54 protein-coding genes and 1 tRNA gene (2 of these 55 only partly in view) are annotated in these 56,259 nt (G+C 63.8%); 31 read left to right on the forward strand and 24 right to left on the reverse strand.

Annotation, left to right across the window (positions count from 1 at the left end):
- Positions 1 to 645, forward strand: partial view of a potassium transporter Kup gene (locus ACGHJ7_RS00560; RefSeq protein ID WP_390473676.1) — the 3' portion only. Its footprint begins 1,287 nt before the window's first position; only the last 645 of its 1,932 coding nucleotides appear in the window; the start codon falls outside the window, past its left edge; its stop codon occupies positions 643 to 645.
- 251 nt (positions 646 to 896) lie between these two features.
- Here the strand turns inward: ACGHJ7_RS00560 and ACGHJ7_RS00565 are convergent, their stop codons facing one another.
- Genes ACGHJ7_RS00565 through ACGHJ7_RS00585 form a run of 5 tightly spaced genes read right to left on the reverse strand, consistent with a single transcriptional unit; the run spans position 897 to position 6,245 of the window.
- Positions 897 to 1,550, reverse strand: a complete 654-nt coding sequence (locus ACGHJ7_RS00565; protein ID WP_390473678.1) for an inner membrane-spanning protein YciB — start codon at positions 1,548 to 1,550, stop codon at positions 897 to 899.
- Complete coding sequence (gene ftsY, locus ACGHJ7_RS00570) at positions 1,550 to 2,482, reverse strand: signal recognition particle-docking protein FtsY (protein WP_390473680.1); 933 nt, start codon at positions 2,480 to 2,482, stop codon at positions 1,550 to 1,552. The genes ACGHJ7_RS00565 and ftsY overlap by 1 nt, the downstream gene beginning before the upstream one ends.
- Entirely contained in the window at positions 2,479 to 3,693 is a 1,215-nt protein-coding gene (locus tag ACGHJ7_RS00575; RefSeq protein WP_390473682.1) for a MiaB/RimO family radical SAM methylthiotransferase, read from the reverse strand. The genes ftsY and ACGHJ7_RS00575 overlap by 4 nt, the downstream gene beginning before the upstream one ends.
- Positions 3,675 to 4,496: a diaminopimelate epimerase gene (gene dapF, locus ACGHJ7_RS00580; protein ID WP_390473684.1), complete on the reverse strand. Its 822-nt coding sequence runs from the start codon at positions 4,494 to 4,496 to the stop codon at positions 3,675 to 3,677. The genes ACGHJ7_RS00575 and dapF overlap by 19 nt, the downstream gene beginning before the upstream one ends.
- Positions 4,497 to 4,547: 51 nt before the next feature.
- Positions 4,548 to 6,245, reverse strand: coding sequence for a putative bifunctional diguanylate cyclase/phosphodiesterase (locus ACGHJ7_RS00585; RefSeq protein ID WP_390473686.1), 1,698 nt, complete (start codon positions 6,243 to 6,245; stop codon positions 4,548 to 4,550).
- A 125-nt stretch (positions 6,246 to 6,370) separates the two neighbouring features.
- On the opposite strand from ACGHJ7_RS00585, the gene ACGHJ7_RS00590 reads away from it, so the two are divergent.
- Positions 6,371 to 6,781 (forward strand): EVE domain-containing protein, encoded by a 411-nt coding sequence (locus ACGHJ7_RS00590; RefSeq protein WP_390473688.1) that lies wholly within the window; start codon positions 6,371 to 6,373, stop codon positions 6,779 to 6,781.
- 45 nt (positions 6,782 to 6,826) lie between these two features.
- Here the strand turns inward: ACGHJ7_RS00590 and ACGHJ7_RS00595 are convergent, their stop codons facing one another.
- On the reverse strand, positions 6,827 to 8,518 hold the full coding sequence (locus ACGHJ7_RS00595; protein WP_390473690.1) for a thiamine pyrophosphate-binding protein: 1,692 nt from the start codon (positions 8,516 to 8,518) through the stop codon (positions 6,827 to 6,829).
- A gap of 161 nt (positions 8,519 to 8,679) precedes the next feature.
- On the opposite strand from ACGHJ7_RS00595, the gene ACGHJ7_RS00600 reads away from it, so the two are divergent.
- Positions 8,680 to 8,883, forward strand: a complete 204-nt coding sequence (locus ACGHJ7_RS00600; protein ID WP_390473692.1) for a hypothetical protein — start codon at positions 8,680 to 8,682, stop codon at positions 8,881 to 8,883.
- Positions 8,884 to 8,935: 52 nt separating this feature from the next.
- Here ACGHJ7_RS00600 and ACGHJ7_RS00605 read toward each other — a convergent pair whose 3' ends face one another.
- Positions 8,936 to 10,261 carry an MFS transporter gene (locus ACGHJ7_RS00605; protein ID WP_390473694.1) on the reverse strand — a complete coding sequence of 442 codons (1,326 nt, stop codon included), beginning with the start codon at positions 10,259 to 10,261 and terminating at the stop codon, positions 8,936 to 8,938.
- A gap of 139 nt (positions 10,262 to 10,400) precedes the next feature.
- Between ACGHJ7_RS00605 and pgsA the strand changes: the two genes are divergently transcribed.
- Positions 10,401 to 10,967 (forward strand): CDP-diacylglycerol--glycerol-3-phosphate 3-phosphatidyltransferase, encoded by a 567-nt coding sequence (gene pgsA / locus ACGHJ7_RS00610; protein ID WP_390473696.1) that lies wholly within the window; start codon positions 10,401 to 10,403, stop codon positions 10,965 to 10,967.
- 21 nt (positions 10,968 to 10,988) lie between these two features.
- On the opposite strand, the gene ACGHJ7_RS00615 is transcribed toward pgsA, so the two are convergent.
- The 3 genes from ACGHJ7_RS00615 to rnd all read right to left on the reverse strand — a co-directional run bounded on the left by ACGHJ7_RS00615 (position 10,989) and on the right by rnd (position 13,595).
- On the reverse strand, positions 10,989 to 11,351 hold the full coding sequence (locus ACGHJ7_RS00615) for a PilZ domain-containing protein (RefSeq protein WP_390473698.1): 363 nt from the start codon (positions 11,349 to 11,351) through the stop codon (positions 10,989 to 10,991).
- A 115-nt stretch (positions 11,352 to 11,466) separates the two neighbouring features.
- Entirely contained in the window at positions 11,467 to 12,363 is an 897-nt protein-coding gene (locus ACGHJ7_RS00620) for a LysR substrate-binding domain-containing protein (RefSeq protein ID WP_390473700.1), read from the reverse strand.
- A gap of 8 nt (positions 12,364 to 12,371) precedes the next feature.
- Entirely contained in the window at positions 12,372 to 13,595 is a 1,224-nt protein-coding gene (gene rnd / locus ACGHJ7_RS00625) for a ribonuclease D (protein WP_390473702.1), read from the reverse strand.
- Positions 13,596 to 13,785: 190 nt separating this feature from the next.
- Here rnd and aspS point away from each other — a divergent pair, with 190 nt between their 5' ends.
- Complete coding sequence (gene aspS / locus ACGHJ7_RS00630; protein WP_390473704.1) at positions 13,786 to 15,606, forward strand: aspartate--tRNA ligase; 1,821 nt, start codon at positions 13,786 to 13,788, stop codon at positions 15,604 to 15,606.
- A gap of 76 nt (positions 15,607 to 15,682) precedes the next feature.
- Here the strand turns inward: aspS and ACGHJ7_RS00635 are convergent, their stop codons facing one another.
- Positions 15,683 to 16,114 carry a PA2169 family four-helix-bundle protein gene (locus tag ACGHJ7_RS00635; protein WP_390473706.1) on the reverse strand — a complete coding sequence of 144 codons (432 nt, stop codon included), beginning with the start codon at positions 16,112 to 16,114 and terminating at the stop codon, positions 15,683 to 15,685.
- A 236-nt stretch (positions 16,115 to 16,350) separates the two neighbouring features.
- On the opposite strand from ACGHJ7_RS00635, the gene ACGHJ7_RS00640 reads away from it, so the two are divergent.
- The 5 genes from ACGHJ7_RS00640 to ACGHJ7_RS00660 all read left to right on the forward strand — a co-directional run bounded on the left by ACGHJ7_RS00640 (position 16,351) and on the right by ACGHJ7_RS00660 (position 19,703).
- Positions 16,351 to 16,587: an acyl carrier protein gene (locus ACGHJ7_RS00640; RefSeq protein WP_390473708.1), complete on the forward strand. Its 237-nt coding sequence runs from the start codon at positions 16,351 to 16,353 to the stop codon at positions 16,585 to 16,587.
- A gap of 153 nt (positions 16,588 to 16,740) precedes the next feature.
- Positions 16,741 to 18,000 carry a beta-ketoacyl-ACP synthase II gene (gene fabF, locus ACGHJ7_RS00645; protein WP_390473710.1) on the forward strand — a complete coding sequence of 420 codons (1,260 nt, stop codon included), beginning with the start codon at positions 16,741 to 16,743 and terminating at the stop codon, positions 17,998 to 18,000.
- Between the two features lie 4 nt (positions 18,001 to 18,004).
- Complete coding sequence (gene mltG, locus ACGHJ7_RS00650; RefSeq protein ID WP_390473712.1) at positions 18,005 to 18,973, forward strand: endolytic transglycosylase MltG; 969 nt, start codon at positions 18,005 to 18,007, stop codon at positions 18,971 to 18,973.
- The gene (locus ACGHJ7_RS00655; RefSeq protein WP_390473714.1) at positions 18,970 to 19,518 is read left to right on the forward strand and encodes a 2'-5' RNA ligase family protein; all 549 of its coding nucleotides are present in this window, start codon (positions 18,970 to 18,972) and stop codon (positions 19,516 to 19,518) included. Before mltG ends, ACGHJ7_RS00655 begins: the two co-directional genes overlap by 4 nt.
- Before the next feature lie 108 nt (positions 19,519 to 19,626).
- Positions 19,627 to 19,703: transfer RNA gene (locus tag ACGHJ7_RS00660), tRNA-Met, on the forward strand.
- Between the two features lie 46 nt (positions 19,704 to 19,749).
- Here the strand turns inward: ACGHJ7_RS00660 and ACGHJ7_RS00665 are convergent.
- On the reverse strand, positions 19,750 to 20,790 hold the full coding sequence (locus tag ACGHJ7_RS00665) for an alpha/beta fold hydrolase (RefSeq protein ID WP_390473716.1): 1,041 nt from the start codon (positions 20,788 to 20,790) through the stop codon (positions 19,750 to 19,752).
- 66 nt (positions 20,791 to 20,856) lie between these two features.
- Between ACGHJ7_RS00665 and ACGHJ7_RS00670 the strand changes: the two genes are divergently transcribed.
- The 5 genes from ACGHJ7_RS00670 to ACGHJ7_RS00690 all read left to right on the forward strand — a co-directional run bounded on the left by ACGHJ7_RS00670 (position 20,857) and on the right by ACGHJ7_RS00690 (position 26,947).
- Positions 20,857 to 22,236 carry an NAD-dependent succinate-semialdehyde dehydrogenase gene (locus ACGHJ7_RS00670; RefSeq protein ID WP_390473718.1) on the forward strand — a complete coding sequence of 460 codons (1,380 nt, stop codon included), beginning with the start codon at positions 20,857 to 20,859 and terminating at the stop codon, positions 22,234 to 22,236.
- A gap of 47 nt (positions 22,237 to 22,283) precedes the next feature.
- A complete protein-coding gene (locus ACGHJ7_RS00675; protein ID WP_390473720.1) occupies positions 22,284 to 22,883 on the forward strand; it encodes an SDR family oxidoreductase in 600 nt (199 codons plus the stop codon).
- 127 nt (positions 22,884 to 23,010) lie between these two features.
- Positions 23,011 to 23,742: a trehalose-phosphatase gene (gene otsB, locus ACGHJ7_RS00680; protein ID WP_390473722.1), complete on the forward strand. Its 732-nt coding sequence runs from the start codon at positions 23,011 to 23,013 to the stop codon at positions 23,740 to 23,742.
- Positions 23,727 to 25,559, forward strand: a complete 1,833-nt coding sequence (locus ACGHJ7_RS00685; protein WP_390473724.1) for a glycoside hydrolase family 15 protein — start codon at positions 23,727 to 23,729, stop codon at positions 25,557 to 25,559. Before otsB ends, ACGHJ7_RS00685 begins: the two co-directional genes overlap by 16 nt.
- Positions 25,556 to 26,947 (forward strand): trehalose-6-phosphate synthase, encoded by a 1,392-nt coding sequence (locus ACGHJ7_RS00690; protein ID WP_390473726.1) that lies wholly within the window; start codon positions 25,556 to 25,558, stop codon positions 26,945 to 26,947. Before ACGHJ7_RS00685 ends, ACGHJ7_RS00690 begins: the two co-directional genes overlap by 4 nt.
- A 6-nt stretch (positions 26,948 to 26,953) precedes the next feature.
- Here the strand turns inward: ACGHJ7_RS00690 and ACGHJ7_RS00695 are convergent, their stop codons facing one another.
- A complete protein-coding gene (locus tag ACGHJ7_RS00695; protein ID WP_390473728.1) occupies positions 26,954 to 27,418 on the reverse strand; it encodes a response regulator in 465 nt (154 codons plus the stop codon).
- Positions 27,419 to 27,573: 155 nt separating this feature from the next.
- On the opposite strand from ACGHJ7_RS00695, the gene ACGHJ7_RS00700 reads away from it, so the two are divergent.
- Both ACGHJ7_RS00700 and trxB read left to right on the forward strand, forming a co-directional pair.
- Positions 27,574 to 28,350, forward strand: coding sequence for a tyrosine-protein phosphatase (locus ACGHJ7_RS00700; protein ID WP_390473730.1), 777 nt, complete (start codon positions 27,574 to 27,576; stop codon positions 28,348 to 28,350).
- A 74-nt stretch (positions 28,351 to 28,424) separates the two neighbouring features.
- Positions 28,425 to 29,411 carry a thioredoxin-disulfide reductase gene (trxB, locus tag ACGHJ7_RS00705; RefSeq protein ID WP_390473732.1) on the forward strand — a complete coding sequence of 329 codons (987 nt, stop codon included), beginning with the start codon at positions 28,425 to 28,427 and terminating at the stop codon, positions 29,409 to 29,411.
- A 41-nt stretch (positions 29,412 to 29,452) separates the two neighbouring features.
- Here the strand turns inward: trxB and ACGHJ7_RS00710 are convergent, their stop codons facing one another.
- The 3 genes from ACGHJ7_RS00710 to ACGHJ7_RS00720 are packed head-to-tail and all read right to left on the reverse strand — an operon-like array spanning position 29,453 to position 31,371.
- Positions 29,453 to 29,896 (reverse strand): MAPEG family protein, encoded by a 444-nt coding sequence (locus tag ACGHJ7_RS00710; protein ID WP_390473734.1) that lies wholly within the window; start codon positions 29,894 to 29,896, stop codon positions 29,453 to 29,455.
- Positions 29,893 to 30,345: an MAPEG family protein gene (locus tag ACGHJ7_RS00715; protein WP_390473736.1), complete on the reverse strand. Its 453-nt coding sequence runs from the start codon at positions 30,343 to 30,345 to the stop codon at positions 29,893 to 29,895. The genes ACGHJ7_RS00710 and ACGHJ7_RS00715 overlap by 4 nt, the downstream gene beginning before the upstream one ends.
- Before the next feature lie 54 nt (positions 30,346 to 30,399).
- Positions 30,400 to 31,371, reverse strand: coding sequence for a threonine/serine dehydratase (locus ACGHJ7_RS00720; protein WP_390473738.1), 972 nt, complete (start codon positions 31,369 to 31,371; stop codon positions 30,400 to 30,402).
- Positions 31,372 to 31,444: 73 nt separating this feature from the next.
- On the opposite strand from ACGHJ7_RS00720, the gene ACGHJ7_RS00725 reads away from it, so the two are divergent.
- From ACGHJ7_RS00725 to ACGHJ7_RS00740, 4 genes are all read left to right on the forward strand, one after another.
- Complete coding sequence (locus ACGHJ7_RS00725) at positions 31,445 to 32,668, forward strand: saccharopine dehydrogenase family protein (protein ID WP_390473740.1); 1,224 nt, start codon at positions 31,445 to 31,447, stop codon at positions 32,666 to 32,668.
- A 6-nt stretch (positions 32,669 to 32,674) separates the two neighbouring features.
- Positions 32,675 to 33,145 carry a hypothetical protein gene (locus ACGHJ7_RS00730; protein ID WP_390473742.1) on the forward strand — a complete coding sequence of 157 codons (471 nt, stop codon included), beginning with the start codon at positions 32,675 to 32,677 and terminating at the stop codon, positions 33,143 to 33,145.
- On the forward strand, positions 33,145 to 34,320 hold the full coding sequence (locus ACGHJ7_RS00735) for a carboxynorspermidine decarboxylase (protein ID WP_390473744.1): 1,176 nt from the start codon (positions 33,145 to 33,147) through the stop codon (positions 34,318 to 34,320). The genes ACGHJ7_RS00730 and ACGHJ7_RS00735 overlap by 1 nt, the downstream gene beginning before the upstream one ends.
- A 201-nt stretch (positions 34,321 to 34,521) precedes the next feature.
- Positions 34,522 to 35,724, forward strand: coding sequence for a type III PLP-dependent enzyme (locus ACGHJ7_RS00740; protein ID WP_390473745.1), 1,203 nt, complete (start codon positions 34,522 to 34,524; stop codon positions 35,722 to 35,724).
- Positions 35,725 to 35,861: 137 nt separating this feature from the next.
- Here the strand turns inward: ACGHJ7_RS00740 and ACGHJ7_RS00745 are convergent, their stop codons facing one another.
- From ACGHJ7_RS00745 to murI, 5 genes are all read right to left on the reverse strand, one after another.
- Positions 35,862 to 36,521 (reverse strand): LuxR C-terminal-related transcriptional regulator, encoded by a 660-nt coding sequence (locus tag ACGHJ7_RS00745; RefSeq protein WP_390474089.1) that lies wholly within the window; start codon positions 36,519 to 36,521, stop codon positions 35,862 to 35,864.
- Between the two features lie 51 nt (positions 36,522 to 36,572).
- A complete protein-coding gene (locus ACGHJ7_RS00750; RefSeq protein ID WP_390473747.1) occupies positions 36,573 to 38,786 on the reverse strand; it encodes an EAL domain-containing protein in 2,214 nt (737 codons plus the stop codon).
- A 136-nt stretch (positions 38,787 to 38,922) separates the two neighbouring features.
- Entirely contained in the window at positions 38,923 to 39,621 is a 699-nt protein-coding gene (locus ACGHJ7_RS00755; RefSeq protein WP_390473749.1) for a nitroreductase, read from the reverse strand.
- A gap of 66 nt (positions 39,622 to 39,687) precedes the next feature.
- Entirely contained in the window at positions 39,688 to 40,908 is a 1,221-nt protein-coding gene (gene hemA, locus ACGHJ7_RS00760; protein WP_390473751.1) for a 5-aminolevulinate synthase, read from the reverse strand.
- A gap of 77 nt (positions 40,909 to 40,985) precedes the next feature.
- Positions 40,986 to 41,780 carry a glutamate racemase gene (murI, locus tag ACGHJ7_RS00765; RefSeq protein WP_390473753.1) on the reverse strand — a complete coding sequence of 265 codons (795 nt, stop codon included), beginning with the start codon at positions 41,778 to 41,780 and terminating at the stop codon, positions 40,986 to 40,988.
- Positions 41,781 to 41,881: 101 nt separating this feature from the next.
- Between murI and plsY the strand changes: the two genes are divergently transcribed.
- The 5 genes from plsY to ACGHJ7_RS00790 all read left to right on the forward strand — a co-directional run bounded on the left by plsY (position 41,882) and on the right by ACGHJ7_RS00790 (position 46,883).
- A complete protein-coding gene (gene plsY, locus ACGHJ7_RS00770; RefSeq protein WP_390473755.1) occupies positions 41,882 to 42,481 on the forward strand; it encodes a glycerol-3-phosphate 1-O-acyltransferase PlsY in 600 nt (199 codons plus the stop codon).
- A complete protein-coding gene (gene dprA, locus ACGHJ7_RS00775) occupies positions 42,478 to 43,566 on the forward strand; it encodes a DNA-processing protein DprA (RefSeq protein ID WP_390473757.1) in 1,089 nt (362 codons plus the stop codon). The genes plsY and dprA overlap by 4 nt, the downstream gene beginning before the upstream one ends.
- Before the next feature lie 33 nt (positions 43,567 to 43,599).
- Complete coding sequence (locus ACGHJ7_RS00780) at positions 43,600 to 43,998, forward strand: hypothetical protein (RefSeq protein ID WP_390473758.1); 399 nt, start codon at positions 43,600 to 43,602, stop codon at positions 43,996 to 43,998.
- Positions 43,999 to 44,091: 93 nt separating this feature from the next.
- Positions 44,092 to 46,701, forward strand: a complete 2,610-nt coding sequence (gene topA / locus ACGHJ7_RS00785) for a type I DNA topoisomerase (RefSeq protein WP_390473760.1) — start codon at positions 44,092 to 44,094, stop codon at positions 46,699 to 46,701.
- Complete coding sequence (locus tag ACGHJ7_RS00790) at positions 46,701 to 46,883, forward strand: hypothetical protein (protein ID WP_390473762.1); 183 nt, start codon at positions 46,701 to 46,703, stop codon at positions 46,881 to 46,883. The genes topA and ACGHJ7_RS00790 overlap by 1 nt, the downstream gene beginning before the upstream one ends.
- Here ACGHJ7_RS00790 and era read toward each other — a convergent pair whose 3' ends face one another.
- Genes era through lepB form a run of 3 tightly spaced genes read right to left on the reverse strand, consistent with a single transcriptional unit; the run spans position 46,884 to position 49,338 of the window.
- Complete coding sequence (gene era, locus ACGHJ7_RS00795; RefSeq protein WP_390474091.1) at positions 46,884 to 47,771, reverse strand: GTPase Era; 888 nt, start codon at positions 47,769 to 47,771, stop codon at positions 46,884 to 46,886. It abuts the gene before it with no gap.
- Positions 47,772 to 47,827: 56 nt separating this feature from the next.
- A complete protein-coding gene (gene rnc / locus ACGHJ7_RS00800; protein ID WP_390473764.1) occupies positions 47,828 to 48,499 on the reverse strand; it encodes a ribonuclease III in 672 nt (223 codons plus the stop codon).
- Positions 48,496 to 49,338 carry a signal peptidase I gene (gene lepB / locus ACGHJ7_RS00805; protein ID WP_390473766.1) on the reverse strand — a complete coding sequence of 281 codons (843 nt, stop codon included), beginning with the start codon at positions 49,336 to 49,338 and terminating at the stop codon, positions 48,496 to 48,498. Before lepB ends, rnc begins: the two co-directional genes overlap by 4 nt.
- A gap of 53 nt (positions 49,339 to 49,391) precedes the next feature.
- On the opposite strand from lepB, the gene pgi reads away from it, so the two are divergent.
- The 5 genes from pgi to ACGHJ7_RS00830 form a co-directional block, all read left to right on the forward strand.
- Positions 49,392 to 50,933 carry a glucose-6-phosphate isomerase gene (gene pgi / locus ACGHJ7_RS00810; RefSeq protein ID WP_390473767.1) on the forward strand — a complete coding sequence of 514 codons (1,542 nt, stop codon included), beginning with the start codon at positions 49,392 to 49,394 and terminating at the stop codon, positions 50,931 to 50,933.
- Between the two features lie 234 nt (positions 50,934 to 51,167).
- On the forward strand, positions 51,168 to 52,592 hold the full coding sequence (locus ACGHJ7_RS00815; protein ID WP_390473769.1) for a DEAD/DEAH box helicase: 1,425 nt from the start codon (positions 51,168 to 51,170) through the stop codon (positions 52,590 to 52,592).
- Between the two features lie 89 nt (positions 52,593 to 52,681).
- Positions 52,682 to 54,031, forward strand: a complete 1,350-nt coding sequence (gene gorA, locus ACGHJ7_RS00820; protein ID WP_390473771.1) for a glutathione-disulfide reductase — start codon at positions 52,682 to 52,684, stop codon at positions 54,029 to 54,031.
- A 33-nt stretch (positions 54,032 to 54,064) separates the two neighbouring features.
- Positions 54,065 to 55,012: a hypothetical protein gene (locus tag ACGHJ7_RS00825; protein WP_390473772.1), complete on the forward strand. Its 948-nt coding sequence runs from the start codon at positions 54,065 to 54,067 to the stop codon at positions 55,010 to 55,012.
- An 82-nt stretch (positions 55,013 to 55,094) separates the two neighbouring features.
- Positions 55,095 to 56,259, forward strand: partial view of an acyl-CoA carboxylase subunit beta gene (locus ACGHJ7_RS00830; RefSeq protein ID WP_390473774.1) — the 5' portion only. Its footprint extends 368 nt past the window's final position; 1,165 of the gene's 1,533 nt are visible here — the first part of the coding sequence; it begins with the start codon at positions 55,095 to 55,097; its stop codon lies beyond the right edge, outside the window.

Genomic DNA, 56,259 nt, shown 5'->3' on the forward strand with positions numbered 1-56,259 from the left:
GACGGCGCCTATTTCGCGGCGAACCTCGTGAAGATTCCCGATGGCGGCTGGTTCCCGCTGGTCGTCGGTGTGGTGGCCTTCACGTTGCTCACGACCTGGGCGCGGGGCCGCAACATCATGCGCGAGCGGATGACCGAGGTCGCGCTGCCGATCGAGATCTTCGCCAAGAGCGCGAAGAATTCCGCCACCCGCGTTCCCGGCACGGCCATCTTCATGGCATCGAGCACGGCGGGCGTTCCCTCTGCGCTGCTGCACAATATCAAGCACAACAAGGTGCTGCACGAGCGGGTGGTCATCCTGACCGTGCAGATTGCCGACATCCCGTATGTCGATCCCGCGAAACGCTGCGAGTATCACGATCTAGGCGACGGGTTCTTCCGGTCCGTGCTGCATTACGGCTTCATGGAGGCGACCGACGTTCCCACGGGCCTGAAGACCATGCAGCAATGCGGGGGCGAGTTCGACATGATGCAGACCAGCTTCTTCCTCAGCCGGCAGACCCTGCTGCCGAGCGACAACCCGGCCATGCCGATCTGGCGCGAGAAGATCTTTGCCTGGATGCTGCGCAACGCGGCGACGGCGATGGAGTTCTTCAACCTGCCGACCAACCGCGTGGTCGAATTGGGCAGTCAGGTGCGGATCTGACGCTTCCCGGTTCGGCGCAACGGGTTGGATTCGGTTGACGAAGTTGACAGTGCCTTGATTGGTGCTGCCTAGTTTTTCCATGTCAGGTCAGATGCTTGCGCCGGGAAGCGAAGTTGACACTTCTCTCGGGACAGGCGCGAAAAAACCGTCTGTGCCGAGGCAAGCGCGGGCGTCTGGCGGATCACCGATATTCAGGCTGGGAAAGAGCGGGGACAGCCTGCTACCAGACCCGCTTCCCTGTAGGACAGCTTTTATCCGCCGGTGGACGGGTCTTCCTCTATCACCTCGTCCGTCGCCTCCGGGTCGAGGCCGTGCTTCAGCAGCATCGGGATCTGGGTGAAGGTGAACAGGAAGGTCAGCGGCAGGAACACCCACAGCTTCGCCGCCAGCCATCCGCCGAAATCGAGATACCAGCGCAGGAATTCGTTGAGCCCGGCCAGCGCGAGGAAGAACACGCCCCAGTTCCGGCTCAGTTTCAGCCAGCCTTCGTCGGTCAGTCCTTCGAAAGCCGCTTCCAGCAGAATCTTCAGCAGCGCCTTGCCGCGCCATGCGCCGACCAGAAGGGCGACACCGAAGGCGAGGTAGATGATGGTCGGTTTCAGCTGAACGAACAGCGGGTCGCCGAAAAATACGGTCAGCGCGCCGAACCCGACGATCAGCGCGGTCGAGAACCACAGCATCGGGGACACGCGGCCCAGCCGCCATTTCGATACGCCCAGCGCCACCAGCGATGCGGCCATGAAAACCAGCGTGCCGCGGATGACCGCGCCGACTTCGGCCACCGGCTCCGGTTCTTCCGGCGCGAAATAGCGATAGGTCATGAAGAACAGCAGCAGCGGCCCGTAATCGGTCACGATGCTCAGCCAGCCGGAACCCGGCTTCTTCACGTTCTCGGTATCGCGCATCAGGCCACCCCTGCAATCACGCGCGCGACCAGGTCCGGGTCGAAGGGGCGCAGGTCGTCGATCGTCTCGCCCACACCGATGGCGTGGATCGGCAGGCCGTATTGTTCTGCCGCCGCGACCAGCACCCCGCCGCGCGCCGTTCCGTCCAGCTTGGTCATGATGAGGCCGGTCACGCCTGCCACTTCCTTGAACACGTCGATCTGCGACAACGCGTTCTGGCCGTTGGTCGCATCCAGCACCAGCAGAACGTCGTGCGGCGCTTCGGGATTGAGGCGGCCGAGGACCTTTCGGATCTTCGCCAGTTCGTCCATCAGCTCGCGCTTGTTCTGCAGCCGTCCGGCGGTGTCGACCACCAGCGCGTCGATGCCGGTTTCGGTTGCCTGTTTCACGCCGTCGAACACGATGCTGGCCGGATCGCCGCCTTCGGGGCCGCGTATGATCGGCACGCCCACGCGGTCGGCCCATGTGGCCAGCTGGCCGATGGCAGCTGCGCGGAAAGTATCGCCCGCCGCCAGCATGACGCCGTAATCGTCCTCCGTCAGCCAGTGCGCCAGCTTGGCGATGGTGGTGGTCTTGCCCGATCCGTTGACCCCGATCACCAGGATCACCTGCGGGCGGGGGAAGGCGGTGATTTCCAGCGGCTTTGCCACCGGGCGCAGGATGGCGGCGATTTCCTCTGCCACCGCTTCCTTCAGCTCGCGTTCGGTAATTTCGAGGCCGAAACGCCGTTCGCGCAGCTTGCCCTTGATGCGGGCGGCGGCGGACGGGCCGAGATCGGAGACGATCAGCGCGTCCTCCACCTCGTCCAGGGTCGCCTCGTCCAGCCTGGAACTGGGCGTCATGGCGGTGGCGGCGGAGAGGTTGTCCCCCAGCCGTTCCGAAGTCTTGCGGAAACCGCCCAGCAGGCGGTCGGTCCAGCTCGTCTCGCTCACAGGAGAAGGCCCTTTTCGAGTGTCGTCGGTGTGATGGTCAGGATCTGCCCGGCCGCCGTTCCAGCGGGCAGGTCGACCCGCGCGAAGGACGGGCCGTAGCCCGTGCCGTCGCGTTCGGCGAGGACTTCCTGCGGGCTGCCTATCAGACTTTTCAGCCAGTCCTGCCGGACGCGGGACGTCTCGGCGCGCAAGGCGGCGGCGCGCTGCTTTATGATGGCGCGGCCTAGCTGCGGCATTCGCGCTGCGGGCGTGCCCGGGCGGGGGGAATAGGGGAAAATGTGGCCGTGCACGATGCCGAGCTCTTCGATGATGGAGAGGTTGGCCGCATGATGCGCCTCGTTCTCTGTGGGGAAGCCGGCGATGAGGTCCGCCCCGATGGAGATGGCGGGCCGCGCTGCCTTGAGTCGCATCACGAGGTCCACGGCATCGGCGCGGCTGTGGCGGCGCTTCATGCGTTTCAGGATCAGGTCGTGGCCATGCTGCAGCGACAGGTGGAGATGCGGCATCACCCGCGACTCGCCCGTTATCAGGTCGAACAGCAGGGGATCGATCTCGATCCCGTCGACGGAAGACAGGCGCAGGCGCGGCAAGGCGGGGAAGGCGCGCAGGATCCCATCCACCAGCACGCCGAGGCCGGGGCTGCCGGGCAGGTCCTGGCCCCATGACGTCAGGTCCACGCCCGTCAGCACCACTTCGGGTGCGCCCTGTTCCAGATGGCGTTCGACCACACGCAGCACCTCGTCCACGCTGAGCGAGCGGCTGGTCCCGCGGCCCTGCGGGATGACGCAGAACGTGCAGGCATGATCGCATCCGTTCTGGACGCCGATGAAGGCGCGGGTGCGGGCCGGAACGACGGGCGCGTCCTTGATCGGCGCGTTCCAGCTGCGAGGGTCCAGCTTGTCCGTGTTGGCGACCAGGCCGTCGACTTCCGGCATGGCGGCGATTTCCTCGCGCTCGATATCGGCGGCGCATCCGGTGACCAGCAGGCGGGCGTCCGGATTGGCGCGGCGGGCGCGGCGGATGGCCTGCCGGGTCTGGCGCACGGCCTCGCTGGTGACGGCGCAGCTGTTGATGACGACCACGTCCTCGCCCGCCAGCATGGCAGCGATCCGCTCGCTTTCAGAGATGTTGAGGCGGCAACCGAGCGAGATGACCTCGGCGGGTTTTTCCGCAGCGGGATCGGCAGGCGCAGTCACGCGAAATCGTCCCATTCGAAACTGCCGCGGAAGGATTCCTGCGCAGGCCCGGTCATGATGATGCGGTCATCCTCGCGCCATTCGATCTGCAATGTGCCGCCGGGCAGTTCGACCGTGCTGCTCCGGCCCGTCAGCCCGCGCCTGGCTGCCGCGACCGCCGTGGCGCAGGCGCCTGTGCCACACGCACGGGTCAGCCCCGCGCCGCGTTCCCAGACGCGCAGTTTCAGCGCGTTCTCGCCCACCACGCTGGCAACGTTGACGTTGATGCGTTCGGGGAAAAGCTCGTCCTGCTCGATCAGCGGACCAAGCCGGGCGAGGTCCACGCCGTCCACGTCCTCGACGAAGAAGATGGCGTGCGGGTTGCCGACATTGACGGCAGCAGGGTTCGCCAGGTCTTCCCACGCGGTGGGCATGGAGGCGGTATCGACCGGATAGGCGAGCGGAATTGCGTCCCACTCGAAGCGCGGTGTGCCCATGTCGACGCTGGCGCCGCCATCGGACGGCACGACTTCGATCACGGTGTTCGCGGTCTCGACCAGGGCAGGCCTGCCGTGAAGCAGGGCGACCGCGCGCGATGCATTGCCGCAGGCCTCGACCTCGCTGCCGTCGTGGTTGAAGATGCGCATCCGGAAATCTGCCTGCGGTGCGGCGTTCCCCGCTGGCTCCAGCAGGATGAGCTGGTCGCAGCCGATACCGGTATTCCGGTCGGCAAGGGCGCTGGCGATGGCGGGCGTCATGCCGGGTAGCGCGGTTTCCCGCGCGTCGAGCATCACGAAGTCGTTGCCGAGCCCGTGCATCTTGGTGAAGGCGATGCGCATAGCGGCCCTGCATCTATGGGCGGGGACGCGCAACGTAAAGGCCGTGCGGGACTATCCGGCGAGGGACGGGCGCTGCTGCGCTGCGTCACCGGTCTGCGATACGGCACGGGCAGGACCGGTGCGGCTGAGCGCGAGCAGCCTGCGCTCTACGGATGCGGCGGGTTCGGGATAACCGAACAGGAAGCCCTGGCCCGTCCTGATGCCGATGGATTGCAGTGCGCTCAGGATTTCCTCGCTCTCGATCCCCTCGGCCACGATCGGCATGTCCAGCCCTTCGCCCAGCGTGGCGATCGCAGCGACGATTTTCGTGCTGCTGCCGTTTTCGGCGACGTCGGACACGAAGCTGCGATCGATCTTGATCCGGTCGAAGGGAAGCGAGCGGAGCTGCGCCAGGCTGGAATAGCCGGTCCCGAAATCGTCCAGGCTGATCCGGACGCCCTGGTTCTTGAGGCTGGTGATCATCGATCGGACAACACCGATATTCTCGTGCAGGCAGCTTTCCGTAACCTCGATATCGAGCCGCGACGGGGGAAAACCGCTTTCCATCAGCAGTTTCAGGATCTTCTGCGAGAACCACGGATCGCGCAGCTGGACGGGCGAGATGTTGATCGACAGCGTGAGCTGCGAATCCCACTCGCGCGCATCGTCGAACGCCTGTTCGATCAGCGATTCCGACAAGGCCGCGATAACGCCGATGTCTTCTGCGATGGGGATGAAAACCTCGGGGCTGACAAGGCCGTGTTCCGGCGATTTCCAGCGTGCCAGCATCTCGAAACCGGAAATCTCGCCGGTCGCGAGATCGATCTGCTGTTCGTAATAGGGAACGAATTCGCCGCGGCCGATGCCTTCGCGGATGCCGCGTTCCAGTTCGCTGCGGAAACGCAGCTCGTTCTCCATCGGCGCCTCGAACCAGAAGAAGCGGTTCTTGCCGCGCTTCTTCGCCTCGTACATCGCGATATCGGCCTTGTGGATCAGGGCCTGCGCGTCGTGCGGCGATTGCGCCTTCGTGGATTCGTCGCGGTCGGACGCGATGCCGACCGACATGGTAATCTCCGTCTCGCCATTGGGCAGGGCGAAGGGTTCCGCGATGCTTTCGATGATCCGCGTCACCAACTGGTCGATCCGGTTCGGGACCATGCGGTCATAGGAGACCACGATCGCAAATTCATCGCCGCCCAGCCGGGCGAGCAGCGCCTCTGCCGGCAACAGGGTCCGAATCCGGTCGGCAGCCTCGCGCAGGACGAGGTCGCCTGCCAGGTGCCCGTGTATGTCGTTGACCTGCTTGAAATTGTCGAGGTCGATCATGACGAAGGCCACGCTGCGACCGTTGCGGTTGGCCAGCCCTGCAAGCTGGTCGGTGGCGGGCGCGATGCTGCGGCGATTGAGGCAGCCCGTCAGCGGATCGATGTCCGCCAGTTCGCGGGCCCGGCGCTCGGCCTTGCGCCGCTCTGCGACCTCGCGTGTCAGGTCGCGGTGACGCCGCATGATGAAGATGATGAGAGCGATATTGAGCAGCAGGGTCGACACGGTCAGCGGGTCGATTGGTCGCGTGGGAATGCCCGCGATCTGCCGGGATACATGCATCATCAGCTGTCCGCCCGTCCCGACGAACATGATGACGGCCGCCGCCGCAATTCCCAGCGGCACGAAATCGCGCTTCGCCGCGCTCAGGAAGGACCGGCGCTGCCTTGCTTCGGTATCGCGGCTTGTCGTGTACTCATCCACCATGTGAGCATACTCGTGTCTCATGACCCGTGCGCTAGGGCACTATGCTGAAATTCGTGTTAATTTTCGCGTTTGACCTTTGGCCGGGGCCTCCGCATTGCAGGGGCCGACATATCCCGCAACCAATCCGAACCCGCGAGAGGACCGCAATGGCCCGTTACTGGCTGATCAAATCCGAACCCTTCAAGTATAGCTGGGACGATCTCGTCGCAGAGAAGGAAGGCACGTGGGACGGCGTGCGCAACCACCGCGCGAAGAACAACCTTGCCGCAATGGAAGTGGGCGACCAGGCGTTCTTCTACCATTCGCGCGAAGGGCTGGAGATCGTCGGCATCTGTGAGGTCAGTGTGGCGGGGATTACCGATCCGACGGACGAAACCGGCAAATGGGCAGCGGTGAAGGTCGTGCCCAAGACGAAGCTGCCGCATCCCGTCAGCCTAAAACAGATCAAGGCCGAACCGCAGCTTGCCGATTGCGAGCTGGTGCGCCTGTCGCGGCTGTCGGTGGCGGAGATCAAGGAAGACGAGTGGTCCGTCATCATGAGCATGGCCGGCGTCTGAGCGCATCCATGTGCCGACGGTGCGGGAGCCCCCTGTCCCCCGTCGTCAGGCGTCGCGCAGTCCGCTGACCGTCGCCCCGCTGGCGGCAAGCTGTTCGACATCGATCACGCAGTGGATCAGGCGAATACCGCTGCGACCCTCTGCCGCGACAAGCGCGTCGCGAAATTGCTGCGTGGTTTCCGCCCGCGCGCTCCAGCCGCCGAACGATGCGGCAAAGGCTGCAAAGTCGGGATTGGCGAGGCGGGTCGCAGAAACCCGGCCGGGAAATTCGCGCTCCTGGTGCATGCGGATCGTGCCGTACGCGCCATTGTCGACCACGACGACGATCAGGTTTGCGTCGTGCTGCGCGGCGGTTGCCAATTCCTGCCCGTTCATCAGGAAATCGCCGTCGCCTGCCACGGCCACCACCGTGCGATCGGGGTAGCGCAGCGACGCTGCGACCGCGGCCGGAACCCCGTATCCCATCGCCCCGCAAGTGGGGGCCAGCTGCGACGGAAATCCGGCATAGCGCCAATATCGGTGCCACCACCCGGCGAAATTGCCCGCACCGTTGCACACGATCGTATCGGCGGGCAGCGTGTCGCGCATGAAGGTGACACAGGTCGGCAGGTCGAGCGGGAAGGGGCTGTCCGTGCCTTCGGCGGCAGGCAATGCCGCTGCCCATTCCTGCCATTCCGCGTGGGCGGCTGGCCCGGCATCGAAATCCAGCACATCGCCATCGTCCCATAACGCTGCGCTTTCCGCGAATTCGGCCATGTCGGCACAGATGGCGAGATCCGTGCGATAGACGCGGCCCAGTTCCTCGGGATCGGGGTGGACATGAACCAGTTGCTGGCCCGGATGATCGGGCGTCAGCACGGTGTATCCGTCGGTGGTCGCTTCTCCCAGCCGCGCACCGACCGCGATGACCAGGTCGGCGTTCTTTACCCGGTCCACCAGTTTGGGATTGGGGCCGTAGCCTAGGCTGCCGGCATAAACGCGGGAGGCGGGACTGATCGCATCCTGCCGGCGAAACGCGGTGGCGACCGGCAGGCCGACACGCTCTGCAAAGAGCTGGAAATGCTCCCGGGCCTTGGCGTTCCAGCCAGCCCCGCCGATGATGGCGACCGGGCTGGCAGCGTCGCCGATCATCGCCATCAGCGCCTGCATGGCATCGGGGCAGGGGGCCTGCGCGGGGCGGGAAACGGCGGGGCGCGGTGCGGCCTGCGTGGAATCGGACAGCATGTCTTCCGGCAGGGCCAGGACGACCGGGCCGGGCCGACCGGACATGGCAACGGAATAGGCGCGGGCGACGAATTCGGGAATGCGGTCGGCGCTGTCGATACGCGCGGCCCATTTGCAGACGGGTCCGAAGAATGCGGGGAAGTCGATTTCCTGGAACCCTTCGCGTTCGCGCATGTCGCGCGCGACATCGCCGACGAACAGGATCATCGGCTGCGAGTCCTGGTGCGCGACATGGACGCCGATGCTGGCATTGGTCGCCCCCGGACCGCGCGTCACGAAGGCGACGCCCGGCTTGCCGGACCCTGCGGCGTTCATGGCCCCGTCGGCGCAGGCCATGAAGGCGACGCCGCCTTCCTGCCGGCAGGTGACGACATCGATCCCGCTCTGCCCTTCCAGTCCGTCCAGCACCTGCAGGAAGCTTTCACCGGGCACGGTGAAGATGCGGTCGCACCCCTGTTCCTTCAGGCAGTCGACCAGCAGGCGGGCGGCATCGGGCGTCGTCGTTTCTCTCATGCCCGCTGACTAGCCGTGGCGACCCATGGCGGCAATCGCATACGGCCCTGCGTGGCGGTGGAAAACCTCCCGCGGCAGGTGAAGGCACAGGGTTAATGTCCCGCCATGCGACACCGGCGATGGCGGGGGAGCGGAATGGTTAGCAAAACGTTAACCCCTCCATGATGACACGCAGCAGACGCTCTCTCGTCCTGACCGACGAATCCGCCCGCCACCCGTTCCGGGCCATGCTTCCCCCACACGCGCTGGTGGATGCGCCGCCGGTCCAGCTGCGATCGAAATTCATTCCCACGCGCGACGACATTCGCGGGTTTGCCAGCACCTATTTCGCGGCGCTGGCCTTCATGCTGGTCTTCATCGCCTGAAGCAGCAGCGCTTGGCTGCGGGAGTGGTCAGGTGCGGGATGGGGACGTCTGCCTATTCCGCACGGTGCAGGCGCATCCCCAGCCAGGCGGACACCAGGCACATGGCTGCGCTCAGCAGAACCTGCTCCGCAATCGGGACGCCTGCCGCAGTCAGTCCCATGGCGAGCAGCGAACCGCCCACCATTGCGCCGGAATTGACGATGTTGTTCGCCGCGATCGTCCGCGCCGCCTGATCGGTCGAAACGCGCGTCGTCAGGAAGGCGTAGAGCGGCACCACGAACATCCCGCCCGCGATGGAGATCCCCAGCAGGCAGAGCAGCAGCACGGTGGCCATGGGCCACGAGATGAAGGCCGCCACGTCCAGCAATTGCGTCGGCTGGTCCGCCTGCCACAGCTTGCACACGACGTAGAACGCCACCACGAACAGCGCCATGACGAGTACGGATGCAGGCGCGAAACGGGCGGACACCGTGCCTTTCAGCAGCTTGTTCACCGCGACCGAACCGATGGCAACGCCGACGGAAAAGACCACCAGGAACACGCTGGCGACTTCCTTGCTCGCCATGATGACGTTCTTCGCCAGAGGCGGGAACTGGATGAACAGCACCGCCCCGATGGTCCAGAAGAAGCTGATGGCGAGGATGGCGTAATAGACCTGCCGGTCGTCCATCGTCTTGCGGATCAGGCGGGCGGAGGCGCGCAGGATGCGCCAGTCCAGTTTCTCGGTCGCGCCCAGCGGCGGGGCGGCGGGCACTTGCCGTGCGGAGATGTAGCCGAGGATGGAGACCCCGATAATGCCGGCCGCAGCGTATTCGACCGGGATCCATCCGGCCAGGATCGTCCCGGCGAGAATCGCGACATAGGTCCCCGCCTCGACCAGGCCCGTCCCGGCGAGCACTTCTTCCTTGCGCAGGTGCTGCGGCAGGATCGCGTATTTGATCGGCCCCAGGAATGTCGACTGCACGCCGGTCAGGAACAGGGCGAACAGCATCAGGATGATGGGGAAGCTGGTGTCGATCGTCATGAAGCCCAGCGGGATGGAGACCGGCATGACATAGCCGCGCCATGCCAGATACAGGCCGCTCGCCCCGATCAGCATCAGGCCGATCTCGCACAGTTTCACGATGCGGATGATGCGCGCCTTGTCCCGCATGTCGGCCAGTTGCCCGGCCAGCGCCGACAGGATGAAGAAAGGCAGGATGAACAGGCCCGACGCGACCGCGCTGAACAATCCTTCCGCCTCTTCGGAATTATAGACCTGGTACACCACGAACAGGACCATCGCGGTCTTGTACAGGTTGTCGTTGAACGCATTGAAAAGCTGCGTGACGAAGAGGGGCAGGAACCGGCGGCGGCCCAGGAGTTTGGCAGTCGTCAAGAAATGTCCCCGATCGCGGGCGCGGAATTTTTTGCCGCATACCCAGGTAGCGCCTCTTCTAGCTGCAAGCGGGGTGCGGACAAGGGCGAACAGGTTCTTTTGCGCAGCCGCCCATTGGGCTAGGGGGGCTCAATACGCCATGCTGACCCTTCCCAACATACTCACCCTGTCGCGCATCTTCGCCGTGCCGCTGCTGGCTTTCCTGCTGTGGTGGCCCGGCTGGACGGCGGGCTATGCGATGGGGTTCGTGCTTTACGGCATCATCGCGCTGACCGATTATCTCGACGGCTATCTCGCACGGGCGCAGGGCGCGGTATCGAAACTGGGCATTTTCCTCGATCCGATCGCGGACAAGATCATGGTCGCCGCCGTCATACTGGTTCTGACGGCGCAGGGGTTCCTGCGCGGCCCGGTCGTCGGGGATTTCCACGTTATTGCGGGGCTCATCATCCTGGTGCGGGAAATCGCCGTGTCGGGCCTGCGCGAATTTCTTGCCGGGCTGCAGGTCTCCGTGCCGGTCACGCGGCTGGCGAAATGGAAAACGACGCTGCAATTGCTGGCGCTGGGTGCCCTGATAGCAGGGGGCGCCGTGCCGGAATATCAGTGGGTGCACCTGACGGGGCTCGCCGCGCTGTGGGGGGCAGCCATCCTGACGCTGGTGACGGGCTGGGATTACCTGCGCGTCGGCCTCAAGCACATGGATTGAGCGAGGGGTAGACGGTTCGCGTCAGCGCATCGTCCCGGCGGCCTGGTGCAGATTGCCGACCAACGGGATGCCGAAGCGGTCGCGCGGGTCGTGCTGGTCGAAATCTTCCCCTGCTAGTGCATAGCCGAGCGCTTCGACGGCAGCGGTGTGCAGCGGTACGTCGAACTTGATCCCGGCGTTCTTCTCGATCCGCCAGACGACGTGTCCCGTCATCGGAACCGCGTCGCTGATGTCGAGATCGACACGGCTGCCTTCCTCGATCCGGTCGAAACATTCGATCATGCAGCCGCCGCTGGAGAGGTTGTAGAGCGTCACGTAGCGGCGTTCACCATCCACGCGGCACGCGATTTCCTTGTCCATGGACAGGCGGTTGTAAGAGCGCATTCGTAGTTCCTTCGCGACATGGCCGTTAAAATCCCGAGGCCATAAGGACTACTGCTATTCCCAATTTGCGAATATTTCGTGAATCAGGAAAACCGGACAATTAAACGCGAGATTTCTATCCGGCGCGCAGTTCTTCTGCCAGCAGGCGGAATTCCTCTGCCCGCGGACTGTTCCTGCGCCAGATTAGCGCGATGTCTCGCGTGTCGTTACTTGTCGTCAGCGGCCTAGCGACGACATCGGTCCCCTCGAGGATTCCGGCATCCAGCGCCATCTGCGGCAACATGGTCCAGCCGAGCCCGTTGTCGACCATCTGGACCAGCGTATGCAGGCTGGTGCCGATCATGGCCGCATTGCCTTTCAGGCCAGGGCGGTTGCAGGCCGCCAGCGCATGGTCCCGCAAGCAATGCCCGTCCTCCAGCATCAGCAGGCGGCCCTCGTCGATCGCAGAGGGGCGGATCGTGTCCGGCGGGTCGCGCGGATCGTCTTTCGGCATCGCGATCAGCAGGCGGTCTTCCGCGATAATCTCGCTCTCGCTGTCCCCGATCGGGAAGGGCAGGGCCAGCAGGACGCAGTCGACGCGTCCGTGCTGCAGAGATTCCACCGCATCCGCACTGGTTTCCTCGCGCAGGAACAGGTTGAGTTCCGGGCGCTCCGTCCGCAGGCGCGGCAGGATCTTGGGCAGCAGGAACGGCGCGATGGTGGGGATCACGCTCATCCGCAGCGTTCCGGCAAGGGGCTTGCCTGCGGCCTGCACAAGGTCGGACAATTCCTCCGCCTCGCGCAGCAGGCGATGCGCCTTTTCCACCACCTGGTTGCCCAGCGGCGTGAACCGCACGACCCGGCGCGTGCGTTCGACCAGCACGGTATCCAGCAGCGATTCCAGTTCGCGAATGCCCGCCGACAGCGTCGATTGCGAGACGAAACTCGCCTCCGCCGCGCGGCCGAAATGCCCGTGCTCGTGCAGCGCGACCAGATATTGCAGCTGCTTGATTGTGGGAAGGTAGGTGCTCACCCTGGACGTTATCCGGCTGCCTGGGGCGCCGCATCGTCGGCAGCGCTTTGTGCCATGTCGCCCGCCATCGCATCGACATCGGTCATGTGCAGCTTGCCCTTGCGAACGGCGAAGGCGGTCTTGCCCTCGACCAGAGCAAGCGCGTCCTTGCCGAACACCTCGTATCGCCATCCTTCCAGGATCGGCAGGTCGCGCACGCCTGCCGCCAGCGCCTCCATCTCGTTCGATTTCGTGAGCAGGCGCGAGGCGATGTCGATTTCCCGGCTGCGAATTTTCAGCAGCAGCTTGAGGAGGTCGGCGACCAGTGCGCCTTCCTTGCCCAGCGGGGCGCCGCGCTTCTGTTTTTCGGGCAGTTCCGACTTCGGCATCGGCTCGGCGTTTTCCAGCACCTTCATCAGGCGCTTGCCGATGTCGTTGTCCTTCCACGCATTCGACAGGCCGCGCACCTTTGCCAGGTCGGCTTGTTTCTTCGGCGGATGCGCGGCGACATCGGCCAGCGTTTCGTCCCGCATGATGCGTCCGCGCGGCAGGTTCTTGTGTTTCGCCTCGCCCTCGCGCCATGCGGCCAGCGCCTTCAGGCGACCCAGCACCTGCGGATTGCGGCCCTGCGACTTGATCCGGCGCCAGGCGACGCTCTCGTCATTCTCGTAATTGGCCGGATCCGCGAGCTTTTCCATTTCCGCATTCAGCCAACCGCCGCGCCCGGTCTTGATCAGCTTCTTCAGGATCATCGGGAAGATCTGCGCCAGGTAGGTCACGTCGCCGATGGCATACTCGATCTGCCGGTCCGTCAGGGGGCGGCGGCTCCAGTCGGTGAAGCGCGCGCCCTTGTCGATCGTCTTGCCCAGCCAGCTTTCGACGAGGTTCGCATAACCGATCTGTTCCGACTGGCTGATCGCCATCATCGCGATCTGCGTGTCGAAGATTGGGTGGGGCGTCTTTCCGGTGAAGTTGTAGACGATCTCCACATCCTGTCCCCCGGCGTGGAAGATTTTCAGCACGTCCTCGTTATCGGTCAGCAGGTCCCACAGCGGAGCCAGGTCGATACCGTCGGCCAGCGGGTCGATGGCGGCGGCCTCTTCCTCGTTGCCGATCTGGACCAGGCACAGTTCCGGCCAGTAGGTGTTCTCGCGCATGAATTCGGTGTCGACGCACACGAATTCGCCTTCGCCGAGGCGGTCGCACAGGTCTGCCAAGCGGTCGGTGGTGGTAATCAGGTCGTGGATTTTCATACGTCTTTCTTTTCTTTCACATGGGCGGAGTACCGCCCTCGCGAGAATGCCGATATGCCAGGGTAATCTTGACAAACCGGCACGCATCGCCTGTTAGCGCGCGCGTCCGGGACGGCGTTATGCTACGGTCGTTCCATGCGCACTCGCAGCGCCACTAGCCTTATCCCGAGAGAATGGAAGCCGGTAAACCATGCACGCCTATCGTTCCCACAATTGCGCCCAGCTGACAAAAGCGAATGTCGGCGACACCGTCCGCCTGTCGGGCTGGGTGCACAACAAGCGCGATCACGGCGGCGTCCTGTTCGTCGACCTGCGCGATCATTATGGCATCACGCAGATCGTGGCGGACGAGGACAGCCAGGCGCTGCCCATCCTCGACCGGCTGAAACTGGAAAGCGTCATCACCATTGATGGCGAGGTGAAGGCACGCGACGATGCGGCGGTGAACCCGAACCTGCCGACCGGCGAGATCGAGGTTTTCGCCCGCTCCGTGGAAATCCAGAGCCGCGCGGAAGAACTGCCGCTAATCGTGAACTCGGCCGAGGATTATCCCGAGGACATTCGCCTGAAATACCGCTTCGTCGACCTGCGGCGCGAGCGTGTGCACAACAACATCGTCCTGCGCAGCCAGGTCATTTCATCCCTGCGCCACCGGATGCAGGACCAGGGCTTCTTCGAATACCAGACACCGATCCTGGCCGCGTCCAGCCCGGAAGGCGCGCGCGACTACATCGTGCCAAGCCGCCTGCATCCCGGCACGTTCTACGCGCTTCCGCAGGCCCCGCAGATGTTCAAGCAGCTGCTGATGGTCGCCGGTTTCGACCGCTATTTCCAGATCGCGCCGTGCTTCCGCGACGAAGACCTGCGCGCCGATCGCAGCCCCGAATTCTACCAGCTCGATTTCGAGATGAGCTTCGTGACGCAGGAAGACGTCTTCCAGGCGATCGAGCCGGTGCTGGCCGGCGTGTTCGAGGAATTCAGCGGCGGCAAGTCGGTGACGCCCGCCGGCACGTTCCCGCGCATCCCCTATGCAGACGCGATGCTCAAATACGGCACGGACAAGCCGGACCTGCGCAACCCGCTGGAAATCAGCGACGTGACTTCGCATTTCGAGAGCAGCGGTTTCGGCCTGTTCGAGAAGATCGTCGGCGGCGGGGGCAAGGTCCGCGTCGTGCCTGCGCCGAATACGCATGAAAAGAGCCGCAAGTTCTTCGACGAGATGAACGACTGGGCGCGCAAGGAAGGCTTTGCCGGCCTCGGCTATGTCACCCGCAAGGGCGGCGAGTTCGGCGGACCCATCGCCAAGAACCACGGGCCGGAAAACATGGCGAAGCTCTATGACGAGCTGGGCCTTGGCGAAAATGACGGCCTGTTCTTCGCCGCGGGCAAGGAAAAGGAAGCAGCCAAGCTGGCAGGTGCTGCACGCACGCGCGTGGGCGAGGTTCTGGACCTGATCGAGCAAGGCTGTTTCAAGTTCTGCTGGATCGTCGATTTCCCGATGTTCGAATATGACGAGGAACAGAAGAAGGTCGATTTCAGCCACAACCCGTTCTCCATGCCGCAGGGCGAGATGGAAGCGCTGGAAACGAAGGACCCGCTCGACATCCTGGCATGGCAGTACGACATCGTCTGCAACGGCTATGAACTGTCCTCGGGCGCGATCCGGAACCACAAGCCGGAAATCATGTACAAGGCGTTCGAGATCGCCGGTTACGACCAGGCGACGGTGGACCGCGAGTTTTCCGGCATGATCGAGGCGTTCAAGCTGGGCGCACCGCCGCACGGCGGCTCCGCACCGGGGATCGACCGCATCGTCATGCTGCTGGCGGACGAGCCGAACATTCGCGAAGTGATTGCCTTCCCGCTCAACCAGAAGGCGCAGGACCTGATGATGGGCGCGCCGAGCCAGGTTGCCCCGCAGCAATTGCGCGATGTGCATATCCGCACGGTCGAGCCGCCGAAGAAGGAAGGCGAGGCCCCAGCAAAGCGGGTCGATACCGCCGGAAACTGATCCGGACTTATTAGGACACCAAAAAGGGCGCGAAGGTCTTCCGCGCCCTTTCTGTTTTTTAAAGCTGTCCGACTGGTCAGTCGTACTGCTTCTCGATCATGTCGCCGAACTGCTCGCCTTCGCAGATTTCCGCGTAGCACTGCTGGACCACGCTGCGTTCCTGCGGCTCGAGATCGTCGCTATCGAGTGCGCTCTCGAACTTGCCCTTGAGGTAGTCCTCGCCTTCCTCGACACGCTCTGCCGCAGCTTCGTCGCCGCTTTCGAACATATCGGTGATGCTGGCCCACATCTGGTGTGCTTCACCGGTCATCGTGCCCTTGGTCACCAGTTCCTCGCCCTGCTGCTGCAGTTGCGCATTCATGTTGGCGAGTGTCTGTTCGCGCTGCTGTACGCGCTGTCCCAGTGCCTGTTTCAACTGGGCGCTGTCGGCCTTCTCTGCCGCCTTGCGGTAACCTTCGACCGAATCGAAGGTGGTGTCGACGAGGCTTTTGAAAGTCGGGCTGCTCATTGGTAGTCTCCTGTATTCTCTCAACAATCAACCAATGCGCAGAAGGCCATCCGGGTCCGGACCCGTTACTCCGACTGGCGCAATTTGCGGACGGCCTGGCGCAGCTTCCGCTCCGGCACGGGATGCGTCTGTCATCGAGGGCAGGGGGCGGGGCGCAACGGGCACTTGCGCAGCCCTGCCGCGTTCATTAGGGCGACAGCTAACCGATTAACTCCCCAAAGAGAGGGTCTGATTTCATGAGTGATACCCCCGAACGCGTCCAGAAGATCGTTGTCGAGCACCTCGGTGTCGAAGCCGACAAGGTCACGCAGGAAGCAAGCTTCATCGACGATTTTGGCGCCGACAGCCTCGACATCGTCGAACTGGTGATGGCTTTCGAAGAAGAATTCGGCGTGGAAATCCCCGATGACGCGGCCGAGAAGATCACCACCGTGGGCGATGCCACGAAGTACATCGAAGAGCACAAGGGCTGATTTGGCGGCCGCCTGCCCCGGTAGACGGCCCCATATCCCTTACCCCGCGCCAAGAAGCGAGGGTTGCGTCAGGCTCGACCCGGAAGCGGGCCGGGCCTGCCGTGTTTTTGAAGAGCCCGCACGTGCGACGGTTTGTTTGACGGAGAATATGTGATGCGGCGTGTCGTCGTTACCGGACTTGGCCTTGTCACCCCGCTGGGCGGGGACGTGGATACCACCTGGAAGAACCTGATCGCGGGTGAGAGCGGGGCTGGCACCATCACCCGCTTCGATCCGGCCGACCAGAAGTGCAAGATCGCCTGCGAGGTAAAGCCGGCGGACCATCCCTGGGGCTTCGACCCGAACAAGCGCGTCGACCACAAGATCCAGCGACAGGTCGATCCCTTCATCGTCTACGGCATCGATGCCGCCGGACAGGCGCTGGAAGATGCCGGCCTGACCGACATGAGCGAGGAAGAAAAGCGCCGCACGGGCTGCTCCATCGGGTCCGGCATTGGCGGCCTGCCGGGAATCGAGAAGGAATCGATCGTCCTGCACGAACGCGGGCCGGGCCGTGTCTCGCCGCACTTCGTCCACGGGCGCCTGATCAATCTCGTCACCGGGCAGGTGCAGATCCAGCACGGCTTCATGGGGCCGAACCACGCGGTCGTGACGGCCTGCTCGACCGGCGCGCATTCCATCGGCGATGCCGCGCGCATGATCCGCGACGACGATGCCGACGTGATGCTGGCAGGCGGCGCGGAAAGCACCGTCAACCCGCTGGGCATTGCAGGCTTCGCCCAGGCGCGCGCGCTCAACATGAGCATGAACGACCGCCCGGCGGAGGCCAGCCGCCCCTATGACAAGGACCGCGACGGCTTCGTCATGGGCGAAGGCGCTGGCGTTGTCGTGCTCGAGGAATACGAGCGCGCCAAGGCACGCGGTGCGACCATTTATGGCGAGGTCGTGGGCTATGGCCTGTCGGGCGATGCCTATCACGTCACCGCTCCGCATCCCGATGGCCTCGGCGCGCAGCTGGCGATGGAAATGGCACTGCGCAAGGCCGGGATGGACGGCAGCGAGATCGACTACGTCAACGCCCACGGAACCAGCACCATGGCCGACACGATCGAACTGGCCGCGGTAAAGCGCGTGCTGGGCGACGATCTGGGCGGTGCCAGCATGAGCAGCACAAAATCCTCCATCGGCCACTTGCTGGGCGGTGCGGGCGCGGTGGAGGCAATCTTCTGCCTGCTCGCCATGCGCGACGGCATCGTTCCCCCGACGCTGAACCTGCACAACCCCGACGAAGGGACGGAGGGCGTCGACCTGGTCCCGCTGAAGGCGAAGGAGCGCGAGGTTCGCGCCGTGCTGAACAACAGCTTCGGCTTCGGCGGCACCAATGCCTCGCTCGTCATGCGGAAGGCCGACTGACCCGATGAAAGGCGTGAAAGGCCTGCTGGCGATTGCCGCGCTGGTCGCGCTGGCCGGCATCGCATGGCTGGGCAGCGGCTGGTGGGTCGGCAGTCAGGTCGAGGAGGAGACGAGCTTCATCGTGCCTTCGGGCGCGACGCTGACATCCGTTGCAGGCAAGCTGGAGGAAGAAGGCCTGATCGGTTCTGCCGACGGTTTCCTGCTGCGCGCCAAAATCCTCGGCAGCGGCGATCCGGTAAAGGCCGGCGAGTTCCTCGTGCCCGAAGGCGCGACCGCCTCGACCATGCTCGATACGTTCCAGCATGGCGAGACGATCAACCGCTTCGTCACCATTCCCGAAGGCACGCCGTCCATCGTCGTGCACGAAATCCTGATGGCAGAGCCCCTGTTGACGGGCGAGATACCGGTCCCGGTCGAAGGCAGCGTCCTGCCCGACACCTACAGCTTCGAACGCGGGGAGGATCGCACGGCCGTCCTTGCCCGGATGCAGGCGGCGATGCGCAATTACCTGGCCGAAGCCTGGCCAAAACGCACATCCGACATCGCCGTCGACACGATCGAGGAAGCGGTCACGCTTGCCAGCATCGTCGAGAAAGAGACAGGCGTCGCGCGGGAACGGCGGATGGTGGCAGGCCTTTATTCCAACCGCGTAAAGACCGGGATGCTGCTGCAGGCCGATCCCACGATCATCTATCCCATCACGAAGGGCAAGCCGCTGGGCCGCCGCATCCGCCAGTCGGAAATCGCCGCGATCAACGGATATAACACCTACACCCGCACCGGCCTGCCAGAGGGTCCGATCACCAATCCCGGGCGCGAGGCAATCGCGGCCGTGCTGGACCCGGCGGAAACGGACGCGGTGTACATGGTGGCCGACGGGACGGGCGGCCATAAATTCGCCAGGACGCTGGCCGAACATAACGCCAATGTTGAGGAATGGTATTCCCTCCGCCGCGAGCGGGGCGAGATGTGAGCGGAACGCCCGCAGTCGCCGATACTACGGACTTGGCGGACACCGATCCCTTCATCCTGACCGCCCGGCTCCCGGCCGACCTTCACAGCTGGGCGACCGGCCTGCGGACCGAGCATTTCCCGCCGGAGCGCAATTATCTCGAAGCGCATGTCACCCTGTTCCACGCGCTGCCGCCGCAATGCGGAGACGAGATTGCGGAGGTGCTGTCACGGGTTGCAGCGCAGACCGCGCCCGTCCCTGCGCGGCTGCTTGGTATCATGTCGCTGGGCGGCGGGACCGCGCTGAAACTGGAAAGTCCGGCCATGCTGGCGCTGCGCGACGAGATCGCGGAGCGGTTCCACGGAATGCTGACGAAACAGGACCAGCACCGGCCCCGGCTGCACGTGACGATCCAGAACAAGGTAACATCGAAAGAGGCAAAGGCTTTGCAGGCGCAGCTGGAGGGCAGGGTCGAGGAACGCGCCTTCGCCTTTCGTGGGCTCGAACTGTTCCGATATCGCGGGGGACCGTGGGAAAAGGTCCGCGATTTCGCCTTCCGCGGATAAAACCGGGCCCGAGAGCGAGCGAAGGCAAAACGCGCTGTTGACCGGAGGAAAACGCCGCCGTAAGAGCGCCGCCTGCCGCGAGCCACATTGGCTCGCCTGGCCCTGCGGGGCGGAGTAGCTCAGGTGGTTAGAGCAGCGGAATCATAATCCGCGTGTCGGGGGTTCGAGTCCCTCCTCCGCTACCATTTTTCAACGAGATGTTTTCGTCGCACCGGAGGCGTTTAGCGCGCTCTATCGGTCCAGCGTTCCGAGGAATTCGGTCAGTAACCGCGAGCATTCCTCCGGCCTTTCCTGCTGGGTCCAGTGGCCGCAGCCCTCCAGCATGTGCAGACCTCTGAGGTCCGGGAGCAGCGTCTTCATCGTTTCGATTGGCGCGCGACCCGCCAGCCTGGTGGCGAGGTCGCGGGTACCGCCGATGAACAGGCTGGGCTGCTTGATGACGTGGCTGTCCAGCCCGCTCAGCATCTCGTGATCGCGGCGCCGGTTGCGATATCGGTTCAAGGGGCCGCGAAATCCGGAAGCTGCAAATTGCGAGGCGAGATAAGCGACGTCTTCCTCGCCAAGCCAGGGGAGGGGCATTTGCGGTTCGGGCAGCCCTTTCAGCAAGCCGTCGCCCGGTTTCTTGTCCGTCGGCCAGGTGCCATCCGGTGCGTCGCCCGAAATCGCGTAGTAGAACCGCCGTATCGTGGCGGCCGGATCGTCTTCCAGTTCCGCCTCAGCAATGCCTTCCTGCTGGAAATCGACGATGTAGAAATAGCGTCCGCGCTTCGTGAAGACTTCGTCATGGACGATGTCGGTCGGGACGTCTCCGGGCGCGGAATGCGGGACGGACAGGCCGGCGACCGCGCGAAAGGTCGAAGGATGCACCAGGGCCGATGTCCATGCGATGGGTGCGCCCCAGTCATGCCCGACGATGACCGCCGGAGCATCGGGAGAGAGCGCCTGCGCCAGGCGCGCACAGTCCCCGGCCAGTTCCTTTAGCGAGTAGGCCGCGATCCCGTCCGGTGCGGAGGAACCGCCATAGCCGCGAACATCCATCGCGGCGACGCGGTATCCTGCTGCGGCAAGGGCGGGGATCTGCGCCCGCCAGTTATACCAGCTTTCCGGGAAGCCGTGGACGAGGAGGACCAGCGGTCCTTCCCCCATCTCGGCATAGCGCACGGTGATGCCGGGCACCGCCCGTCCAGACCTGCTTGCCGAATTTCCCGCTTCTCCGCTTCCATGGCGGTGGAACGCGCGAAGGGGGCCGCCGTTGGTGTCGTAACTTCTCAAGGTGCCTATGCTCTCCGACCGGGAGAGTTTCCCAATGCCGGGCACCGCAGACAGGAAAGCGAAGCCATGAGCACCATCCAGACGAACAACCCCGCGACCAAGCAGCCGCTCGAAACCTACGACATCATGGACGAGGCGGAAGCTATCGGAAAGGTCGAGGCGGCGCATGAAGCCTTCCTCGAATGGCGCAAGAAAAGCCACGAGGAGCGCGCGCCCTATCTGCGCAAGATTGCCGAGGTGCTGCGCGCCAATTCGGACAAGTTCTCGCAGCTTATGACCGACGAAATGGGCAAGCTGCTGAAGGACGGAAAGACCGAGGTCGAGATTTGCGCCCGCATCTTCGAATATACCGCCGATAACGGTCCTGAAGCGCTGGCCGACGAAGAGCGCAAGCACAGCGGCGGCAAGAAGCGCGGTATCGTGACCTATTCGCCCATCGGTGTGATCTACAGCATCCAGCCGTGGAATTTCCCCGTCTACCAGCCGTCCCGCGTGCTTGCCGCCAACCTGATGGCCGGCAATGCCTGCATTCTGAAGCACGCATCGATCTGCACGGGCAGCGGCCTGCTGCTGCGCGACCTGTGCCTGGAAGCGGGCCTGCCCAAGGGCCTGTTCGACGTGATCCTGGTGGGGCACGACCTCTCGGACAAGATCATTGCCCACGACCTGGTGCGCGCGGTGACCATGACGGGCAGCGACGGGGCCGGCAGCCATATCGGCGAAACCGCTGCCAGCAATCTCAAGAAGACCGTCCTCGAACTGGGATCGAACGATGCGTATCTCGTGCTGGAGGATGCCGACATCGAACTGGCGGTAAAAACCTGCGTGCAGGGCCGCCTCTACAATAACGGTGAAACCTGCGTGTCGGCAAAGCGGTTCGTGGTGACCGATGCCGTCTATGACGACTTCGTGTCCGCCTTTGTCGAGCAGATGAAGGCAGTCACCATGGGCGATCCGAACAAGGAAGACACCCAGCTCGGCCCGGTATCGGGGAAGGACCAGTTCGACACGCTGGTGGAACAGGTCGGCAAGAGCATCGATGCCGGTGCGACCGTGCTGTGCGGCGGCGATCCGGACGAGAATGCGGACGGATATTATTATCCCGCCACGGTCCTGGCCGACTGCAAGCCGGGCATGCCCGCCTATGACGACGAACTGTTCGGCCCTGTCGCCTCGATCATCCGTGCCAAGGACGACGAAGACGCCATGCGCATCGCCAATGACAGCCGCTACGGCCTTGGCGGCGGTATCTTCACGAAGGACGAGGACAAGGCGATCCGGCTGGCGCGGGACCACTTCGATACCGGCATGGTCCGGATCAATTCCTTCGGTGCTGCCGATCCGAACATGCCGTTCGGCGGTGTGAAGGATTCCGGATACGGCCGCGAACATGGCGGTTTCGGGATGAAGGAATTCGTCAATGCGAAGGCCATCTTCCTGCCGTGAGCAGGACCGCGCCTCGACCCAAACCGGAAATCCAAGGAAACTATATCATGAAAATTCTCGTCGCCGGCTCGACCGGCAATACCGGCCAGCGCCTCGTCCATGAACTGAAGGAGCGAGGGCACGATCCCGTCGCGATGGTTCGTGACAACTCCGACACCTCCGGCCTGCCGGAAGGGGTGGAGCAGCGAATCGACGACCTTGCCGATCTGTCAGACAGCGTTGTGGACGGCTGCGAAGTCGTGATCTTCGCCGCCGGATCGGGCGGCGATACGTCTGCCGAAATGACCGACAAGATCGACCGCGACGGCGCGAAGGCGCTGATCGACCAGTCGGTAGCCAAGGGCGTCCGCCGCTTCGTCATGCTCAGCAGCATCGGGGCGGGCGATCCCGATCCGGACAGCGACCTCGCGCATTACCTCCAGGCAAAGCACGAGGCGGACGAGCATCTGATGAAGACGGACCTGGAATATGCGATCCTGCGTCCGGTAGCCCTGACCGATGACGGTCCGACCGGCGAAATACGCCTTGGCGACAATGTGGACCCGAAAGGCGAGGCCGCGCGCGGCGATGTCGCCAAGGTGCTGGCCGATGCTGCAGAATCGCCCGATTGGGTGGGCAAGGTGCTGGCGATGGAAACCATCTCCTGAAGCTTGCGAGCATATTCGCGCGTCATGGCCGTTCCCCTATCCGGGAGCGGCCATTTCGCGTTTCCCATGTGAACAATTACGTATCCGCCATGTTGCGGTGCAGCACACATCCCGTATGCATACAGGCATGAGCGCACGATCCCCCCTCGGTCCGCCGCCGCGACTGGACAGTCTGGGCACGCTTGCGCTGTTTCTCGATTTCGACGGAACCCTCGTTGCCATTGCGGACGAACCGGGGGCAATCGAGGTGCCCGCGGATCTCGGACAGCGATTGGCGACGCGCAATTCGTCGATGGACGGGGGCCTTGCCCTGGTGACGGGCAGGCCGCTCGCGGAAATCAGCGAGTTCCTCGGCGAGCCGCGCATCGACCGGGCAGGCTCGCACGGGAGCCATGTGATTGCCGATGACGGCACGGTCCTGCGTTCCGCCGACCCCATCGCGAACGACGTGAAAGATCAGCTGCAAGACTATGCACGGCGCAATGATCTTTATTTCGAGAACAAGCCGCACGGCGCAGGGCTTCATTCGCGCAAGAATCCCGAAGGGTTCGATGCCATGGTCCAGTTCGGCCGCGATGTTGCGCGCGATGCGGGGCTGTCCTGCAAGGTCGGCAAGCATGTCATCGAGCTGGTCCAGCCCGGTACGGGAAAGGACGGTGCTGTCCGGCTGTTGATGCAGCAACCCGGCCGGGCCGGGGCCATGCCCGTCTTCATCGGGGACGACATCACGGACGAAGACGGTTTCCGCGCGTGCGAGGAAGCAGGCGGCTTCGGCATTGCAGTAGGTGAAAGACCGAGCGAGGCGGCCCGTTACCGCCTTGCCGGCGTGAAAGAGGTTTATGAATGGCTGAAACTGTGACCCCGCCCGGCGAAAAGCGGCAGGGGAACCTGGAGCTGTGGCCGATCGGCAATTGCCAGGTCAGCGGGCTGGTCGATGAAACGGGCGCGCTGGTCTGGGGCTGCGTGCCCCGCGTCGATGGCGACCCGGTGTTCTGCTCGCTGCTGAACGGCGACAACCGCGATGCGGGCACATGGCGTTTCGAACTGGAAGGGCAGGTCTCCGCCAGCCAGAGCTATATCCGCAACACGCCCATCCTGCTGACGCGGCTGGAGGCGGAGGACGGCAGCGCCGCGGAAGTGCTGGACTTCTGCCCGCGCTACGAAGGCAAGGGGCGGATGTACCGGCCCGTCGCCTATGCCCGGATCGTGCGTCCGATCGCAGGCAATCCGCGCCTGAAAGTCGTGCTGCGCCTGCTCAGGAATTACGGCGCGCAGGTCGCGGAGACGACCAGCGGCACCAATCATGTCCGCTACCTGACCGGCCAGCAGGCCCTGCGGCTCAGCACCGATGCGCCTGTCGGATATGTCATGGAACAGCGCAGCTTCCGGCTGGAAGAGGACACGCATTTCTTCCTCGGCCCGGACGAGCCCTTCATGGGCAATCTGCGCGAGGAAATCCGCCGGATGGAGCAGTCCACCCGCAAATACTGGCAGACCTGGGTCCGCGGCCTTGCCACCCCGTTCGAATGGCAGGACGAGGTTATCCGCTGCGCGATCACGCTGAAGCTGTGCCAGCACGAGGAAACGGGCGCCATCGTCGCCGCGCTGACGACCTCCATCCCCGAAGCTGCGCATTCGGAGCGCAACTGGGACTACCGTTACTGCTGGATCCGCGATTCCTACTACACGGTGCAGGCCCTCAACCGCCTGGGCGCGCTGGATGTGCTGGAGAAATATCTCGGCTATCTGCGCAACATCGTCGACGGCGCGAAGGGTGGCCAGATCCAGCCGCTCTATTCCGTCATGGGCGAAAGCGAGCTGGACGAGACGACCGCATCGCATCTTGCGGGCTATCGCGGCATGGGGCCGGTGCGGCGGGGCAATGCCGCCTACAAACAGGTGCAGCACGACTGCTATGGCCAGATCGTCCTGCCGACCGTGCAGGGCTTCCTCGACAAGCGTTTGCTGCGGATCGCCGACGACCACGATTTCGAAAGCCTGGAACAGGTCGGAGAAATGGCGTGGAAGATGCACGACCAGCCTGATGCCGGCCTGTGGGAATTCCGCACCCGGCAGGAAGTACACACCTATTCCGCCGTGATGAGCTGGGCCGCCTGCGATCGGCTGGCGCGCACTGCAAGGCTGATCGGGAAGGCCGACCGCGCCGGACTGTGGCAGGAGAGGGCGGACCAGGTTCGCGCCACGATCGAGGACAAGGCGTGGGTCGAAGGCGACGGCAATGGCAATCACGGCCATTACAAGGCTAGTTTCGAGAGCGATTATCTCGATGCCAGCCTGCTGCAGATGATCGACCTGAAATTCCTGATGCCGGAAGACCCGCGGTTCAAATCGACGTTCGAGGCGATCGAGAAGGAATTGCGGCGCGGTTCGCACATGCTGCGATATGCGGCAGAAGACGATTTCGGCGCGCCCGAGACCGCGTTCAATGTCTGCACGTTCTGGCTGATCGAGGCGCTGCATCTCGCCGGGCGCAGCGAGGAAGCGCACGGCCTGTTCTCCACCATGCTGGGGCATACGACGGGGTCCGGAATGCTGAGCGAGGACCTCGACTGGGAAAGCGGCGAACTTTGGGGGAACTTCCCCCAGACCTACTCGCTGGTGGGTATAATCAATTGCGCCGGATTGCTGTCCAAACCGTGGAGTGAAGTGCGTTGAGCCGACTGGTCGTCATCTCGAACCGCGTCGCCGTTCCCAAGGCGCGCGGTGCGGCGGGTGCGCAGGGCGGCCTGGCGGGCGCGCTGAATTCCGCGCTGAAGAAACACAAAGGCGTCTGGTTCGGCTGGTCCGGCAGGGACAGCGACGAGGCGGCCGGCACGATCAACATGCAGCGCCATGACGGCGTGACCACGGCGACCATCGACCTGACCTCGCAGGAGGTCGACGACTATTATAACGGCTACGCCAATTCGACCCTGTGGCCTCTGTTCCACTACCGGCTCGACCTGACCCGTTACGAGCGGGAGACGGGCAAGGGCTATGAAAGGGTCAACGAACGCTTCGCCGAAAGCGTCACCCCTCTGATCGAGGACGACGATCTTGTCTGGGTTCACGATTACCACCTGCTGCCGCTGGCCGAGCGGCTGCGTTCCCGGGGGCTGAAGAACCGTATTGGCTTCTTCCTGCACACTCCATGGCCGCCGACGCGGCTGTTCGTCTCCCTGCCATTCCACGAACGGCTGGTGATGGCGATGCTCGAATACGACGTCATCGGGTTCCAGACCCGCGAATGGCTCGAAAGCTTCCTGCATTACTGTGAGAAGGAACTGCACGCCGATATCGACGAAGCCAGCGGCCGCATCACCTATCAGGGGCGGACCTGCACCGCGCGCGCCTATCCCATCGGGATCGACTGGGACCATTTCCAGGCGCAGGGCGAGACGGGCGAGGCAAGGCAGGCGGCGCAGCGGCTGTTGTCGTCGACCCGCCGCCGGACGGCCATGATCGGTGTGGACCGGCTGGATTATTCCAAGGGGCTACCGGAACGGATCGACGGGATCGGACGGTTCTTCGACCAGAATCCGGACCGGGTCCGTGACCTCGTCTATATCCAGATCGCACCGCCCAGCCGGGAAGATGTCGACAGTTACCAGAAGATCCGCAACGAGCTGGAGCAGAAGACCGGCCAGATCAACGGTGCGCGGTCCGAAGTCGACGTGGTTCCCATCAGATATGTGAACCGCGGTTACAGCCACGCCGAACTTTTCGGCTTTTTCCGTGCGGCGAAGATCGGCATGGTCTCTCCCCTGCGCGACGGAATGAACCTGGTGGCGAAGGAATATGTCGCCGCGCAGGACCCGGAAGACCCGGGCGTCCTGATCCTGTCCCGGTTTGCCGGTGCGGCGGCGCAGCTCGATCGGGCGCTGCTAGTCAATCCGCACAGCCCCGACGATCTTGCGCACGCCATCGGCAAGGCGCTGGACATGCCGCTGAAGGAGCGGCGCGAACGCTATGAGGCCAGCATTGCAACGGTCCGCGACGACAACGTCCAGATATGGACGGAAAACTTCGTCGCCGACCTCGCCGGAGAAGGCGAAGCGCACTAGACGCGTTCAGCAGTAGCGCTGCACCGGCGGAGTATCTTCTTCCCATGCGATATTGTTCGACCGGGCGAGGAATTTCTCCAGTTCCAAGTGCTTCGGGCTTTCGGCCCTTGCAGCGAGCACCTGCTTCACCTTCAGCAGCATGAATTTGGGGTCGAACGGTTTGCGGATGTAATCCTGCGCGCCGTTATATCGGGCCTGTTCCTCGTCGCCCGCACCCGTCATGGCGGTGAACATGATGACGGGCAGGTCGTACAGGTTCTTCGATCCGCGCACCTCGCGCAGCACCTTCGCCCCCGACATGCCGGGCATGTCCTGGTCCAGCAGCATCAGGTCCGGCCGCCGCCATTTGAGCAGGTCCAGTGCCTCTTCCCCGCTGGTGACCCAGCCGCAGGCGTGGCCCTTCGTAATCAGGATTTCGGATGCCATTTCGGCGATCAGTTCGTCATCGTCGACGATCAGGATGTGGGCCATGGAAAAACTTTCCTCGCAATTGCTCCCGTCAGGCCGTCGCTTCTATCCCCTGCAAGCTACGCAGGGATGGGCAGGGGGGTAGGCACTGCTACGGATAAGTGCTCGCCTGCTTGCCGAGGTTGCCGCGGCGCGGCGCGCCTGCCACCACCGGGGCCATGATTCGCGATCCCTTCCTGCCCATGCAGGGCATTCACAACTTCCGCGATTACGGCGGCTACGAAACCAGCGACGGACGCCGCGTGCGGACCGGACTGCTCTATCGCTCCGGCCAGCATGTCGAAGCGGAAGACGCCGACCTCGCAGCGATCGACGCGCTCGGCATCCGGACCGTGATCGACCTGCGCGGCGAAAGCGAGCGGATCCGCAATCCCTGCCGCCGCAGCGACGAATTCGACGCGGAAGTGATTTTCCATCCGGGCGAGACGACCAGCAGTCCCCCGCACGAGGATGTGGGCAGCACCGCCGTGACGGCCGACTATGCGCGCCAGCGGATGACGGCGGTCTATACCAGGATGCCGGAAAACCCGGCGATGATTTCCATGTTCTCGCGCTTCTTCCAGGCCCTGGACCAGAACGAGGGCGCGAGCCTGGTTCACTGCTTTGCCGGGAAGGATCGCACGGGGATTGCGGCCAGCATGGTGCTGCATGTCCTCGAGGTTCCGCATGAATCCATCGAACGGGAATTCCTGCTGACGAACGATGCGCCCACGCTGGAAGTGCTCAAGCGGCAGTCGCTTCCGGGGATAGAGGCCCGGATCGGGAAGCTGGACGAGGATGCCGTGCGCAGCCTGCTGGAGGTGCGCCGCGAATATCTGCATACCTATCTCGATCGTGTGACCGCCTCGCACGGGTCGTTCGATGCCTATCTCACGCAGGCGATAGGTGTGGACGATGCGATGCGTGCCCGGCTGAAGGCGCGCTTCGTGGAGTGACAACCGGCCCGGCGCTTCCCATATGAGGCGTCATACGAAACCCGATTGCAGATACGAATACGGACAGGACTGACATGGCTACCCATCGCACCAAGATGCTCATCATCGGCTCCGGCCCCGCAGGCTATTCCGCCGCGATCTACGGCGCGCGCGCCATGATGGAGCCCATCGTGGTCCAGGGCCTGCAGCCCGGCGGCCAGCTGACGATTACGACCGACGTCGAGAATTATCCCGGCTTCCGCGACGTGGTCCAGGGCCCCTGGCTGATGGAAGAGATGAAGGCGCAGGCAGAGCATGTCGGCACGCGCATGATGTGGGACACCATTGTCGAGGTCGATATCGACAGCGGTTCGCCCTTCCGCGCCATCGGCGACAGCGGCGACGAATATATCGGCGACGTGCTGGTCATCGCCACCGGTGCGCAGGCCAAGTGGCTGGGCGTGCCGGGAGAGCAGGAACTGGGCGGCAAGGGCGTATCCGCCTGTGCGACCTGCGACGGGTTCTTCTATCGCGGCAAGAAAGTCGCGGTGATCGGTGGCGGCAACACCGCAGTCGAGGAAGCGCTGTACCTGACCAACCATTCCGACGACGTGACGCTGATCCACCGCCGCGACGAATTGCGGTCGGAGAAAATCCTGCAGGACCGCCTGTTCAAGTCGGACAAGATCTCGACCCTGTGGAACAAGACGGTCGAAAGCTTCGAGGCCGGGGAGGATGGCTCGCTGCACCACCTCGTGCTGAAGGACACGCAGACGGGCGAGACATCGACGCTGGAAGTGGACGGCGCGTTCGTTGCCATCGGCCATGCGCCCTCGACGGAACTGTTCAAGGGCAAGCTGCCGATGGACGATGGCGGCTATCTGCTGGTCGAGCCGGGCACGCCCAAGACAGAAGTGCCGGGCGTATTCGCCGCAGGCGACGTGACCGACAAGGTTTACCGCCAGGCAGTTACGGCGGCAGGCATGGGCTGCCAGGCGGCGCTTGACGGAGAACGCTTCATCGCCGGGCTCGAAATCGAACCCGACGGTCATGTGGAGGCCGTTCCCGAAGCGGCAGAGTAGGTCTCTGGCGCTCCGGGTATCGGCTTACCGACCGGGGCGTCTTACATGTGGATGTCGAAGACCTTCACGGCGGCGTGGAAGATCAGCGCGATCAGCACCACGCTCGACAGGGCGAACAGCACGAAACGCACCATCACCACATTGGCGGTCGCCTGCACCAGTGAGTGGACCACGCGGAGGCCGGTATAGATCCAGGCCAGCAGCGTATTCATCTCGCCGCCTTGGCCGGTAATCGCCAGCACCAGCACGGCTGCGTAGAATACGGTCGGCTGTTCGTGCAGGTGATTGTAATTGTGCGCCTTGCGCTGGACGCTGGTCGGCAGCTTGTTGTCCAGCAGGGCGGCCGTGTTGTTCTCCGCCAGTTCGCCGGGCGAAACGCCCTGCTTGCTCATGGCGGGAATGCGGGTCGCGTACATCCAGCCCCACATGATCATCGTCCACACCAGCAGCGCGACGAGGGGCTGGAGAATGGCTGTATCGGTCATACCGGTAATGCTCCCGGATCAAAGAAAAGGGTCGCCCATACCGCCCTCAGCGCGAGGACGATCAGGGCGATGGTCGAAAGAACGAAGAACAGGAAGCGGACGCTCACCTTGTTCACTGTCGCCTGCCACACCGAATGGACGATGCGAAGCGCGACGTAAATCCACGCGAAGAGCACGTCGATGGCCGATGCACCCATGATCGCGAGGATGATCACGGTGGGGTAGAAAATCGTCGGCTGTTCCATCAGATGCGCGTAATTGTGCGCTTTCCAGTTGACCTTGTCGGGCACGACCCCTTCGAGATCCTGGCCCCGGCCGCCCGGTCTGGCGTTTGCGAGATTGCCTGCCGCCGCCTTCATGGCGGGGAAGCGCGTGCCGGCCATCCAGAACAGCATGACCAGCGACCACACGACCAGAACCGCCGCTGGCGCGAGCATTTGAGCCTGCATTCGAACTCTCCCTGTTGCGCCGCCTAGCTGCAAGGGCAGCGGGGCGTTGTCAATTCACGCCGCTCGGCCGCGCATCGTGCCTGTGGAGATCGTGCGCGCAAAACGTTCCGGATCGACATTTCCGCCTGTCAGCATCACGACCGTATCGCTGTCGGTTTCCACCTTCCCGGCAATCACGGCGGCCAACGCCGCTGCGCCGCCCGGTTCCACCACGAGGTTGAGGCGGGAGAAGGCGAACCGCTGGGCCTCGCGCACCTCCTCGTCGCTGACCGTCACGCCCGGATCGCTGCGCCCCAGCAGCAAGCCGAGGTTTATCGGCTTCGTCGCATCGGGCTGCAGGGCGTCGCAGATGGTTTTCGGTTTGGGCTCGCCGACGGAGACTATCTCGCCCCGCCGCAATGCCTGCCCCAACATGTCCCAGCCTTCCGGTTCGACCGGAACGATGGCGCTGTCCGGGCAGGCGAGGGCGAGCCCGGCTGCCAGACCGCCGCCCCCGCAGCAGACGACGAAGCGCGAGGGATTGCGGCCGAGCTGCTCCGCTGTTTCCAGTCCGGCCGTGCCCTGACCCTCGATCACCCAGGGGTCACCGAAGGCATGGACCAGCGTGCCGCCCTGCGCCTCCAGCACGGTCGCCGCGACCTCGTCACGGTCCTCTCCCGGCCGATCGTAAAGGACGATTTTCGCGCCGAGAGCCTTCGTCGCCTCTATTTTTACGGGCGGTGCGTCGCGCGGCATCACGATGGTCGCTTCTATGCCCAGCCGTTTTGCCGCCCAGGCGACGCCCTGCGCATGGTTCCCGCTGGATACGGCAACGACCCCGTCCTCCCGCTCCCTGGCCGAGAGGCTCGTAAGGCGCCACCACGCGCCGCGTATCTTGAACGCCCCGACCGGTTGCAGGCTCTCGACCTTTGCATGAAGCCGGACACCGCCGATCTCCAGCGGCAGGAGCGGAGTGGGCGGCAGGGGAATGGCCCGCAGGCTGGCCAGCGCATCGTGCACGCCGGTGGATCGAGGTGTTCGGATCATCTTGTCGTCCTAGCGCATTGGCTTATGTGAGCGGCAAGCAAATTCACCATTCAGCGTCCTGCAGGAGCCTTCGATGTCGTCCAAATCCGCAACAGTTCTCGTAATCGGTGCCGGCGGCGTCAGTTCGGTCTGCGTCCATAAGATGGCGTTCAACAAGGACATTTTCTCCGACATCCACCTCGCCAGCCGCACGAAATCGAAATGCGATGCGATTGCCGCCAGCGTGAAGGAGCGTGCCGGGGTCGACATCGCCACCTACGAGATCGATGCCGAGGAAGTCCCGGCAATGGTCAACCTTATCAAGAAGGTGCAGCCCAGCCTCGTCGTAAATCTCGCCCTGCCATATCAGGACCTTCCGATCATGGACGCGTGCCTGGAGGCGGGCGTCGATTATCTCGACACCGCAAACTTTGAGCCGAAAGACGAGGCGAAGTTCGAATACAAGTGGCAGTGGGCCTATCACGACCGGTTCAAGGAGGCCGGGCTGATGGCGCTGCTGGGCTCCGGCTTCGACCCGGGCGTCACATCCGTCTTCACCATGTGGCTGAAGAAGCACAAGCTGAAGACGATCCGCCAGCTCGACATCCTCGACTGCAACGGCGGCGATCACGGGCAGGCCTTTGCCACCAATTTCAATCCGGAAATCAACATCCGCGAAGTGACTGCGCCCGCGCGCCATTGGGAAGACGGCGAGTGGGTGGAAACGCCCGCCATGCAGGTTTCGACCGAGTTCGACTTCGAGGCGGTGGGGCCGAAAAACGCCTATCTCATGTATCACGAGGAGCTGGAAAGCCTCGCGAAGTTCAATCCGGAACTGGAGCGCGCGCGGTTCTGGATGACCTTCGGCGACGAATACATCAAGCACCTGACCGTGCTGCAGAATGTCGGCATGACCGGGATCGAGCCGATCAAGTACCAGGGCAAGGATATCATCCCGCTGCAATTCCTCGCCGCCGTGTTGCCCAAGCCCGAAACGCTGGGCGAGACGACCAAGGGCAACACCAATATCGGTGTCATCGCGACCGGCGAGGCGCTGGATGGCTCCGGCGAGAAGACGTTCTACATCAACAATATCTGCAGCCACGAGGCGGCCTACGAGGAGACCGGCAACCAGGCCGTCTCCTACACGACGGGGGTTCCTGCCATGATCGGCTCGGCGATGATGGTCACCGGCAAGTGGTCGGGACACGGCGTCTTCAACATGGAAGAGATGGACCCCGATCCCTTCATGGACATGCTCAACGCGCACGGCCTGCCCTGGCAGGTGAAGGAAATGGACGGTCCGGTCGAGTTCTGATCAGTTATGCGTTTCACAGCCGAAGATGTGTTGGCAGACTGCCGCCTCGCCCATGAGGTAATGGAGGCTGAGTCTGATCACAATTTACTACGGCTCCAATGGATAGGTGCCTTGGCTCTTTTGCGGTTAGTCGGCGACGTCCTCGATAAGGTTGATGCGAAAAGAGGCGAGCAGGTCAAATCTTCGATTTCGCTGCAATTTGAGCAGGATCGAAACGACGAAATGTATCGCGATTTTATCAAGGGTTCGCGAGATAGGGCGATCCATACGTACGACCATGACTTATTGGATGCGAGCGAAATACCGGTATTGCTGGAATACTCTGACGGAGAATTAGAGCAGTACGAACTGGATGAGTGCCTCTTTATGCCTTTGACCAAAGGATTCCGGGCAGGGGAAGACGCACGCGATGTCTATTCTGCTGCTATTTCATGGTGGGCAACGCACATCGAATCAATAAAAGAGCGAATTGCTTGATGGAAACCAAAGCCGGTGATCCGGGCGCCTTCGCCCATTTCGACTTGAACCGTGTCGACAGCCCAGCCTTCGTGGTCGACGCTGCGAAATTGCGCGCCAATTGCCAGGTTCTGGCGGACATCCGCGACGAGGCGGACATCAAAGTGCTGTCTGCGCTCAAGGCCTTCTCCATGTGGAGCGCTGCGCCCATCATTGGCGAATATCTCGACGGTGTGTGCACGTCGGGTCTGTGGGAGGCGCGCCTCGCCTGCGAGTTCTACGATGGCGAGATCAGCACCTATTGCGCCGCCTACAAGCCGGAGGATCTGGAAGAGGTCTGCCGCCTGTCGGATCACGTGATTTTCAATTCGCCCAAGCAGATGGAGCGCGCTGCCCTGATCCTGGAACAGGCCAAGCTGACCGGCGGCGATGTCAGCGTAGGGCTGCGGATCAACCCGCAGGTGCCTACAGGCGAGGTGCCACGCTACGATCCCTCCAGCCCCGGCAGTCGGCTCGGCTTTCCGCTCGACCAATTGGAGCCCGAGCACATGGAAGGCGTGGAGGGTATCCACTTCCATAATCTGTGCGAGCAGGATTTCGAGCCGCTGGCGCAGACCTGGGACAAGGTGTTCGATGCGATCGAGCCGTGGTTCGGGCAGCTCAAATGGATCAACATGGGCGGTGGACATCATATCACCCGCGCCGATTACCAGCGCGAGGAGCTGGTCGAGTTCCTCAAGGATGCGAAGGAAGATACCGGCGCGGAAATCTATCTCGAGCCGGGCGAGGCGGTTGCGCTTGATGCGGGTATCCTCGTCGGGACAATCCTCGACACCGGTGTGAACGGCGTGCCTTTCGCGATCACCGATGTATCCGCCACCTGCCACATGCCCGACGTGATCGAGGCACCCTATCGCCCGGCCATGCTGGGCGAGGGGGCAGGGGAAGGGGCCCCGGTGCGGCTCGGCGGCTCGTCATGCCTCGCAGGCGACGTCATCGGCGATTACCACGTGGCCGGCGGCGCCAAGGCAGGCCAGCGTTTCGCGTTCCTGGACCAGGCGCATTATTCGATGGTGAAGACCAACACGTTCAACGGCGTTCCCTTGCCATCGATCTGGCTGTGGGACAGCGAAACCGACGCGCTGGAGCAGGTGAAGGCCTTCGGATACGAGGATTTTCGCAGCCGTCTGAGCTGAGCGCACGATCCATCGCAGATCAGCCCCGAAGCACCCCTTCGAAACTTGCGGACGGCGCGGGCGGTATTCACTTGCGTTTCATGAAGTACGATTTATATGCGCGCCTCCTGCTGCCCCGCCCCCGGAAATGGGGGGACTTCCTAACCGCAAGGCAGCGTGTCGTTTCACGGTCCGCAAGGATTGTTTAGGGGGTCCCTTGAGTTGCAGCATTATCCCGACGCCAAGGCTGTAGTCCGCGCGCTTTCGCCGGATGAACCGGTCATTCTCAACCGTCCGCACGCAGCAGCGCGCGCGGCGCGTTTCTTTGTCGAGAAATTCCCGGGCAAGTCGCTCTATGCCGTGAAGGCCAACCCCTCGCCGGATCTCGTGAAGATCCTGTGGGACAATGGCGTGACGCATTACGACGTCGCCTCGATTGCAGAGGTGCGGATGGTGCGCTCGGTCCTGCCCGATGCAACGCTGTGCTTCATGCACCCGATCAAGGCGCCGGGCGCCATTCGCGAAGCCTATCGCCAGCACGGTGTGAAGACTTTCAGTCTCGACAGCGTCGAGGAACTGGAAAAGATCGTCGAGGCCTGCCGTGACGAGAACGGCAACGCTGCAACCGACCTGCGCCTTTGCGTGCGCCTGCGCGTGTCGAGCGAGCATGCGGCCCTGTCGCTGGCGGCCAAGTTCGGCTGCGACCTGACCGAGGCGCCGGCCCTGTTGCAGGTCGCTCGCCAGCATGCGGATTGGCTGGGCGTGTGCTTCCATGTCGGCAGCCAGGCGATGAGCCCGTTTGCCTTCGTGCAGGCGCTGGACCGCACCCGCGCCGCCATCGCAGAGGCGTCGGTCGTGATCGACATGATCGACGTGGGCGGCGGCTTCCCGAGCATCTATCCCGGAATGGAGCCGCCACCGCTGGAAGATTACTTCCAGATCATCCACCAGCATTTCTACGCGCTGCCCATCGCCTACAACGCCGAACTGTGGTGCGAGCCCGGCCGCGCGCTGTCGGCGGAATATTCGTCGCTGGTGGTCAAGGTGGAGAAACGCCGGGGCGACGAGCTCTACATCAATGACGGGGCCTATGGCGCGCTGTTCGATGCTGCGCATGTCGACTGGAAATTCCCGGTCAAGCCGCTGGAAGACGACCTGATCAAGCCGGACATGGACTTCGCGTTCTACGGTCCGACCTGCGACGATGCCGATTACATGCCCGGTCCCTTCGCGCTGCCGGAGGACATCCAGGCAGGCGACTACATCGAGATCGGGATGCTGGGTGCGTACGGCGCCGCGATGAAAACCGGCTTCAACGGATTTGGCGAGGCGATCAGCATCGACGTGGAAGACGAGCCGATGGCGAGCCTGTACCGCGGCGACCGCGATCGCCCGGCGACCGACAACGTGGTCAATCTGCGCTGAGTTTTACGGGATTTCCCGGGGGGAGGGTGCCGACTGAACCTTCGCCTTAAAGGGGGAGATTCGACAGCAGGTTCAGCCGGCAGGTTTCATTTGGGAACCGGCGCCGCGATTACCAGCCTGACCCGAAGTCCATGGCTTCAAATACCGGCCTCTACCGCGATGCGGACGAGGTCGGCACTGGAGCTCAGCCCCAGCTTCTCCATCGCCAGGCCGCGGTGCATCTTCACCGTCTTTTCCGACAGGCCGAGTTCGGCCGCCACCTGCTTGTTGCGCAGTCCCGATGCCACCATCCGGGTCACTTCGAGCTGGCGCGGCGAAAGGGTCTTGAGCGCTTCCGTCGCGCGGCGCTGGCGCCCGATCGATACGCTGGACTGGTCTTCCGACACCTCCACCTGACTGCCGAGGAAAAACTGCAATTGGTCGTCGTCGCTGTAGATCGGCGCGACCAGAACGGCATTGCGGAACGGGGTTCCGTCCTTCTTGTAATTCAGGATCTCGACCAGAACCGGTTTACGCTCTCTCACGCCTTCGCGGATGCGCTCCGTCAGCCACGGTTCGGTGCCTTCGCCCGCCAGGAAGCGGCAATTGCGACCGACGCATTCCTCGGCAGAGAAACCGGTCAGTTCCTCGAACGCCTTGTTGACGGCGACCAGCGGATTGTCGGGCAGGCGCGGATCGGAAACGACGGATGCAATCGGGCTCGCCTCGATCAGGGTCAGGACCCATTCCGGCGGAGGCTCGAATGATACGGGAGGCTGGTTCTTGTCCGAACCGTTCGATGGCTTTCCGTCACTCATGACACGCATATCGGTGCGAATTGCAACGAAATCAACTTATCTTGTGGACTTTCAGCCCAGGCCTTTCCCGCCGACCTGGATTTCCATGAATTGCGGCTTGCTCGTCGGCTTGCCGGAGATCGCCTCGTGGGGATAGCGGCCTTCCGGAATCGAGGTGAGCGGCATCCCCGCAGCAGCAAGCGCATAGGGAGAGACCCGGTGCCGCGTGCAGAGGCCGCCGGCCCCGTCGCTCACCAGCGGGGATTCGAACTCGACCGCGATGGTCGCATCCTGCGAACGCTTCACTTCGCACACGACCAGCTGTCCTCCGCCGAGGTCAAGCACCAGGGGTGTTCCGACCGGAACCCCGACCAGTCCCTCTATTCGCGAGCCGCGGGTAGAAAGATCACGCATGGTGGCCGTATAATGATGATCGTCGTGAATGATGCCGATCTTGCGGAAGACGGAGCGTCGCTCGCTGCGATACTTGTCCGGCCCTTCCGGCTCGATCTTGAAACTGCCGCTTTCGATCCGCTCGAGAATGACCTCTTGCGTGAGCGCCTTCGAATAGAGCCAGCCCTGGATCAGCTTCGCGCCCTTGTCGCGCACGACCTTCAGCTGGTCGAACGCTTCCACGCCCTCGACCGTGGTTTCCATGCTCAGCGCATTGGACAGGCCGACGATCGCAGCGATGATCTTGGCGCTGTTCTGCTCCTGCTCGGTACAGGAATCGACGAAGCTGCGGTCCACCTTGATCTTGTCGAACGGGGCGGAGCGCAGGTAGCTGAGCGAGGAATATCCCGTGCCGAAATCGTCCAGCGCCAGCCTCACGCCCAGACCCTTCAGCGTCTTGAAGGTTTCGTCCGTCGCTTCGGAATCGCCGAGGAAAATCGTCTCGGTCAATTCCAGTTCCAGGCGTCCGGGCTCGAAGCCGCTATGGGCAAGGACATTGGCCACGACTTCGGGGAAGTTGCGCGTGGCGAACTGCACCGGCGAGACATTGACCGCAACCTTCACCGTCGACGGCCATTCGGATGCATCCTTACACGCCTGGCGCAGGGCCCATTCGCCCATCTGGTTGATGAGGTCGCTTTCCTCCGCGACCGGAATGAACTGCGCCGGGCTTACGAAACCGCGTTCCTCGTGCTGCCAGCGCATCAGCGCTTCCATGCAGACCACCGTGTTGTCGACCGCGTCGACCACGGGCTGGTAGTGCAGTTCCAGCTCGCCGTTCGCCAGGGCTTCGCGCAAATCGTCGAGCAGCGCCTGTCGTTCCTGCTCTTCGTCCTTCAGGTCGCTCGCATAGAACCGGAACTGGCCGCGCCCGCCGTTCTTGGCCGCGTAGAGCGAGAGATCGGATGCCTTTGCCAGTTCCTCCCGCTCCAGCCCGTCATAGGGCGCGATGGCGATGCCTACGGACGTGCCGATGAGGGCGCGCTTGTCATCTTCCAGGGGATAGGGCTGGCTGACGATCGCGATAATCTTCTCGGCGATCTCGCCCAAAGTCCCGCGGTCGTCGATATCGGGCAGGATGATCTGGAATTCGTCGCCGCCAAGGCGTCCGACTTCGCCGCGATTGCCGATGATCGACTTGATCCGTTCCGATGCCTGAACCAGCACGCTGTCCCCGGCCGCGTGGCCCAGCGTGTCGTTGACCTGCTTGAACTTGTCGAGGTCGAGCATCATCAGCGCGCATGCCCGTTCCGCCTGCCGGTAGCTGGCGAGGATCGAGTCGAGCCGCTTGTTCATGTAGTGGCGGTTGGCGAGGCCGGTGAGGGAATCGAATTCCGCCAGCCGGGAATCGATCAGCTTGCGCTCGTATTCGACGGAGACATCCTCGGCGTAGCCGCGATAGCCGACGAAATTGCCGTTCGCATCGAACTTTGGATGCGCGGTCAGCGTCCACCAGGTCTGCTTCACGTCATGCCGGGACTTGCCCAGCGCGTAGCGGACCGTCAGGCCGTTCAGCTTCGTGTGCGCTTTGAGCTGGAAACTGAATGGGCGCTGCGTACCCTGGTCGGGATTGTCCGGATCGGTCTCGAACAGTTCGACGACTTTCTTGCCGACCAGTTCTTCCGGCTGCTTGCCGACCGAGCCGGCAGCGGCTTCGGTGATGTAGGTCAGGCGCCCTTCGGCATCGCTGGCCCATATCCACCCGATCCCCGCATCCTCGATATCCTCCATGACCTGGAGGCGGGTTGCGCCGATCTGTCCCGGCCTGGACTGTGCATCGTTTGCAGCCGCAGCGGCATCGCCGGCGTTACCGCGGCTACCCAGACTGCTCATGATTGAACGCACCGACATCGCTGTGGTGACCTGCCTTTCTTGCGACCTTTGAAGGCCGCAATAGGCACTGCGTGGTTAATAACCCCCTAAGTCGGGGGCCGCCACCAAGGCTTGCGATGGACCCGCAGTCTCCCGGTCAATCGTCCTCGAATCCGACGAAACGGACAGCGTCTTCGGGATCCTTGCGATTGGTGTAGACAGAGTTTGCCGGAAACTCGGGGTCGGGCCAGCCCATTGCGACCGCTTTCATGATGACCTGTTCGTCCGGAATGCCCGCATGTTCTCGCACGACGGGGCTCTGCATGATGCCCTGGGAGTTGATCACGCAGCCAAGGCCCCGGCTCCATGCCGCGTTGACGAGAGCGGTCGTGGCCGCGCCGCAGTCGAACGCGGTGTCGTCGCTGCCCGACAATTCCCGGTCGAACGTCACGATGACGCAGACGGGGGCGTCGAACTGGCGAAATCCGCGCAGGACCCAGTCCTGCCGTTTTTCCTTGTCGTCGCGTTCGATACCCATCGCGCCGAAGAGCTGCACCGCGACCTCGATCTGGCGTTCGCGGTGGACGCCGGCAAAGGGCTCCCCGCGGCGGAATTCGCGGCTGTCCGGCTCGCCTGCGAGGATGCGATCGGTATTGCCCTTGCGGATGCGGTCGAGCGGTTCGCCGGTGATGACGTGGAAATGCCATGGCTGCGTATTCATCGACGTCGGCGAGCGCATGGCGAGGCCAATGACTTCTTCGATCAGCGCCTTGGGCACGGGCTTGTCGAGATAGCCGCGGATGGATTTGCGCCCGCGTACGACTTCAGCGAAGGTCTGGTCCGGATTGCCGCTCATGAATGCTCCTGAAAAGATTTCAGGCGGCTCTAGCGCAGCGGCGCGCAGGTGCAAAATACCCTACGGTCAGGCGGCCTCGGCCAGCTCCATGTCGAGCCTGTCCCAGATCTCCACCAGCGCATCGGTCAGTTCGCGCATCATCGCTTCGGTATGCGCGGGGCCGGGGGTGAAGCGCAGGCGCTCCGTCCCGCGGGGCACGGTGGGATAGTTGATGGGCTGCACGTAACAGCCATATTCGGCGAGCAGGATGTCGCTGATCTTCTTCGCCCGCACCGGGTCGCCGACCATCAGCGGCACGATATGCGTCGTGCTGGGCATCACGGGCAGGCCGGCATCGCGCAGCATAGTCTTGAGCGTGGCGGCGGCAGCCTGCTGACCGTCGCGTTCCTCGCTAGAGGATTTGAGATGCTTCACTGCGGCCAGCACGCCCGCGACGAGGGCAGGGCTGAGCGAGGTGGTGAAGATGAAACCGGGGGCATAGCTGCGGATGCAGTCGATGATCTTGGCATCGGCGGCGATATACCCACCCATGACGCCGAACGCCTTGCCCAGCGTGCCTTCGATGATGTCGATCCGATGCGCAGCCTCGTCGCGTTCGGAGATGCCGCCGCCGCGCGCGCCATACATGCCCACGGCGTGGACTTCATCGATATAGGTGAGGGCGTTGTATTTCTCTGCCAGGTCGCAGATCGCGTGGATCGGCGCGACGTCGCCGTCCATGGAATACACGCTTTCGAAGGCGATGACCTTGGGCGCGTCGATGTCTTCTGCCGCCAGCAGTTCTTCCAGGTGTTCCAGATCGTTGTGGCGGAACACCCGCTTCGGACAGCCCGAATTGCGGATGCCGGCAATCATGCTGGCGTGGTTCAGCTCGTCGGAGAAGATCACGCAGCCCGGCAGCAGCTTCGACAGCGTGGACAGCGTCGCGTCGTTGGAGACATAGCCGCTGGTGAAGAGAAGCGCGTTTTCCTTGCCATGCAGGTCGGCAAGCTCGCGCTCCAGTTCGATGTGGTAATGCGTGTTTCCGCCGATATTGCGCGTGCCGCCGGAGCCGGCGCCGACATCGTGCAGCGCCTCTTCCATCGCGGAAATCACCTTGGGATGCTGGCCCATGGCGAGGTAATCGTTGGAGCACCAGACCGTGATCGGCTTGGGACCGTTGTGACCGGCAAAGCACCGCGCATTGGGGAACGCACCCTTGTTGCGCAGGATGTCGATGAAGACGCGGTAGCGTCCCTCGGCATGGAGGCGATGGATCGCCTGGTCGAAGATATGGTCGTAATTCATGGCTTCGGCCCCGCAGATAATGGCACAATCCCTCGAATGCCACCGTGATCTTTGCGAACCGTTCGCAGGAAAGCGGGTTAAATCCGATCTATCTGATCGAGGCCGTAGGTCTTGAGGGTTTCGACGAGCGGCTTCGGCAGGGTGGCCCCGCCGGTCATGACCATGCGGTCCGGGCGACCGGAAGCGAACTTCTGCCCGTCGGACAGGGCGGCGATGCGGCGGGCGATGCCTTGCGCCCCGTCGATGAGCGTAACGTCCTTGCCGAATGCCTCCTGCAGCTCGCCGCGCAGCAGCGGGAAGTGGGTGCAGGCGAGCACCACCACATCGATGTCGCGCCCCCCTTGCTGCAGGCTGAGGCCGGTGCAGGCATTGGCCACCGCATCGACCGAGATGTGTTCGTCCCGCAGCTTCGCCTCGGCCAGCATCACCAGGTCGGGCGCGGCATGGCGCAGCATGGTCTTGCCCCCGGCATGCTCCCGTTCCAGGTCGTCGACATAGGCCTGCCGGATCGTGGCCTCCGTCCCCAGAATGCCGAAGGTGCCGGTCCGCGTCAGCTTCGCTGCAGGCTTGATCGCCGGAACCGTGCCCACGATCGGGGTCTCCAGCACGTCGCGCACCATCGACAGGGCGATGGTGCTGGCGGTATTGCACGCAATGCAGATGAGGCGCGGCTGGTATCGCTCGCTCAGCCGGCCCAGCAACCCGCAGACCCGCGCGGCGATTTCCGCCTCGGTCTTGCCGCCATAGGGCAGCCCGGCAAAGTCGGCGGCGTAGATCAGCGGCGCGCCGGGCAACGCTTCGCGCACGGCGGGCAGGATCGAAAGTCCGCCGACGCCCGAATCGAACAGCAGGATGGGACTTTCAGGCTTCACCGAATGCTCCAGATCGTGGCCGCCCGCGCTTGTACAGGCCGTGCTTTTCCTTCTAGTGCAGCGCTATAGGACAATGGACCGCCGCGACAAGCTCGGGGCGAATGGAGGTCGATTTGGAAGCGTGGATTCCCGCCCTGATGGGCTATCTGATCGGGTCCATCCCGTTCGGCCTGCTGCTGACGAAGGCCGCCGGTCTCGGCGATGTGCGCAGTATCGGCAGCGGCAATATCGGCGCGACCAACGTGCTGCGTACCGGGAACAAGGGGCTGGCCGCGGCGACCCTGCTGCTCGACCTCGCCAAGGGGTTCGTCGCCGTGTTCGCGGCCGGGCAGATCTGGGACGAAAAGGCGATGGCCTTCGCCGCAGGCGCTGCGGTTCTTGGCCATTGCTACCCCGTCTGGCTCGGCTTCAAGGGCGGGAAGGGCGTGGCGACCAATGCGGGCGTCGCCTTCGGCCTCGGCTGGCCGATCGGTCTGGCCTACGCTTTCGTGTGGTTGAGCGTTCTGGCGATCTTCCGCATATCCTCGCTTGCCGGGATGGCGGCGGTCGTCGCTGCCGCCGCTGCCGCGCCGCTGTTCGGATACCCGCAATTCTTCCCGGTGCTGGCAGCCATCGCGGTGCTGATCGTCTACCTGCACCGCGAGAACATCGCACGGCTGGCGAGGGGCGAGGAGCCCAAGGTCGGCTCGTCGAAAAAGTGAGCCTCAGCCAGTCCGAAGCTTTCGCACGCATTCGCCTGCTGCGCAGCCCGCGCATCGGGCCGGTAAGCTATGCGCAGTTGCTGGCGCGCTTCGGCACGGCAGAGGCCGCGCTGGAGGCGCTGCCCGACTTGGGCAAGAAGGGCGGGGCGAGCTACAGGGCTGCGCCGGTCGACCGGATCGAGCGAGAGGTGGAGGGGGTGCGCAAGGCGGGCGCGAAATACCTTTTCCATGACCAACCGGATTATCCAGCGCTGCTGGGCCAGATATCGGGCGCGCCGCCGATCATCAGCTATCGCGGCGACCTGTCGCTAGCATCGAAGCCCTGCGTCGCGATGGTGGGCGCGCGCAATTCCAGCGCAGCGGCGGTGAAGCTGGCGCGCGAGTTCGCCTCTGCGCTTGCGGGGGAGGGTTTAACAATCGTGTCGGGGCTCGCGCGCGGCATCGACGGCGCGTGCCACGAGGGCGCGTTCCCGCGGACCATCGGCGTGATCGCCAGCGGGATCGACATTGCTTATCCGCCGCAGCATGCCGAGCTGCAGGAGCGGATCGCGAACGAGGGCCTGCTGATCGCCGAGCAGCCTCCGGGTACGGAACCGCGCGGCAGCCACTTCCCCAGCCGCAACCGCATCATCGCCGGGCTGGCGGGCGGCACGCTGGTGGTGGAGGCGGCGGTCAAGTCGGGCAGCCTCATCACCGCTCGGCTGGCGGGCGAGGCGGGGCGCGAGGTCATGGCCATCCCCGGCAGCCCGCTGGAGCCGCGCAGCCATGGCTGCAACCACCTAATCCGCGAGGGCGCGGTGCTGGTCCAGTCGCCCGAAGACGTTGTCGAACTCCTCACCGACTTCGACGGCAACCCCCGCAGCACCTTCCGCGAGGCCTCGCAGAACTACGAATACGCGTCGGAAGAGCTGGCGGAGGCCGAACCCGCCGACATTGCGAGCCTGCTGACGACCGCGCCGGTAGCCGTCGACGAACTCATCCGGCAGTCGGGCGAGAGTGCGGCGGCCGTGCAACTGGCGCTGCTGGAGCTGGAGATCGCAGGGCGGCTGGAGCGCCATGCGGCGGGGCGGGTGAGCCTCAAATGAGAAAACAGAAACCAAAATACAGGAGCTTGGGCATTGCAAAGTTTTGAGCAAGCTGACGGATTGACGAAGCTTGGATCACTGCTTTGTGCAGGTCCAATCATACTTTCCGTTCTGCGGACGGGGGTTCCTTCTGATGGCGGCATCATCGCGTTCTTGCTCTTTGTCGGGGTCGTAGGCTTTTTTCTCGCTGTACCGCAGATTGCGATGGTGATCGCAGTTAGAAGTTGCAGGGATGCTCGATATCGCCAGGCTGCGATTTGGATATCTGCAGTGTCCGTTTTTGCCTACGCTGTTTTCGCCTTCACCGTGGATTTGGCGAGCAGTTCGACAGCTTCACTCAGCCTTCTGTTCTTTCAAGTTTATGCACTTGCTGCCGTATGTGCACTGTTTGGCGTTGTCGTGGTCGGCATCCGTCTATTTGGTCGAAGCTAGAAACATCAGCTTGGCTACTTGACCCCCTCCGCACCCCGCCCCCACCTTCGCGCGTATACGCATACGCACACGTAAGGGACTGCCCACACCACCATGCAACTGGTCATCGTCGAATCGCCCGCGAAGGCGAAAACCATCGAGTCTTACCTCGGCAAGGACTTCAAGGTCCTCGCCTCCTACGGCCATGTCCGCGACCTGCCGCCCAAGGATGGCAGCGTGCGGCCGGACGAGGATTTCGCGATGGACTGGGAGCTCTACCGGGACAAGCAGAAGCGCTTCAAGGAGATCAGCGACGCGGCGAAGAATGCCGACCGGCTGGTCCTCGCGACCGACCCCGACCGCGAAGGCGAGGCGATCAGCTGGCACGTCCAGGAGCTGCTGAAGAAGCGAAAGGCGCTGCCGAGCAAGGTCGACCGCGTTACCTTCAACGCGATCACCAAAAAGGCGGTGACCGAGGCGATGGGCAAGCCCCGCGAGCTCGATACCGACCTGATCGACGCCTATCTCGCTCGCCGCGCTCTCGATTACCTGTTCGGCTTTACGCTCAGCCCGGTGCTGTGGCGCAAGCTGCCGGGCGCGAAATCCGCCGGGCGCGTGCAATCCGTTGCCCTGCGGCTCGTCTGCGAGCGCGAGCACGAGATCGAGATCTTCAGGCCGGACGAATACTGGTCCGTCCTCGCCAAGATGGAGCAGGACGGGACCGCCTTCGATGCGCGGCTGGTCAAGTTCGAGGGCAAGAAGCTCGACAAGCTGACGCTCGGCAATGAAGGCAGCGCCATGGCTGCGAAGACCGCGGTGGAGCAGGGGCGCTTCACGGTCGAGGATATCGAGACCAAGCCGCTCAAGCGCAATCCCTCGCCGCCGTTCACCACCTCCACGCTGCAGCAGGAAGCGGCGCGCAAGCTCGGCTTCTCGGCCAGCCACACGATGCGCTGTGCCCAGTCGCTCTACGAAGCGGGTGCGATCACCTATATGCGAACCGACGGTGTGCAGATGGACATGAGCGCCATCATGGCTGCGCGCGATGCCATCGCGGAGCGGTTCAGCGAGGATTATCGCCCGGAAAAACCGCGCTTTTACAGCACGAAGGCGAAGAATGCTCAGGAGGCGCACGAGGCGATCCGCCCGACCAGCTTCCTGAAAAAGAGTGCCGGATCGGGCGACGAGGCGAAGCTTTACGACCTCATCTTCAAGCGCGCGATGGCAAGCCAGATGTCGGCCGCTCAGCTTGAGCGCACCACAGTCACCATGCGCGATGCGACCGGCCAGCACGAGCTGCGCGCGACCGGGCAGGTCGTGAAATTCCCCGGCTTCTTCGCGGTCTACCAGGAAGGGTTCGACGACAAGTCTGACGATGACGACCAGGAAGGCCTGCTGCCCGCCATGCGCAAGGGCGATACGCCGGCAAAGACGGCGGTCGAGGCCAACCAGCACTTCACCCAGCCGCCGCCGCGCTTCTCCGAAGCGTCGCTGGTGAAGCGGTTGGAGGAACTGGGCATCGGGCGTCCTTCGACCTATGCCAGCACCATCCAGACCCTGCGCGATCGCAATTACGTGCGGATGGAGAAAAACCGTTTCTTTGCAGAGGAATCGGGGCGGCTCCTGACAGCATTCCTCGAACGCTTCTTCCCGCAATATGTCGCCTACGACTTCACTGCCGGGCTGGAGGACGAGCTCGACATCGTGTCCGACGGGCGCGAGGAATACAAGAAGCTGCTCGCCAAGTTCTGGGCCGACTTCAAGCCCAAGGCCGACGAGGTCATGGAGAAGATGCCGAGCGAGGTCACCGAGGTGCTCGACAGCTACCTCGCCGACTTCCTTTTCCCCCCGCGCGAGGACGGCAAGGACCCGCGCTACTGCCCGCTGTGCGACCAGGAAGGGCGCGAAGGGGGTGAACTGCACCTGCGCGGGGGCCGCTTCGGCGCGTTCGTGGCGTGCAACAACTATCCCGAGTGCAAGTATACCCGCCGCTTCGCCCAGCCGGGCGCGGATGGGAGCGACCCGGCAGAGGACGGCCTGATGGGCGTCCACCCGGAAACGGGTGCGGAAATCCACCGCAAGTCGGGTCGCTTCGGCCCCTATGTCGAAATGGAGGACGGCGAGGAAAAGAAACGCGCCAGCATCCCCAAGGATGTCGACGATTTCGACCTCGAATGGGCAGTGAAAATGCTCGGCCTGCCGCGCATTGTCGGCCAGCATCCCGAAAGCGGTGAGGATATCGAGGCGGGTGCATGGCGCTACGGCCCGGCAGTGCGCCACAAGGGCACCTACGGCAAGCTGCAGAACACCGCCGAGATTTTCGAAATCGGCATGAACCGCGCGGTCGACCTGCTGGCCCAGTCCGCCAACCGCAAGGGCGGCGGGCGTGGGAAGGCGGAACCGATCAAGACGCTGGGCGAACACCCGACCAGCGGCGGCGAGATGAAGGTAATGCCCGGCCGCTACGGGCCGTATGTTACCGACGGCACGACCAATGCGACGATCCCGAAGGACGTAAAGCCCGAGGACCTGGAGCAGGCGCAGGCGATCGAACTGATCGACGCCCGCACCGCGAAGGGCCCGCCGAAGAAGAAGGGCCGGAAGAAGGCCCCGAGCAAAAAGACACCGAAGAAGAAGGCGGCGCCTAAGAAGGCGGCCGCCACGAAAAAGTCCCCTGCCAAGAAAAAGGCCCCCGCTAAGAAACCGGCGGCCAAGGCTGACTGATGGCGAAGGAACGTTTCGAGCGGCACAAACAACCCTGGACCGGCGAGGAAGCGGGCAAGCTCAAGCTGCTTGCCGGCAAGGGACAGGGCATCAAGCAGATCGCCAAGGCCCTGAACCGCAGTGAGGAATCGACCAAGAGCTTCGCCAAGCAGCAGAAGATCGCGATTGCGAAGAAGCGGTAGCTAGCCCTTCCACTCCAGCCCGATTTCCTCGAACACCTCGCGGTCCTCGTCCCATTTTTCATCGACTTTGACGTGGAGGAAGAGGTGGACTTTCACGCCCAGCATCTCTGACAATTCCTTGCGGGCGGCCTCGCCGATGCTTTTGATCATGCTGCCGCCTTTGCCCAGCACGATCGGTTTCTGGCTGCTGCGGCCAATGACGATCTGCTGGCGGATTTCCACGCTGCCATCGGGCCGCTGAGTGTAGCTCTCGGGGCGCACTGCGCTGTCATAGGGCAGTTCGTCATGCAGTTGCTGATACAGCTGTTCGCGGGTGATCTCGGTGGCGAGCAGGCGTTCTGACGCGTCGCTGACCTGGTCCTCGGGATACATCCATTCCGCTTCGGGCATGCGGGCGGCGAGCGCGGCCTTCATTTCCGGCACGCCGTCGCCCGTCAGGGCGGAGACGAAGAACACCTCCTCGAATTCGGCCTTCGCGCCTAAGTCCTGCGCCAGCGCCAGCAGCGGCTCCTTCTTCGCGCGGTCCACCTTGTTGAGGACGAGGATCTTGCGCTCGGGCCGCTTGGCCAGCGCCTCGACCAGCGGTTCCAGTTCGTGCCGGCGCTGCTTGATCGGGTCGACCAGAAGCAGCACCGCGTCCGCGGCTTGTGTCCCGTCCCACGCCGCCGTCACCATCGCGCGGTCGAGCTTGCGCTTGGGCGCAAAGATGCCCGGCGTATCGACGAGGATCATCTGTGTATCGGGCTGTTTCTCCGGATACAGCGCAATGCCGAGCATCCGGGCGCGCGTCGTCTGCGCCTTGGCGCTTGTGATCGCGACCTTCTGCCCGACGAGCTGGTTCACCAGCGTGGACTTGCCCGCATTGGGCGCGCCGATCACCGCGACCATGCCGCATTTCTGCCCGGCCTCGACGCCGTTGCCGGATGGGCTGCTGTCGTTCTTACTCAACCGTATGTCTCCATGAAGGCTTTTGCCGCGGCGGTTTCCGCTTCGCGCTTGCTGTTTTCCGTTGCCTCTGCCTGACCGACCTTGTGCACCGTCACACGCACGGTGAAGCGCAGCGAGTGGTCGGGGCCGGAACGGTCGACGAGTTCGTATTCGGGCGTCCGGTAGCCGCTGCCCGCGGCCCATTCCTGCAGCGCGCTCTTGGGATGTTTCGAGCGGCCCGTATCGCCTTCCACCTGGCTGGCCCAGAGGGTGCGGATCAGGTCGCGCGTTGCGTCGAAACCGGCATCGAGGAAATTCGCGCCGAGCAACGATTCCATCACGTCGCCAAGGACATTGACGCTTTTCGCCGCGCCGTCCTCGCGCGCCTGCTTGCCCAGCCGGATATGGTCGCTGGCACCCAGCTGGGCGGCCACGGCGGCGCAATTGGCTTTGCTGACCAAGGCATTCAGGCGCTGGGCCAGCTGGCCTTCCGCACCGGGATTGCGCACGAACAGCCAGTCGGCGATCGTCAGGCCCAGCACGCGGTCGCCGAGGAATTCGAGGCGCTGGTAATCGCGCTTCTCGCCAAGACTGCCGTGGGTGAGCGCGGCGATCCAGCGCGCCTCGTCCTGCACGGTGAAGTGGTTGGCGGTCAGCCAGTCACGGGTTTCGGGGGCAAGCTGGTTCATAACCCGTCCCCCATACGCTGCCAGCGCGTGGTCGGAAACCAGGAACCGGGGCGCAGGCATTCCGCGCCGCCGTCGGTCGAGAACACGATGCGCTCCGCGCGGCCCACCAGCAGGGCCTGCGGGACCAGGCCGACCCCGCCGCCGGCCTCGGGCGTGAAGCGGCTGTCCTGCGAATTGTCGCGGTTGTCGCCCAGCAGGAACATCGCTCCGGCAGGCACGCGGACCGGGCCGTAATCGTCCTGCGGCGTCGCGCCGAAATCGAGCACTTCATAGCTGCGTCCGCCGGGCAGGCTCTCGCGGAAACGCTTGTAACGGCAGAAGACGCGTCCCGTGCCGTCATCCTCTCGCGAGGCGCCCCATGCGCAGCCGGTATTGGCGGAGACAGCGACCTTCAGGTCGGGGAGCTTTTCCAGCGGCAGGATTTCGCCGTTCAGGATCACCTGTCCGCCCTGCAGCTCCACCACGTCGCCGGGCAGGCCGATGGCGCGCTTCACGTAGTCGCTGCCGTCGACCGGGTGCTTGAATATCACGATGTCCCCGCGCTCGGGCGCGGAAGCGAACCAGCGGCCGGGGATGAGGTCGATATCGAAGGGAAGCGAATTGCTGGTATAGCCATAGGGCCATTTGCTGGCGATCAGGTAATCGCCGTTCATCAGGCGCGGCAGCATGCTTTCGCTCGGAATGTTGAATAGCGAGAACGCGAAGCTGCGGAACGCCAGCGCGGCCAGCGCGACCAGCAGGATGAAGCGCAGGAAACTGCCCGCGGTTTCCCCGTCGGCAGAGCTGCCGTTTTCCGCTTCCCGCGCAGTCGTATTCGCGTCTTGTGCCTTTTCAACCATTGGCCGCTTCCCTAGGCGAGCAGGAGAAAGCGGCAAGAGGAAAGACGTTCACGATGGCAAGCGATATCCAGCAGGCATGGCAGCAGATCGAACAGGTGGAAACGTCCACGCTTGAGACCCTCTTTGCTGCCGACGCCGACCGGGTGGCCAGCTTGTCCGGCAGGATCGACTGGGGGGAAGGGCTGGATGCCGGCGGTATCCTGTTCGACTGGTCGAAAACCCATCTCTCCGCCCAATTGCTGACCGCGTTCGAGGCGCTGGCCAAGGCGCGCGATTTTCCCGCCATGCGCGAGGCGCTGCTGACAGGTGCGAAGATCAACGTGACCGAAGGCCGCGCGGCCGAGCATACCGCACCGCGTGGGACGGGCGCCGATGCCAGCGTGGAGGAAGCGCATGCCCTGCTGGCGCGGATGAAGATGCTGGTCGAGGCGATCCACCAGGGCGCCCTTGGCGAGGTGAAGCACCTGATCCATGTCGGCATCGGGGGCAGCGCGCTGGGTCCGGCGCTGGCCGTCGATGCCCTGACGCGCGACCTGTCGCTGGTCGACGTCCATGTCGTCTCGAACATCGACGGCGTGGCGCTGGAGGAGGCTTTTGCCGCCTGCGATCCCCGGACGACGATGGTCGCCGTGGCCAGCAAGACCTTCACCACGATCGAGACCATGACCAATGCCGAAAGCGTGCTGAAATGGCTGCGCGATGGCGGTGTGGACGACCCTTCCGGCCGGGTAGTCGCGCTGACCGCCAACCCGGAAAAGGCCGTCGAATGGGGCGTAGACGAAACCCGCGTGCTGCCCTTCATGGAAACGGTTGGCGGGCGCTACTCGCTCTGGTCCAGCATCGGATTTCCCGTCGCCATCGCCGCCGGATGGGACGAGTTCGAGGCGATGCTGGCAGGCGCTGCGGCCGTCGACGCGCATTTCGCCAGTGCGGAAGGGCGCGAGAACCTGTGCCTGCGCGCCGCCTTCGCCGACCAGTATTACAGCCGCGTGCGGGGATGCCAGACCCGCGCCGTCTTCGCCTATGACGAGCGGCTGGGCCTGTTTCCCGACTACCTCCAGCAACTGGAGATGGAATCGAACGGCAAGCGCGTGACGAGCGCGGGCGATCCGGTCGATGGCCCGACGTCACCGATTACGTGGGGCGGGGTGGGGACCGATGCCCAGCATGCGGTCTTCCAGCTTCTGCACCAGGGCACGCACCTCGTACCGGTGGATTTCATCGCCAGCATCGCGCCGGGAGACGAGCTTGATCCCGCTCATCACCGCATCCTGCTGACCAATTGCTTTGCACAGGGCGCGGCGCTGATGGCGGGCGGCAACATGGCAGCAGACGGCAAGGACCCCGCACGCGCCTTCCCCGGCGACCGCCCCAGCGCGACCATGCTGTGCGACGATCTCGATGCCGCGACACTGGGCGCTCTTATCGCGTTCCACGAGCATCGGACCTTCGCCAATGCCGTGCTGCTGGGCATCAACCCCTTCGACCAGTTCGGCGTCGAGCTGGGCAAGAAGATGGCGAACGATATCGAAGGCGGGGAAGCGGAGTTCGATGCCAGCACCAGGGCCTTGCTGGAGGCATCGGGTCTTTCCTGACAAGGGCCGGACGGACGCTTTCGATTGACTTTGTGCGCCGCAGCATCCATCTGCATCTCATCGAGACGCCCGCCAGCGTGAAGCGGCGGGAGTGAGACAGCTCCATCGCCCCGGCAGCGCCTCGGTCCTTTTTTCAGAAGCTTCCCTATTCACGCGGGTCGTTTTGACACCCGCGCCGCGCCCGGATTCCGTTCCGAGAGCGCGCCGCATATCTTGCGAGTTCGATACACACACATGACAACCCAAACCGACCAGACCACGTTCAACGATCTGGGTCTTTCGCAGCCTGTCCGGCAGGCTCTCGACCTGAAGGGGTATTCCAACCCCACGCCGATCCAGGCGCAATCCATTCCCCATCTCCTCGAAGGGCGCGACCTGCTGGGTATCGCCCAGACGGGGACCGGCAAGACCGCGGCCTTCATGCTGCCCAGCATCGACAATCTGCGCGAGGCGGACAACCGCACGCCGTTCAAGTCGTGCCGGATGCTCGTGCTGGCACCGACGCGCGAACTGGCCGGCCAGATTGCCGACAGCGCCAAGGATTACGGCGCGATGGCGGGCCTGAAAGTGCAGTCGATCGTCGGCGGCACTTCGGTCAACAAGGACCGGAACAAGCTGCACCGCGGGACCGACATCCTGGTTGCGACGCCCGGCCGCCTGCTTGACCTGATCGACCAGAAGGCGTTCAATCTCGGCAGCGTGGAAATCCTCGTCCTGGACGAAGCGGACCAGATGCTGGACCTCGGCTTCATCCACGCACTTCGGCGCATCGTGCCGATGCTGCCAGACGATCGCCAGACCTTGCTGTTCAGCGCCACCATGCCGGGTTCGATCAAGGAATTGTCGAAGAATTACCTGACCGATCCCGTCCATGTCAGCGTGACCCCTGCGGCCACTACGGCAGAGCGGATCGAGCAATATCTCCTAATGGTCCAGCAGGACGAGAAACAGGCGCTGCTGCAGATGATACTGCAAGGGCGATACGACACGCCCGGCGAACTGGAACGCGTGCTGGTCTTCGCCCGCACGAAGCACGGCTGCGACCGGATCGTGAAGAAGCTGGCGCAGGCCAATATCGAGGCGAACGCCATCCACGGCAACAAGAGCCAGCCGCAGCGCCAGCGTGCGCTCAACGACTTCAAGTCGGCCAAGGTACCCGTGCTGGTCGCAACCGATGTCGCCGCGCGCGGGATCGATATTCCGGGCGTCAGCCACGTGATCAATTACGAGCTGCCCAATGTGCCGGAACAATATGTCCACCGCATCGGCCGCACCGCACGGGCGGGCAAGGACGGTATCGCGATTGCGTTCTGCGCGGAGGACGAGCGTTCCTACCTGAAGGACATCAACAAGAGCACCGATGCCGAGTTCGAACGCCTGCCGCTGCCGGAAAATTTCCGCGCGGTGGTGGAAGGTGTCGGCCCGACCAAGCCTGCGCCCAAGCAGCAGCGCGGCAGGGTTCAGGCCAAACCGCGCGCCGGTGCGCCCAAGCGCAAGCACCCCTCGCGCGCAGGCAAGCCGAACCGTGGGCAGGGCGGCAGCGGTGAAGGCGGCGGACAGGGCCGGCCCGGTGGTGGCGGCGGACGCAATCGTCGCCGGCGCAGCGGGGGCGGCAACGGTGGTGGCGGCGGGGGCGGAAACCGCAACCGCCAGGGTTGATTGCCCGGCCTCTTCGGAAACTCCTGCGGCGTCGATGGTTGGCAAGGGACAGCTGTCCCGCCATATCGCGGCGACAACAGGAGATTTTCATGGCCGACTACGATTACGACCTTTTCACGATAGGCGCGGGCTCCGGCGGGGTTCGCGCCTCTCGCGTTTCTGCCGCGCACGGGGCGAAGGTCGCGATTGCCGAGGAATTCCGGGTCGGCGGCACCTGCGTGATCCGGGGCTGCGTGCCCAAGAAGATGCTGGTCTATGGCGCGCATTTTGCGGAAGACCTGGAAGACTGCCAGAAATTCGGCTGGGAAATCGGTGACGCCAAGTTCGACTGGATCAAGCTGCGCGATAACGTGCTGGCCGATGTCGACAGGCTGGAAGGCGCCTATACCGACACGCTCGAAAGCCACGAGGTCGATATCTTCAAGGAACGCGCCCGGATAACGGGCGACCATGAAATCACGCTGGAAAGCGGCAAGACGGTCACCGCCAAACATATCCTGATCGCGACCGGCGCCCATCCCCGAATGCCAGAATGCCAGGGTGCGGACCTGGCGATCAGCTCCAACGATGCCTTCCATCTCGACGAGCTGCCGAAGAAGATCATCATTGCCGGCGGCGGCTACATCGCGAACGAGTTCGCCGGCATCTTCAACGAATTCGGCACCAAGGTGACTATTGTCAATCGCGGCGACCAGATCCTGCGCGGCTATGACGAGAGCGTGCGCGACCGCCTGCTGCAAATCTCGATGACGAAGGGCATCCAGTTCCGGTTCAACACGGTATTCGAATACATCAAGGAATGCCCCGATGGCGGCTATTTCGTGAAACTGAGCGATTGCGAGGAAGAGCATGTCGACCTCGTCATGTTCGCCGTGGGCCGCGTGCCGAACACGAAGGACCTCGGCCTCGATTCCGTCGGCGTGGAGCTGGGCGACAATGGCGAGGTGAAGGTCGACGAGTTCAGCAAGACCAATGTCGATTACATCTACGCCGTCGGCGACGTCACCGACCGGGTGCAGCTGACTCCGATCGCCATTCGCGAGGGACAGGCCTTTGCCGACAGCGTCTTCGGCGACCGCGAACCCTATGCGGTCGATCATGGCTGCATCCCCAGCGCCGTTTTCAGCCATCCGCCCATTGCCTCTGTCGGCATGACCGAGGGCGAGGCGAAGAACACGCTGGGCGGGGTGAAGGTCTACCAGTCCGATTTCCGGCCGATGAAGAACGTGCTGGCCGGACGCAACGAGCGCAGCCTGTTCAAGATGGTCTGCGATGCCGCCGACGACCGGATCGTGGGTATACACATGATCGCGCCCGAAGCGCCGGAAATGATGCAGGCCGCCGCTATCGCGGTGAAGGCGGGGCTGACCAAGGCGGACTTCGACGCGACCACGGCCATCCATCCGACCATGGCGGAAGAACTGGTGCTGATGCGCTGAGGGTTCAGGGGCGAGACAGGCGGGGCGGACAAATTGCCCGAAGTGATCCGCCATCTCGCCCCTGTCGCCATCGCGCTCGCGCTGTCATCCTGTTCGCCCGGCACCGGCAGCGATACCGACCCTGCGCCGGAGACCGAAGGGGCAGGAGGCGCCGGTTTCGCCACCCAGATCGATCCGCCGCTGCCGGACTATGCGCGCCTGATCGAGGCACGGCCACAAATCGCCGCGCGCAATGTTTCCATAGAGCCATCGGGAGAGCCCCCGCCAGATGCGAAATTGATCGGCGATTTGTGGATCAAGCGGCTGGAATCGCGCGATGCGCTGGACGGTGTCGGTTTCAGCGAAGCAGGCCCCGAGGCGTTTGCACAGCTGCTCGACACCCGAATGTCGCGCCGGGATTTCGATGCCTGGGTGAAAGCGAATGGCTGGGACGTTCCGCGGCACATCGCCTTCCACTTCATCGACGCGCTTTCCCTTCCGAATGTGACTGCCGAGGCGCGGCCACGCATCCGTTACTGGCCGGCGCAATCGGGCCGCACGGGGATGCAGAACATGGCGGCGCTGCAAGGGAAAGTTTTCGTGCGCGACGGCTGTTTCTTCGTGCGCAAATATGATGGTTCGGAATCGCTTGCATGGTTCCTCGCGGAAACCGGGCTCGACGTCGATGACGAGGGGTTTCTCGTGCTGAGGGACCGGCGGACAGGCTGGATCGTGGCCCGCGTCGGGGAGACGATGACGTGGGCCGGGCCGAATGCCCTGAAGATTACGCTTCGCCAGAAAGCGGAGCTCTACGCCGCCTGCGGAGAACATCCCGTAGCAAGCGTCGGCAATCCGGAATCGGAGGAAAGCGTCATGGTGCGATACCCGCATCTGCGCGAGCTCATGCCGCCGCATCCCGGACCACCGCCCGCTCCGCCTGCTCAGGCCGCTCCGCCTGCTCAGGCCGCTCCGTCCCCGCCTGCGGCACCCGCATCGGATTGACGCTGCGCCGCGCATCCGGCAACGCCTTTCGCGAAACGATAATACGCCGGGGCGCGCGCCATGCCCCCCGCAGGGAGAGCACATGTCCGCCAACATCGCCGAAATGGAACGCCGCCGCGAAGCTGCCCGGATGGGTGGCGGCCAGAAGCGCATCGACGCGCAGCACGCCAAGGGCAAGCTGACCGCGCGCGAACGGATCGATGTGCTGCTGGACGAGGGCAGCTTCGAGGAGCTCGACCGCTATGTCGAGCATGACTGCGTCGATTTCGGGATGGCGGAGCAGCGCATCCCCGGGGACGGGGTCGTCACCGGCAGCGGCACGATCAACGGGCGGTTGGTCTATGTCTTCAGCCAGGACTTCACCGTCTTCGGCGGCTCTCTTTCCAAGCGGCATGCAGAAAAGATCTGCAAGGTCATGGACACCGCGATGAAGGTCGGCGCACCCGTCATCGGTCTCAACGATTCAGGCGGCGCGCGCATCCAGGAAGGTGTGGCCTCGCTCGGCGGCTATGCCGAGGTGTTCCAGCGCAATGTTCTCGCCAGCGGCGTCGTCCCGCAATTGAGCCTGATTATGGGGCCGTGCGCGGGCGGGGCGGTATACAGCCCGGCCATGACCGACTTCATCTTCATGGTGGAGGACAGCTCCTACATGTTCGTCACCGGGCCGGACGTGGTGAAGACGGTGACCAATGAAGAGGTCACGCAGGAGGAACTGGGCGGGGCGAAGACGCACACCACCAAGACCAGCGTCGCCGACAACGCGTTCGAGAACGACATCGAGGCGCTGCTCGCAACGCGCAATTTCTTCGACTATTTGCCGCTCAGCAACCGCGAGGAGGTGCCCGAGCGCCCGACCGCGGATGCGTGGGACCGCGAGGAGCACAGCCTCGACACCATCATCCCGGCCAATGCCAACCAGCCTTACGATATGCACGAAGTCATCCGTAAGACTCTGGACGAGGGCGATTTCTTCGAGATCCAGCCGAACCATGCAGGCAACATCCTGTGCGGGTTCGGCCGGGTCGAAGGACGCACGGTGGGCGTGGTGGCGAACCAGCCGATGGTGCTCGCCGGCGTGCTCGACATCAATTCCTCGAAGAAGGCCGCGCGCTTCGTGCGTTTCTGCGACGCCTTCGAAATTCCGATCCTGACCTTCGTCGACGTGCCCGGCTTCCTCCCCGGTACGGCGCAGGAGCATAACGGCATCATCAAGCACGGCGCGAAGCTGCTGTTCGCCTATGCCGAGG

Origin of the sequence: Altererythrobacter sp. MTPC7, assembly GCF_042851395.1 — a bacterium.
In the GTDB taxonomy this organism is placed as follows: Bacteria; Pseudomonadota; Alphaproteobacteria; order Sphingomonadales; family Sphingomonadaceae; genus CAJXSN01.

Coding starts and splice junctions, on each gene's coding strand:
- topA (WP_390473760.1), top strand. CDS start 44,092: ATGCAACTGGTCATCGTCGAATCGCCCGCGAAGGCGAAAACCATCGAG.
- ACGHJ7_RS00790 (WP_390473762.1), top strand. CDS start 46,701: ATGGCGAAGGAACGTTTCGAGCGGCACAAACAACCCTGGACCGGCGAG.
- ACGHJ7_RS00600 (WP_390473692.1), top strand. CDS start 8,680: ATGATGACACGCAGCAGACGCTCTCTCGTCCTGACCGACGAATCCGCC.
- lepB (WP_390473766.1), bottom strand. CDS start 49,338: ATGGTTGAAAAGGCACAAGACGCGAATACGACTGCGCGGGAAGCGGAA.
- ACGHJ7_RS00755 (WP_390473749.1), bottom strand. CDS start 39,621: ATGAGCGGCAATCCGGACCAGACCTTCGCTGAAGTCGTACGCGGGCGC.
- ACGHJ7_RS00730 (WP_390473742.1), top strand. CDS start 32,675: ATGCGTTTCACAGCCGAAGATGTGTTGGCAGACTGCCGCCTCGCCCAT.
- otsB (WP_390473722.1), top strand. CDS start 23,011: ATGAGCGCACGATCCCCCCTCGGTCCGCCGCCGCGACTGGACAGTCTG.
- ACGHJ7_RS00595 (WP_390473690.1), bottom strand. CDS start 8,518: ATGAGAGAAACGACGACGCCCGATGCCGCCCGCCTGCTGGTCGACTGC.
- ACGHJ7_RS00585 (WP_390473686.1), bottom strand. CDS start 6,245: ATGAGACACGAGTATGCTCACATGGTGGATGAGTACACGACAAGCCGC.
- ACGHJ7_RS00725 (WP_390473740.1), top strand. CDS start 31,445: ATGTCGTCCAAATCCGCAACAGTTCTCGTAATCGGTGCCGGCGGCGTC.
- aspS (WP_390473704.1), top strand. CDS start 13,786: ATGCACGCCTATCGTTCCCACAATTGCGCCCAGCTGACAAAAGCGAAT.
- era (WP_390474091.1), bottom strand. CDS start 47,771: ATGGTCGCGGTGATCGGCGCGCCCAATGCGGGCAAGTCCACGCTGGTG.
- ACGHJ7_RS00670 (WP_390473718.1), top strand. CDS start 20,857: ATGAGCACCATCCAGACGAACAACCCCGCGACCAAGCAGCCGCTCGAA.
- ACGHJ7_RS00710 (WP_390473734.1), bottom strand. CDS start 29,896: ATGACCGATACAGCCATTCTCCAGCCCCTCGTCGCGCTGCTGGTGTGG.
- mltG (WP_390473712.1), top strand. CDS start 18,005: ATGAAAGGCGTGAAAGGCCTGCTGGCGATTGCCGCGCTGGTCGCGCTG.
- gorA (WP_390473771.1), top strand. CDS start 52,682: ATGGCCGACTACGATTACGACCTTTTCACGATAGGCGCGGGCTCCGGC.
- ACGHJ7_RS00685 (WP_390473724.1), top strand. CDS start 23,727: ATGGCTGAAACTGTGACCCCGCCCGGCGAAAAGCGGCAGGGGAACCTG.
- ACGHJ7_RS00735 (WP_390473744.1), top strand. CDS start 33,145: ATGGAAACCAAAGCCGGTGATCCGGGCGCCTTCGCCCATTTCGACTTG.
- ACGHJ7_RS00815 (WP_390473769.1), top strand. CDS start 51,168: ATGACAACCCAAACCGACCAGACCACGTTCAACGATCTGGGTCTTTCG.
- ACGHJ7_RS00565 (WP_390473678.1), bottom strand. CDS start 1,550: ATGCGCGATACCGAGAACGTGAAGAAGCCGGGTTCCGGCTGGCTGAGC.
- rnd (WP_390473702.1), bottom strand. CDS start 13,595: ATGAAAATCCACGACCTGATTACCACCACCGACCGCTTGGCAGACCTG.
- ACGHJ7_RS00615 (WP_390473698.1), bottom strand. CDS start 11,351: ATGCGCTCTTACAACCGCCTGTCCATGGACAAGGAAATCGCGTGCCGC.
- plsY (WP_390473755.1), top strand. CDS start 41,882: ATGGAGGTCGATTTGGAAGCGTGGATTCCCGCCCTGATGGGCTATCTG.
- ACGHJ7_RS00745 (WP_390474089.1), bottom strand. CDS start 36,521: ATGAGTGACGGAAAGCCATCGAACGGTTCGGACAAGAACCAGCCTCCC.
- ACGHJ7_RS00635 (WP_390473706.1), bottom strand. CDS start 16,114: ATGAGCAGCCCGACTTTCAAAAGCCTCGTCGACACCACCTTCGATTCG.
- fabF (WP_390473710.1), top strand. CDS start 16,741: ATGCGGCGTGTCGTCGTTACCGGACTTGGCCTTGTCACCCCGCTGGGC.
- rnc (WP_390473764.1), bottom strand. CDS start 48,499: ATGAACCAGCTTGCCCCCGAAACCCGTGACTGGCTGACCGCCAACCAC.
- ACGHJ7_RS00700 (WP_390473730.1), top strand. CDS start 27,574: ATGATTCGCGATCCCTTCCTGCCCATGCAGGGCATTCACAACTTCCGC.
- ACGHJ7_RS00715 (WP_390473736.1), bottom strand. CDS start 30,345: ATGCAGGCTCAAATGCTCGCGCCAGCGGCGGTTCTGGTCGTGTGGTCG.
- ACGHJ7_RS00720 (WP_390473738.1), bottom strand. CDS start 31,371: ATGATCCGAACACCTCGATCCACCGGCGTGCACGATGCGCTGGCCAGC.
- ACGHJ7_RS00675 (WP_390473720.1), top strand. CDS start 22,284: ATGAAAATTCTCGTCGCCGGCTCGACCGGCAATACCGGCCAGCGCCTC.
- pgi (WP_390473767.1), top strand. CDS start 49,392: ATGGCAAGCGATATCCAGCAGGCATGGCAGCAGATCGAACAGGTGGAA.
- hemA (WP_390473751.1), bottom strand. CDS start 40,908: ATGAATTACGACCATATCTTCGACCAGGCGATCCATCGCCTCCATGCC.
- dapF (WP_390473684.1), bottom strand. CDS start 4,496: ATGCGCATCGCCTTCACCAAGATGCACGGGCTCGGCAACGACTTCGTG.
- trxB (WP_390473732.1), top strand. CDS start 28,425: ATGGCTACCCATCGCACCAAGATGCTCATCATCGGCTCCGGCCCCGCA.
- ACGHJ7_RS00575 (WP_390473682.1), bottom strand. CDS start 3,693: ATGGGACGATTTCGCGTGACTGCGCCTGCCGATCCCGCTGCGGAAAAA.
- pgsA (WP_390473696.1), top strand. CDS start 10,401: ATGCTGACCCTTCCCAACATACTCACCCTGTCGCGCATCTTCGCCGTG.
- ACGHJ7_RS00695 (WP_390473728.1), bottom strand. CDS start 27,418: ATGGCCCACATCCTGATCGTCGACGATGACGAACTGATCGCCGAAATG.
- ACGHJ7_RS00750 (WP_390473747.1), bottom strand. CDS start 38,786: ATGAGCAGTCTGGGTAGCCGCGGTAACGCCGGCGATGCCGCTGCGGCT.
- ACGHJ7_RS00640 (WP_390473708.1), top strand. CDS start 16,351: ATGAGTGATACCCCCGAACGCGTCCAGAAGATCGTTGTCGAGCACCTC.
- ACGHJ7_RS00590 (WP_390473688.1), top strand. CDS start 6,371: ATGGCCCGTTACTGGCTGATCAAATCCGAACCCTTCAAGTATAGCTGG.